63 protein-coding genes (1 of these 63 only partly in view) are annotated in these 54,457 nt (G+C 56.3%); 40 read left to right on the top strand and 23 right to left on the bottom strand.

Annotated elements, in window-relative coordinates:
* The first annotated feature begins 15 nt into the window (after nt 1-15).
* From ACTG2T_RS20170 to ACTG2T_RS20180, 3 genes are all read left to right on the top strand, one after another.
* Nucleotides 16-795 (top strand): TatD family hydrolase, encoded by a 780-nt coding sequence (locus ACTG2T_RS20170; RefSeq protein WP_201956806.1) that lies wholly within the window; start codon nt 16-18, stop codon nt 793-795.
* 370 nt (nt 796-1,165) lie between these two features.
* Entirely contained in the window at nt 1,166-2,107 is a 942-nt protein-coding gene (locus ACTG2T_RS20175; protein ID WP_330124218.1) for a site-specific integrase, read from the top strand.
* Between the two features lie 161 nt (nt 2,108-2,268).
* Nucleotides 2,269-2,553 (top strand): RepB family protein, encoded by a 285-nt coding sequence (locus ACTG2T_RS20180; RefSeq protein ID WP_100653771.1) that lies wholly within the window; start codon nt 2,269-2,271, stop codon nt 2,551-2,553.
* A gap of 226 nt (nt 2,554-2,779) precedes the next feature.
* Here the strand turns inward: ACTG2T_RS20180 and rsmF are convergent, their stop codons facing one another.
* The 4 genes from rsmF to ACTG2T_RS20200 all read right to left on the bottom strand — a co-directional run bounded on the left by rsmF (nt 2,780) and on the right by ACTG2T_RS20200 (nt 8,175).
* A complete protein-coding gene (gene rsmF / locus ACTG2T_RS20185; RefSeq protein WP_330124219.1) occupies nt 2,780-4,210 on the bottom strand; it encodes a 16S rRNA (cytosine(1407)-C(5))-methyltransferase RsmF in 1,431 nt (476 codons plus the stop codon).
* A 144-nt stretch (nt 4,211-4,354) separates the two neighbouring features.
* A complete protein-coding gene (locus ACTG2T_RS20190) occupies nt 4,355-6,907 on the bottom strand; it encodes an MlaD family protein (protein WP_330124220.1) in 2,553 nt (850 codons plus the stop codon).
* Between the two features lie 55 nt (nt 6,908-6,962).
* A complete protein-coding gene (locus ACTG2T_RS20195; RefSeq protein ID WP_005333132.1) occupies nt 6,963-7,565 on the bottom strand; it encodes a paraquat-inducible protein A in 603 nt (200 codons plus the stop codon).
* Nucleotides 7,549-8,175: a paraquat-inducible protein A gene (locus ACTG2T_RS20200; protein ID WP_330124221.1), complete on the bottom strand. Its 627-nt coding sequence runs from the start codon at nt 8,173-8,175 to the stop codon at nt 7,549-7,551. The genes ACTG2T_RS20195 and ACTG2T_RS20200 overlap by 17 nt, the downstream gene beginning before the upstream one ends.
* Before the next feature lie 147 nt (nt 8,176-8,322).
* Between ACTG2T_RS20200 and prpB the strand changes: the two genes are divergently transcribed.
* From prpB to ACTG2T_RS20215, 3 genes are read left to right on the top strand one after another with little or no spacing between them, the layout of a single operon-like run.
* Nucleotides 8,323-9,210 carry a methylisocitrate lyase gene (gene prpB, locus ACTG2T_RS20205; RefSeq protein WP_330124365.1) on the top strand — a complete coding sequence of 296 codons (888 nt, stop codon included), beginning with the start codon at nt 8,323-8,325 and terminating at the stop codon, nt 9,208-9,210.
* 10 nt (nt 9,211-9,220) lie between these two features.
* Nucleotides 9,221-10,348: a bifunctional 2-methylcitrate synthase/citrate synthase gene (gene prpC / locus ACTG2T_RS20210; protein WP_330124222.1), complete on the top strand. Its 1,128-nt coding sequence runs from the start codon at nt 9,221-9,223 to the stop codon at nt 10,346-10,348.
* 10 nt (nt 10,349-10,358) lie between these two features.
* A complete protein-coding gene (locus tag ACTG2T_RS20215) occupies nt 10,359-11,804 on the top strand; it encodes a bifunctional 2-methylcitrate dehydratase/aconitate hydratase (RefSeq protein WP_330124223.1) in 1,446 nt (481 codons plus the stop codon).
* Between the two features lie 99 nt (nt 11,805-11,903).
* Here ACTG2T_RS20215 and ACTG2T_RS20220 read toward each other — a convergent pair whose 3' ends face one another.
* Nucleotides 11,904-12,632 (bottom strand): FFLEELY motif protein, encoded by a 729-nt coding sequence (locus ACTG2T_RS20220; protein WP_204477083.1) that lies wholly within the window; start codon nt 12,630-12,632, stop codon nt 11,904-11,906.
* 259 nt (nt 12,633-12,891) lie between these two features.
* On the opposite strand from ACTG2T_RS20220, the gene ACTG2T_RS20225 reads away from it, so the two are divergent.
* Nucleotides 12,892-13,224 carry a polyhydroxyalkanoic acid system family protein gene (locus ACTG2T_RS20225; protein ID WP_330124224.1) on the top strand — a complete coding sequence of 111 codons (333 nt, stop codon included), beginning with the start codon at nt 12,892-12,894 and terminating at the stop codon, nt 13,222-13,224.
* A 255-nt stretch (nt 13,225-13,479) separates the two neighbouring features.
* A complete protein-coding gene (locus ACTG2T_RS20230; protein WP_139438446.1) occupies nt 13,480-14,910 on the top strand; it encodes a wax ester/triacylglycerol synthase family O-acyltransferase in 1,431 nt (476 codons plus the stop codon).
* Nucleotides 14,911-15,026: 116 nt separating this feature from the next.
* Here the strand turns inward: ACTG2T_RS20230 and ACTG2T_RS20235 are convergent, their stop codons facing one another.
* The 4 genes from ACTG2T_RS20235 to ACTG2T_RS20250 form a co-directional block, all read right to left on the bottom strand.
* The gene (locus ACTG2T_RS20235) at nt 15,027-15,815 is read right to left on the bottom strand and encodes a hypothetical protein (RefSeq protein ID WP_330124226.1); all 789 of its coding nucleotides are present in this window, start codon (nt 15,813-15,815) and stop codon (nt 15,027-15,029) included.
* Between the two features lie 25 nt (nt 15,816-15,840).
* Nucleotides 15,841-16,482, bottom strand: a complete 642-nt coding sequence (locus ACTG2T_RS20240; protein WP_330124227.1) for a TetR/AcrR family transcriptional regulator — start codon at nt 16,480-16,482, stop codon at nt 15,841-15,843.
* A 1-nt stretch (nt 16,483) separates the two neighbouring features.
* Nucleotides 16,484-17,671, bottom strand: coding sequence for a patatin-like phospholipase family protein (locus ACTG2T_RS20245; protein ID WP_040065538.1), 1,188 nt, complete (start codon nt 17,669-17,671; stop codon nt 16,484-16,486).
* Nucleotides 17,672-17,765: 94 nt separating this feature from the next.
* Nucleotides 17,766-18,338 (bottom strand): phasin family protein, encoded by a 573-nt coding sequence (locus tag ACTG2T_RS20250; RefSeq protein ID WP_005333118.1) that lies wholly within the window; start codon nt 18,336-18,338, stop codon nt 17,766-17,768.
* 248 nt (nt 18,339-18,586) lie between these two features.
* On the opposite strand from ACTG2T_RS20250, the gene ACTG2T_RS20255 reads away from it, so the two are divergent.
* Nucleotides 18,587-20,560, top strand: coding sequence for an SDR family oxidoreductase (locus ACTG2T_RS20255; RefSeq protein WP_330124228.1), 1,974 nt, complete (start codon nt 18,587-18,589; stop codon nt 20,558-20,560).
* Nucleotides 20,561-20,650: 90 nt separating this feature from the next.
* Here ACTG2T_RS20255 and ACTG2T_RS20260 read toward each other — a convergent pair whose 3' ends face one another.
* Nucleotides 20,651-21,526 (bottom strand): esterase/lipase family protein, encoded by an 876-nt coding sequence (locus ACTG2T_RS20260; RefSeq protein WP_330124229.1) that lies wholly within the window; start codon nt 21,524-21,526, stop codon nt 20,651-20,653.
* A 170-nt stretch (nt 21,527-21,696) separates the two neighbouring features.
* Between ACTG2T_RS20260 and ACTG2T_RS20265 the strand changes: the two genes are divergently transcribed.
* Together ACTG2T_RS20265 and ACTG2T_RS20270 are read left to right on the top strand one after the other, a co-directional pair.
* Nucleotides 21,697-21,999, top strand: a complete 303-nt coding sequence (locus ACTG2T_RS20265; protein ID WP_236289054.1) for a YebG family protein — start codon at nt 21,697-21,699, stop codon at nt 21,997-21,999.
* Nucleotides 22,000-22,379: 380 nt separating this feature from the next.
* A complete protein-coding gene (locus ACTG2T_RS20270) occupies nt 22,380-23,657 on the top strand; it encodes a tyrosine-type recombinase/integrase (protein ID WP_330124366.1) in 1,278 nt (425 codons plus the stop codon).
* 166 nt (nt 23,658-23,823) lie between these two features.
* Here ACTG2T_RS20270 and ACTG2T_RS20275 read toward each other — a convergent pair whose 3' ends face one another.
* Nucleotides 23,824-24,087: a hypothetical protein gene (locus ACTG2T_RS20275; protein ID WP_330124230.1), complete on the bottom strand. Its 264-nt coding sequence runs from the start codon at nt 24,085-24,087 to the stop codon at nt 23,824-23,826.
* Here ACTG2T_RS20275 and ACTG2T_RS20280 point away from each other — a divergent pair.
* Together ACTG2T_RS20280 and ACTG2T_RS20285 are read left to right on the top strand one after the other, a co-directional pair.
* Complete coding sequence (locus ACTG2T_RS20280) at nt 24,086-24,370, top strand: hypothetical protein (RefSeq protein ID WP_236319677.1); 285 nt, start codon at nt 24,086-24,088, stop codon at nt 24,368-24,370. The genes ACTG2T_RS20275 and ACTG2T_RS20280 overlap by 2 nt on opposite strands.
* A gap of 613 nt (nt 24,371-24,983) precedes the next feature.
* Entirely contained in the window at nt 24,984-25,190 is a 207-nt protein-coding gene (locus tag ACTG2T_RS20285; protein ID WP_110303676.1) for a YodC family protein, read from the top strand.
* Between the two features lie 7 nt (nt 25,191-25,197).
* On the opposite strand, the gene ACTG2T_RS20290 is transcribed toward ACTG2T_RS20285, so the two are convergent.
* A complete protein-coding gene (locus ACTG2T_RS20290; protein WP_330124231.1) occupies nt 25,198-25,461 on the bottom strand; it encodes a hypothetical protein in 264 nt (87 codons plus the stop codon).
* A gap of 609 nt (nt 25,462-26,070) precedes the next feature.
* Between ACTG2T_RS20290 and ACTG2T_RS20295 the strand changes: the two genes are divergently transcribed.
* The 13 genes from ACTG2T_RS20295 to ACTG2T_RS20355 all read left to right on the top strand — a co-directional run bounded on the left by ACTG2T_RS20295 (nt 26,071) and on the right by ACTG2T_RS20355 (nt 34,121).
* The gene (locus tag ACTG2T_RS20295; RefSeq protein WP_330124232.1) at nt 26,071-26,253 is read left to right on the top strand and encodes a hypothetical protein; all 183 of its coding nucleotides are present in this window, start codon (nt 26,071-26,073) and stop codon (nt 26,251-26,253) included.
* A 471-nt stretch (nt 26,254-26,724) separates the two neighbouring features.
* Entirely contained in the window at nt 26,725-27,675 is a 951-nt protein-coding gene (locus ACTG2T_RS20300) for a phage/plasmid replication protein, II/X family (RefSeq protein WP_330124233.1), read from the top strand.
* Nucleotides 27,575-28,576 (top strand): phage/plasmid replication protein, II/X family, encoded by a 1,002-nt coding sequence (locus ACTG2T_RS20305; protein WP_330124234.1) that lies wholly within the window; start codon nt 27,575-27,577, stop codon nt 28,574-28,576. Before ACTG2T_RS20300 ends, ACTG2T_RS20305 begins: the two co-directional genes overlap by 101 nt.
* 24 nt (nt 28,577-28,600) lie before the next feature.
* Nucleotides 28,601-28,948 carry a DNA-binding protein gene (locus ACTG2T_RS20310; protein ID WP_330124235.1) on the top strand — a complete coding sequence of 116 codons (348 nt, stop codon included), beginning with the start codon at nt 28,601-28,603 and terminating at the stop codon, nt 28,946-28,948.
* Nucleotides 28,948-29,232: a hypothetical protein gene (locus tag ACTG2T_RS20315; RefSeq protein ID WP_330124236.1), complete on the top strand. Its 285-nt coding sequence runs from the start codon at nt 28,948-28,950 to the stop codon at nt 29,230-29,232. The genes ACTG2T_RS20310 and ACTG2T_RS20315 overlap by 1 nt, the downstream gene beginning before the upstream one ends.
* A 137-nt stretch (nt 29,233-29,369) precedes the next feature.
* Nucleotides 29,370-29,534 carry a major capsid protein gene (locus ACTG2T_RS20320; protein ID WP_157160767.1) on the top strand — a complete coding sequence of 55 codons (165 nt, stop codon included), beginning with the start codon at nt 29,370-29,372 and terminating at the stop codon, nt 29,532-29,534.
* Between the two features lie 111 nt (nt 29,535-29,645).
* On the top strand, nt 29,646-30,770 hold the full coding sequence (locus ACTG2T_RS20325) for a hypothetical protein (protein ID WP_330124237.1): 1,125 nt from the start codon (nt 29,646-29,648) through the stop codon (nt 30,768-30,770).
* A complete protein-coding gene (locus tag ACTG2T_RS20330) occupies nt 30,770-31,036 on the top strand; it encodes a DUF2523 family protein (protein WP_330124238.1) in 267 nt (88 codons plus the stop codon). Before ACTG2T_RS20325 ends, ACTG2T_RS20330 begins: the two co-directional genes overlap by 1 nt.
* Nucleotides 31,037-31,051: 15 nt before the next feature.
* Nucleotides 31,052-32,056, top strand: coding sequence for a zonular occludens toxin domain-containing protein (locus ACTG2T_RS20335; protein WP_330124239.1), 1,005 nt, complete (start codon nt 31,052-31,054; stop codon nt 32,054-32,056).
* Between the two features lie 210 nt (nt 32,057-32,266).
* On the top strand, nt 32,267-32,521 hold the full coding sequence (locus tag ACTG2T_RS20340; protein ID WP_224970130.1) for a hypothetical protein: 255 nt from the start codon (nt 32,267-32,269) through the stop codon (nt 32,519-32,521).
* 193 nt (nt 32,522-32,714) lie between these two features.
* Nucleotides 32,715-32,927, top strand: a complete 213-nt coding sequence (locus ACTG2T_RS20345) for a DUF3892 domain-containing protein (RefSeq protein ID WP_330124240.1) — start codon at nt 32,715-32,717, stop codon at nt 32,925-32,927.
* Nucleotides 32,928-32,971: 44 nt separating this feature from the next.
* On the top strand, nt 32,972-33,343 hold the full coding sequence (locus ACTG2T_RS20350) for a hypothetical protein (RefSeq protein WP_279498260.1): 372 nt from the start codon (nt 32,972-32,974) through the stop codon (nt 33,341-33,343).
* 427 nt (nt 33,344-33,770) lie between these two features.
* The gene (locus ACTG2T_RS20355) at nt 33,771-34,121 is read left to right on the top strand and encodes a DUF3653 domain-containing protein (protein ID WP_019446393.1); all 351 of its coding nucleotides are present in this window, start codon (nt 33,771-33,773) and stop codon (nt 34,119-34,121) included.
* A 22-nt stretch (nt 34,122-34,143) separates the two neighbouring features.
* Here ACTG2T_RS20355 and ACTG2T_RS20360 read toward each other — a convergent pair whose 3' ends face one another.
* Nucleotides 34,144-34,476 carry a hypothetical protein gene (locus tag ACTG2T_RS20360; RefSeq protein WP_139441351.1) on the bottom strand — a complete coding sequence of 111 codons (333 nt, stop codon included), beginning with the start codon at nt 34,474-34,476 and terminating at the stop codon, nt 34,144-34,146.
* Between the two features lie 353 nt (nt 34,477-34,829).
* On the opposite strand from ACTG2T_RS20360, the gene ACTG2T_RS20365 reads away from it, so the two are divergent.
* A complete protein-coding gene (locus ACTG2T_RS20365; protein ID WP_439973816.1) occupies nt 34,830-35,771 on the top strand; it encodes a DUF2971 domain-containing protein in 942 nt (313 codons plus the stop codon).
* 101 nt (nt 35,772-35,872) lie between these two features.
* Here ACTG2T_RS20365 and ACTG2T_RS20370 read toward each other — a convergent pair whose 3' ends face one another.
* The 7 genes from ACTG2T_RS20370 to ACTG2T_RS20400 all read right to left on the bottom strand — a co-directional run bounded on the left by ACTG2T_RS20370 (nt 35,873) and on the right by ACTG2T_RS20400 (nt 41,526).
* A complete protein-coding gene (locus tag ACTG2T_RS20370) occupies nt 35,873-37,075 on the bottom strand; it encodes a zonular occludens toxin family protein (protein ID WP_330124242.1) in 1,203 nt (400 codons plus the stop codon).
* Entirely contained in the window at nt 37,076-37,390 is a 315-nt protein-coding gene (locus ACTG2T_RS20375; RefSeq protein ID WP_330124243.1) for a DUF2523 family protein, read from the bottom strand. It abuts the gene before it with no gap.
* A gap of 6 nt (nt 37,391-37,396) precedes the next feature.
* Nucleotides 37,397-38,665: a hypothetical protein gene (locus ACTG2T_RS20380; protein WP_330124244.1), complete on the bottom strand. Its 1,269-nt coding sequence runs from the start codon at nt 38,663-38,665 to the stop codon at nt 37,397-37,399.
* Between the two features lie 282 nt (nt 38,666-38,947).
* Complete coding sequence (locus ACTG2T_RS20385; protein ID WP_069526816.1) at nt 38,948-39,169, bottom strand: Flexible pilin; 222 nt, start codon at nt 39,167-39,169, stop codon at nt 38,948-38,950.
* 298 nt (nt 39,170-39,467) lie between these two features.
* Nucleotides 39,468-39,788, bottom strand: a complete 321-nt coding sequence (locus ACTG2T_RS20390) for a hypothetical protein (protein WP_031227589.1) — start codon at nt 39,786-39,788, stop codon at nt 39,468-39,470.
* A gap of 27 nt (nt 39,789-39,815) precedes the next feature.
* Nucleotides 39,816-41,288 carry a replication initiation factor domain-containing protein gene (locus ACTG2T_RS20395; protein WP_330124245.1) on the bottom strand — a complete coding sequence of 491 codons (1,473 nt, stop codon included), beginning with the start codon at nt 41,286-41,288 and terminating at the stop codon, nt 39,816-39,818.
* On the bottom strand, nt 41,275-41,526 hold the full coding sequence (locus ACTG2T_RS20400; protein ID WP_330124246.1) for a hypothetical protein: 252 nt from the start codon (nt 41,524-41,526) through the stop codon (nt 41,275-41,277). Before ACTG2T_RS20400 ends, ACTG2T_RS20395 begins: the two co-directional genes overlap by 14 nt.
* A gap of 124 nt (nt 41,527-41,650) precedes the next feature.
* Here ACTG2T_RS20400 and ACTG2T_RS20405 point away from each other — a divergent pair, with 124 nt between their 5' ends.
* The 13 genes from ACTG2T_RS20405 (at nt 41,651) to fabA (ending at nt 51,878) form a co-directional block, all read left to right on the top strand.
* On the top strand, nt 41,651-42,013 hold the full coding sequence (locus ACTG2T_RS20405) for a helix-turn-helix domain-containing protein (protein ID WP_330124247.1): 363 nt from the start codon (nt 41,651-41,653) through the stop codon (nt 42,011-42,013).
* 556 nt (nt 42,014-42,569) lie between these two features.
* Nucleotides 42,570-42,761 carry a hypothetical protein gene (locus ACTG2T_RS20410; protein ID WP_330124248.1) on the top strand — a complete coding sequence of 64 codons (192 nt, stop codon included), beginning with the start codon at nt 42,570-42,572 and terminating at the stop codon, nt 42,759-42,761.
* 461 nt (nt 42,762-43,222) lie between these two features.
* The gene (locus ACTG2T_RS20415) at nt 43,223-44,947 is read left to right on the top strand and encodes a phage/plasmid replication protein, II/X family (RefSeq protein ID WP_330124249.1); all 1,725 of its coding nucleotides are present in this window, start codon (nt 43,223-43,225) and stop codon (nt 44,945-44,947) included.
* 52 nt (nt 44,948-44,999) lie between these two features.
* Nucleotides 45,000-45,341, top strand: a complete 342-nt coding sequence (locus tag ACTG2T_RS20420; RefSeq protein ID WP_330124250.1) for a DNA-binding protein — start codon at nt 45,000-45,002, stop codon at nt 45,339-45,341.
* A 2-nt stretch (nt 45,342-45,343) separates the two neighbouring features.
* Nucleotides 45,344-45,598: a hypothetical protein gene (locus ACTG2T_RS20425; protein WP_330124251.1), complete on the top strand. Its 255-nt coding sequence runs from the start codon at nt 45,344-45,346 to the stop codon at nt 45,596-45,598.
* Nucleotides 45,598-45,885, top strand: coding sequence for a hypothetical protein (locus ACTG2T_RS20430; RefSeq protein ID WP_330124252.1), 288 nt, complete (start codon nt 45,598-45,600; stop codon nt 45,883-45,885). The genes ACTG2T_RS20425 and ACTG2T_RS20430 overlap by 1 nt, the downstream gene beginning before the upstream one ends.
* Before the next feature lie 136 nt (nt 45,886-46,021).
* Complete coding sequence (locus ACTG2T_RS20435) at nt 46,022-46,150, top strand: major capsid protein (RefSeq protein WP_005333101.1); 129 nt, start codon at nt 46,022-46,024, stop codon at nt 46,148-46,150.
* A gap of 56 nt (nt 46,151-46,206) precedes the next feature.
* Nucleotides 46,207-47,319 carry a hypothetical protein gene (locus ACTG2T_RS20440; protein ID WP_330124253.1) on the top strand — a complete coding sequence of 371 codons (1,113 nt, stop codon included), beginning with the start codon at nt 46,207-46,209 and terminating at the stop codon, nt 47,317-47,319.
* The gene (locus ACTG2T_RS20445; protein WP_330124254.1) at nt 47,319-47,585 is read left to right on the top strand and encodes a DUF2523 family protein; all 267 of its coding nucleotides are present in this window, start codon (nt 47,319-47,321) and stop codon (nt 47,583-47,585) included. Before ACTG2T_RS20440 ends, ACTG2T_RS20445 begins: the two co-directional genes overlap by 1 nt.
* Nucleotides 47,586-47,587: 2 nt before the next feature.
* The gene (locus tag ACTG2T_RS20450) at nt 47,588-48,562 is read left to right on the top strand and encodes a zonular occludens toxin domain-containing protein (protein WP_330124255.1); all 975 of its coding nucleotides are present in this window, start codon (nt 47,588-47,590) and stop codon (nt 48,560-48,562) included.
* A gap of 245 nt (nt 48,563-48,807) precedes the next feature.
* Entirely contained in the window at nt 48,808-49,098 is a 291-nt protein-coding gene (locus tag ACTG2T_RS20455) for a hypothetical protein (RefSeq protein WP_330124256.1), read from the top strand.
* A 165-nt stretch (nt 49,099-49,263) separates the two neighbouring features.
* Nucleotides 49,264-51,240 (top strand): Lon protease family protein, encoded by a 1,977-nt coding sequence (locus tag ACTG2T_RS20460; protein ID WP_330124257.1) that lies wholly within the window; start codon nt 49,264-49,266, stop codon nt 51,238-51,240.
* Between the two features lie 77 nt (nt 51,241-51,317).
* Nucleotides 51,318-51,878, top strand: a complete 561-nt coding sequence (gene fabA / locus ACTG2T_RS20465) for a 3-hydroxyacyl-[acyl-carrier-protein] dehydratase FabA (RefSeq protein ID WP_005336586.1) — start codon at nt 51,318-51,320, stop codon at nt 51,876-51,878.
* A gap of 84 nt (nt 51,879-51,962) precedes the next feature.
* On the opposite strand, the gene rmf is transcribed toward fabA, so the two are convergent.
* The 3 genes from rmf to ACTG2T_RS20480 form a co-directional block, all read right to left on the bottom strand.
* Nucleotides 51,963-52,142 (bottom strand): ribosome modulation factor, encoded by a 180-nt coding sequence (rmf, locus tag ACTG2T_RS20470; protein ID WP_005315693.1) that lies wholly within the window; start codon nt 52,140-52,142, stop codon nt 51,963-51,965.
* Between the two features lie 158 nt (nt 52,143-52,300).
* Nucleotides 52,301-54,214 (bottom strand): ATP-binding cassette ATPase Uup, encoded by a 1,914-nt coding sequence (uup, locus tag ACTG2T_RS20475; RefSeq protein ID WP_330124258.1) that lies wholly within the window; start codon nt 54,212-54,214, stop codon nt 52,301-52,303.
* Nucleotides 54,215-54,287: 73 nt separating this feature from the next.
* Nucleotides 54,288-54,457, bottom strand: the 3' portion of a protein-coding gene (locus ACTG2T_RS20480; RefSeq protein WP_182937440.1) for a glutaredoxin family protein. It continues 61 nt past the right edge of the window; 170 of the gene's 231 nt are visible here — the last part of the coding sequence; its start codon lies beyond the right edge, outside the window — the gene reads right to left on this strand; it ends in the stop codon at nt 54,288-54,290.

A 54,457-nucleotide genomic window follows, 5' to 3' on the forward strand; every position in this document is an offset into this window, starting at 1 on the left:
GCAGAAAGGTTTTATATGTTACTCGTTGATTCCCACTGTCATCTTGATCGCCTCAGCTATGGCAGCAAGCAGACCAGCTTGGCTGATGTACTGGCAAAGGCCGCGAAACTGGACGTGGGATATTTTCTCTGTGTCAGTGTGACTCAGGCACAGTTCCCGACCATGCTCGAGGCGATCGCTCCCTATCCCCAGGTATTTGCCTCCTGCGGGGTACACCCGCTCAATCAGGAACCCGGTGTCGATGCCGAGTTGCTGCTCAAGCAAGCTGCCGATCCACGGGTGGTGGCCATCGGTGAGACCGGTCTCGATTACTTTTACTCGCCCGAGAACAAGGACGTTCAGCAAGCCTCTTTCCGCGAACATATCCGGGTTGCGCGCGCGTTGAACAAGCCGCTGATCATCCATACCCGCGATGCCCAGCAAGATACCTTGCAGATCATGCGCGAAGAGGGCGCTGATCAGGTTGGCGGTGTGCTGCACTGCTTCACCGAATCCCTCGAAATGGCGCAAGCTGCGATGGCGATGGGGTTCTATATCTCCATCTCCGGGATCGCCACCTTCAAAAATGCGTCTGCATTGCAAGAGGTGGTCAAGGCTCTGCCCCTCGACAGATTGCTGGTCGAAACCGACTCGCCCTATCTTGCACCCGTGCCGCATCGGGGGAGGGAGAACGAACCCGCCTTTGTGCGAGATGTTGCCCAGTTTATTGCTGATCTGCGCCATATTCCGCTTAACGAATTGGCAGAAGCCACCAGCCGGAATTTCTTTGAACTCTTCAAGCTGGCGAAAAAATAATCCCCAAGCCCCGTTGCTCGGGGCTTTTTATATTTCAAATACCAAGCTGATTACCCACCTGAAAATCAACCTAGCACAACGTTATCTCTCACCTACCCAGTCAATTCAACTCGTTCATCCATACAAAACTGGGTGAATGATATTCCGATGTTTCGTTTTTTCACTGTGGTCGAAGGGTATTAAGCATCAGGCTATAAGTATCGATAATATTCATTATCGATACTTGATGTATGGGGAGGATCCTGTAAGATCCTCTCAAACTTCATATGAATCATAGAGTTCCGTGGCATATCCATCCTTGTCCAATCCAGCTCATCAGTCACTGCAGACTGTTTTTGATGCACAGCTAAATAGTCGGGCACGCCGCTTTTTGCGCAGTGCAAAAGCGGATTCCACACTCAATGCCTATCAGGCGGATACCCGTATTTTTGTCTTCTGGTGTCAATTGCACGGGCTGGATCCACTGCAAACCACCCATCACGACATCATGAATTTTCTCGCTGATCAGGCCGACGGCGTATTGGCCGACTGGATATGGCTGGATAAAGAGGAGGGGAAGGGAGAGCTGCGTGATGGCGAGCCTCGAAAACCGGCAACCCTGGTGAGACGGCTTGCCGGGATCCGTTATGCCTTCAAGCAGAAAGGCATTCATCCCATGCCCACCGAACATCCCGAAATCAAGGAGATGATGCGCGGCATTGTCAGGTTGGGGGATAACCGTAAACACAAAACCGGCGCCCTGACGCTGCAACCATTGACCCAGGTGCTGGATGGCATCGACACCGGTGATCTGGCTGGTTTGCGTGATCACACCCTGCTGCTCTTGATGTTCAGTGGCGCCTTGCGCCGCTCGGAAGCAGCCCGAATTGAGGTGAGCGATCTCGATTTTGTGGGGCAGGGGATCCGCCTTCGCCTCAAACCGAGCAAACATCAGCTGCATGAAACCGAGATCGCCCTGATCCCGGGCAAGCATTACTGCCCCGTCTCGGCACTACAAAAGTGGCTACACAAAAGCCGGATCAGCGAGGGGCCACTATTTCGGCGCATGAATCGTTGGGGTCAACTGATGGCCGAACCGCTCGGCCCTCAGGGCATCAATCTGATGATCAAGCGCCGAACCGGCCAAACCATTGACGATCTCTACGTCAGTGGCCACAGCCTGCGTCGCGGGTTCATCACCTCGGCGGTGACTGCCGGAAAGCCGATGAACAAGATCATTGAAGTCACTCGCCACAAGGATATGCGAACCCTGCAGGAGTACTTCGATGACGCCCACAAATTCTCCGATCATGCCCTTGATGGCTTGCTTTGACACAACTGCGTCACTTCATTTTTTATGTTAAATGATATCTTGTTGATCTGATGATATATTTGCCGTGCAGCCTGCAGCCCAAAGGGGAAGGGCCATCTTCCTATGGATAATGGCATGTGATGAGAGATAACAAATCCGGAAATGGAACATCGCAAGGACATATGAGCCAAGAAATGACAGTGCGTGAAGAGCAAGAGGCGGTGCCCCAAAACAATGCCGAGCGGCAGCGCCAACATGTAAAACGCAAGCAGGAGACCCATACCCGGCTGCAATGCTGGATCAGCAATCGCCACGCCGAACGATTGGCCGCACTGGGTCTTCATCTCGAAGACAGTCAGGCATCACTCATCGAGCAGGCGATCGATCTGCTCTACCAACATGAGCTGGGTAGAGAACCTCCGTTTGAAAACAGAGTCGCCACACAGGTCGAAGAGACCGTTGAATAGACACAAGAGTGAAGTAACAGCGATACGTGAAGAGATAAAAAAAGCCAGGTACGAATTCCTTGTACCTGGCATAGGGGAATTGGCTCCTTGCAGAGCCGTGCGCTAACTGGTGTTCGGATTGCCTTAAGCTTAGACAAGGCTCAAGGCTTTTCAAGATCCGAAGAAAAGTTCAACCAGAGTGTGGGTATTTCAGACTCGTTCAAGTGCTTATGCACCGAACGGCCCACTACGCATTGAACAGATTGTTGTCACGCACCAGCTCGCGGGGGAGGGCATTCTTGACCCGACTACCCACCCATTTCCCCATCCCCAGGGTATGTCCCTGATAGCGGACGATCACCTCGCCAGTGCCCGCATCCTGTTCTGGCCAGACGTCCCGCCCCATCATGAATTCCCGCGCATTGGCGCTATCAAGCTCAACCACGCCCTTGCTCGCTTTATCGCCATAGGCCAGTGCCCACTCATGAGTGAGGCGATAACCTTTCTTGAAGGTCTCGGCCAACTTGATGCCGATGCGATCGAAGCGCAGCTTGCCCTGCACCTCATCAAACAGCTGGGGGAAGAGCCAGATCTCGTCATTGCGGCCAAACAGTTGACCCTGCGGTGCCACCCCGAAGTTGGCTTCGATCTCGCGCAACATGGGTTCCGCCTCTTTGGCAGGAAGCGGCGCAAAAGGGAATTTACCCAGCTTGCCAGGCTTGAACATGGTGTTGGGCACCGAGTGATGCTTGCGCAATCTGGCGACGAAAAAGCCTTCACTATCGAAGATCTGGGGCCAAACGTGCAGGTATCCTTCGTATGTACAGGCCTGCTCTGCATGGGGGAACAGGTCTGCCAGCGAGTCAAAACTCAAGGCATCGCCAAACTTGTCCAGCAGGGATTGGCAGACCGCCTGATTCTCCTGTTCACTCAAGGTACAGGTGGAGTAGACCAGTACGCCACCCGGTTTCAAGGCATGGAAGGCACTCTCCAGCAGCCCCTGCTGCACCGCCGCGATCTCGTCGATGCTCTCGATACTCCAGTTGCGCAGTGCATCTTCATCCTTGCGCACCGTACCTTCACCGGAGCAGGGGGCATCGAGCAGGATGGCGTCGAAGGTCTCCGGCAACCACTGGCCAAATACCTTGGCATCAAAATGGGTCATCCCCACATTGGTCACGCCGCAGCGCTGGATATTGGCGCTGAGCACTTTCAACCGGCTGCTGGAAAACTCGTTGGCAACAAGCATTCCCTGATTGTTCATCAGAGCCGCGATCTGGGTGGTCTTGGAGCCGGGGGCCGCCGCCGCATCCAGCAACATGCCATCCGCTTTGATCTTGTCGCTGGCAAAGAGTGCCGTCACCGGCAGCATGGAGCTCGCTTCCTGAATGTAGAAGAGCCCGCTCAAGTGCTCGGCGGTGTTGCCAAGGGGGACAGTTTCATCGCTGCGGGTCAGCCAGAAGCCGGTATCACACCAGGGCACAGGGTCGAGCTGCCAACCCAGTGGCTCCATCAGGGCGACGAAATCCGAGACGGCTATCTTCAAGGTGTTGACCCGAATGCTGCGGCGCAGCGGACGTCGACAACTGGCCACAAAGTCTTCCATCGAGAGATGGGCCGGCATGATGGCCGCAATGTGGCGTAAAAAGTAATCGGGAAGGAAGGTGTTGTCGTGCACTGTGCCGTCTCGTTGACCGAAAAAGAGGGGCGATATCCTACCACAAGGCTAAGAATATTCTGAATCTGAACCCTATCAACAAGCACCGGAATATAAAAAAGCCCGGCACAGTGCCGGGCTTTGATGAGATACAAAGGGAAGAGATCAGGGCTGGATACGCGGACTCCACTCCAGCCACTCTTTCTCGGCCTTGCCGTAGAGGGGATAGCTGTGTCCTGCCTTGACGGTTGGACCCATCTCTTTCTCCGGCGTATTGAAAGCAATGCCGCCGGCCAGCAGGCTCTGTACTGTCTCGACTTCTATGGTACCCCCGGTCAGGCCGATATCCGCCTTGACCCCGGAGACATTCCAGAAACGGGAGTTGGCCCGCACCAGATGGGCATACTCCTGATCGACGTTAACGTCGATCACCACCTCGCTACCATCCCGAGCCAGCGCCACCCTGGTGACACTGCCCACCACCATCTTGCGAAACAGCAGCGGGCTGCCGACGCTCAGGCCATTGACGGAGGGGCTCTTGAGGGTCAGTGCCAGACCCAAAGGGCCGACCTGACTCAAGGGGAAGCGATCTTTGCCAGCGCCTTTACCCGGTTGTGCCTCTACAAATGCCCCCTTGATCAGGGTATCGAGGTGCGCAACGCCGCCTAATCCCAGCTTGGCTTGCACCAGAGTAAAGCGGGCGCCGGACTGCAGGAAACGCTCGGCATAGTGGCCATCGAGTTCCGCCTTGAAGATCACCTGACCCAGTGACGGCTCCAACTCGATCTCTTCAATTTTGCCGATATCGACACCGCGATAGCGGATCGGGCTGCCAATCCCGAGCCCCGGATTGCTCTCTGCCACCAGTGACAGCTGGCGCACCTTGGCCTTGGCTTGCTCCCTGGAATCGAACAGTTGATGACTGCTGCGGCCATTGGCCAGCCGATCGAACTCGATGGCACCGCGCAGCAAGGTACCGAGGTTGCCCACCTTGACCTGCACCCCATCGACCCGCACCTTGGTGTCGATGGCCGGTTTTTTCCAGAACTGGGGTTGCTGGGCGAGGAGGGGAGCATAGACCCCATCAATCTCGAGTTCGATCTCGACCCCCTCTTTGGCGGCGCGTAGCTGTTTGACCTTGCCCGCTTCCAGCCCCAGATAGAGCACAGGCGAGCCAATGCCAATGCCATCGGCCTGATCTGCTTTGAGCAACCAGCGCTGGGGCTTGGCATCACGGGTGCCGAGTAGTGCCAGCTCCTGACTCGGGTAGAGACGGTTAATCCGCTCGCCACTGCTGGCTTGTACCAGCTTGATCCCGCCCCCCAGCCAAGCACTGGCCGGACTGGTTTCTACTTTGATGCCACTCAGATCGGCATCAATCTGCAACGGGGCGGCGCGATAGAAGCGAGCACGATTGAGCAGATGGCCATAATTTGGCGCCATCACCAGCTCGATGCTTGCATTGCCACGCGTATCCAGGGTCAGCTGGCTGATGCGGCCTACCTGTAATCCCTTGTACCAGACCGGCGCATCCTGATTCAGTCCAGCCAGATCGTCGGCCTGCAGCGTCACTTTGGTGCCGCTCTGGGGGGCGCGATCGGTCAGGGTCATCTTCTGTGCCGGTTTGCCCACCACATAGTCGAGACGAATGGCAGGGCCGGAGAGCAGGCGATCCGCATGCTGCACGCCGATCGCGGAGAGGGAGACGCTCTCCCACACCAGTTGACTCTTGTCGGTAATGCGATAAGCCTGCTCCGGGTTGATCAGCGCTGTGACCATCCGGCCTTTATCGGTAAGCCGAATGGGGTCGATACGACCGATCTCGATCCCCTCATAGAGGATGGGCATCCCCTCCTTGACCGGAAGATCGCCAGCCGCAATGTCGATACGCTCGCCGCGCGCTGCTTCCGCCAGCCCTTTATAAAGGACGAAAGTCTGTCCCTTCTCAGGTTTCGGTGAATCTTTGGGCGAGTCAAAGGCAATGCCGCCGCTCAGGATGGAGGTGAGGCTGCCAGCCTCCACGCTCACCCCGGCCAGACTGAAGGAGCCCTTGATACCGCTGATATTCCAGAAGCGGGTATCGGCTTTGACCAGATGTTCGAAACGTGGCTCGATCACCAGATCCAGAATGACGTTCTGGTTGTCCTGACCCAGACGGGTATTGATGACGCTGCCCACCTCGATACCGCGGAAATAGAGCTTGGCGCCAATCCCAACCGAACCCAGCGAATCGGCGGTCAGGTGCAGCATGCGCCCCTGAGCCTGATAGCCGGGAGGAGGGCCCTCCAGTGCATCGAAGGTCTCCTCCAGCGGATTGCTTTCACGCCCCGGTTGCAGGTTGATGTAGTTGCCGGAGACCAGGGTATCGAGGCCGGAGATCTCGGTGAGCGACGCCTTGGGGCTCACCAGCCAGAAGTCGGATCCCTTGCGGATAAGCGGTCTGGCACGGCTGTCAATCTTGGCCATCACCGCAATCTTGCGGCCATCTTCAGCCAGCTCCAGCTCTTGCACCACGCCGATGGCCACCCCCTGATAACGAACCTGGGTTTTACCCGGCAAGATGCCGTTGCCCTGGGCGAAGTTGATCTGGATAAGCTGGCCACGGCTCAATACCTGCTGATAGAGAAAGCCACCTGCCAGCAGCAGGGCTATCAGGGGTAACAGCCAGACCGGCGATAACCAGCGGCGCTTTTCGATGACGGGTTCAGCCCCGATCATAGTGACTCCTTATTGGCTGGATTAAACAGCGCATCAGACAAAAACAGAGAAATCATTAACGGGCCGCCTTGTCCCACAGTAAACGGGTATCGAGCATGCGGGCCGACATCATGGTCAGCACTACCACACCGGCAAAGGCGGTGGCTCCGGGGCCTGCGCGGACACTCAGCAGCACACCCCGATCGACCAGTGCCACCATCAGCGAAATCACGAACAAGTCCAGCATCGACCAGCGACCGATAAAATCGATCACCCGATACATCACCAGTTGGCGCTTGCGCCGCACCGGTTTGGCCCGCTGCAACTGCCAGCAGATCCAGCCCAGCCCCAATATTTTTCCCACTGGCACCAGTATGCTGGCGGTGAGAACTATGGTGGCAATCCCGCTCATTTTGCTGCGATAGAGCATCATGATACCGCTGAAGATGGTATCTGACTGCAGTAACCCCTTGTTGTAGAAATGGGTAATGGGCAACAGATTGGCAGGCAACAACATGAAGGTGGCGAGCGCCAGCAAGCCCCACGACCAGGCGAGGGAGCGGGGAATGCGCACCTGCAATTTGCTGCTGCAACGGGGGCAGACTGCCCCGGCTTGATAGCGCACCAGCAGACCGCAGGTATGGCAGCGGCAGAGCCCCATCTCACGGGCACTGGTCATGTTCCGGCTCCTTTAACGGGATCCGCGCCCAGTAGGGGGCGGGGTCAAACAGGATCAGCAGGGTCATGTTGAGCAGCATCAAAATACCGAGGCTGAGCAAGCCGCCACCGAGGCGCACATCGGCGATGTCGATCAGTTTGAACAGGGCAACCAGCAGGCTGACGATATAGACCTCCAGCATGGCCCAGTGGCGAAACACCTCGACCAGCTTCAAAGTGACGGGAAGAATGTGCCAACGTTTGGCCAGACCCGAAGCCAGCACAAAGATCCCCGCCAATAATCCCACTGGCGCCAACACGGCGCACCAGAGCACCAGGCTGGCCACCCACCATTCGCCCTCGCCAAACAGCACCAGAATACCGCGCAGCAGGTCGGCGTCGGTATTGACCCCAGCCAGGCGCAGATAGATCAGCGGTTCAAAAAAGGCGGAGGGCAGCAGCAGAAATCCGGTGATGGTCAGGGCCATCAACTGGGAGGGACGAAAGGCATAACGGCCATAGAGATGTTGGTGACAACGCGGGCAGTGGGCATGGCGACGCAGCGGCAGTGCTTTGCGCTGGATCAGCAAGTCGCACGCCGGACAGACAATCACGGAACCGGGCTCCATCATACAATTCAACCTGTTGAAGCAATTGGTGAAATTTACCCTAAAACCGGTTCCCTGTCTTGCCTGCCTCCTTAATGTTACGAAAGTATAATTGACGTTAACGTAAACGTGATATTAGATGTTCAAACCAGACAGATGAAAGGAGTCATGATGTCCAGTTTGCCCCCCTCGGCAGGGCTGCGTTTTCGCACCGCTCTTGCCAACGAAAAGCCACTACAGATCGTCGGCACCATCAACGCCTATATGGCGCTGATGGCCGAGCGCAGCGGCTTTCAGGCGATCTACCTCTCGGGGGCCGGTGTCGCCAACGCCTCCTACGGCCTGCCGGATCTCGGCATGACCTCCCTCAACGACGTGCTGATCGATGCAGAGCGGATCACTGCTGCCACCCGGGTGCCGCTTCTGGTTGATATCGACACCGGCTGGGGCGGGGCATTCAATATCGCCCGCACCATTCGCGCGTTCGAGCGAGCCGGGGTTGCCGCCGTCCATATGGAAGATCAGGTGGCCCAAAAGCGCTGCGGCCACCGTCCCAACAAGGCGGTGGTCACGCTGGAGGAGATGTGCGATCGCATCAAGGCAGCAGTGGATGCCCGCGAGAATAGCGAGTTCGTCATCATGGCCCGCACCGATGCACTGGCGGTGGAGGGGATGGAGTCTGCTCTTGAACGCACCGCTGCCTATGTGGCCGCCGGTGCCGACATGATCTTCGCCGAAGCGGTGACCGAGCTTGCCCAGTACGACCAGTTCAAGCTGGCGGCCAAAGTGCCGATCCTCGCCAACATGACCGAGTTCGGTAAAACCGAGCTGTTTGACAAAGAGTTGCTCGCCGCCCACGGGGTCGACATGGTGCTCTACCCGTTAAGCGCCAACCGCGCAGCCAATCAGGCCGCCCTCAACGTCTATCAACATATTCGCCAGGATGGTCATCAAAGGGCCGTCGTGGAGACCATGCAGACCCGGGAGTCACTCTACGACTTCCTCGGATATCACCACTACGAGCAGACACTGGATCGTCTGTTTACAGCCAAGGAATAGGAGGCAGCTTATGGGACAGCAAAAACCGTTGGGCGGGGCCGGTCTGCGCGGTCAAAGCGCAGGGGAGACCAGTATCTGCACAGTAGGCAAGAGCGGCACCGGTCTTACCTATCGCGGCTATGACATCAAGGAGCTGGCCGACAGCGCTCAGTTCGAGGAGGTCGCCTATCTGCTGCTCAAGGGGGAATTGCCCGGTGAGCAGCAGCTTGACGCCTACAAGCGCGAACTGCGTCGCCTGCGCACCTTGCCCCTGCCGCTGCTGGAGGTACTGGAGCGCATTCCCGCCGATGCCCATCCCATGGATGTGCTGCGCACCGGCTGTTCCATGCTCGGCGATCTGGAGCCGGAAGATGGTTTCGAGCATGAGCATGAAGTGGCGGATCGGCTGCTGGCCGCCTTTCCGGGCATTCTGATCTACTGGTACAAGTTCAGTCACGAGGGCGTTCGCATCGCCCTAGATACCGATGAAGAGTATATCGGTGGCCATTTCCTCGCGCTGCTGCACCAGAAAGCGCCGAGCGAGCTGGAGCGTCGGGTGATGCATGTCTCCCTCATCCTCTACGCCGAGCATGAGTTCAACGCCTCCACCTTTGCGGCGCGGGTTTGCGCCTCGACGCTCTCTGACATGTTCTCCTGTATCACCGCCGCCATCGGCACCTTGCGTGGCCCGCTCCACGGCGGTGCCAACGAGGCGGCCATGGCGATGATTGAAGATTGGCAAGACGAGGCGCAGGCAAGGCGCGAACTGCTGGCCAAGCTGGCGGCCAAGGAGAAGATCATGGGCTTTGGCCACGCCATCTACCGCACTTCTGATCCGCGCAACGTCATCATCAAGGAGTGGTCGGCCAAGCTTGCCGAGGCGGTGGGTGATGATCGCCTCTATCGCGTCTCCTGCGAGGCGGAGAAGGTGATGTGGGAAGAGAAAGAGCTCTTTCCCAACGCCGACTTCTTCCACGCCAGCGCCTATCACTACATGGGGATCCCGACCAAGCTGTTCACGCCTATCTTCGTCTGCTCGCGGGTCACCGGCTGGTGCGCCCACGTGATGGAGCAGCGCGAGCACAACCGGATCATCCGTCCGAGCGCCGATTATGTCGGCCCGGCCCCCCGTCACTTTGTCTCCCTACAACAACGATAAGGAAATCACGATGTCCGCCAACGTCGACGTCAACCACAGACCCGAGCCCGATCAGGTACTGGTAGATATTGCCGATTATGTCTGCAACCACCCCATTACCAGCTCTGCGGCTCTCGACACCGCCCGCTACTGCCTGATGGATACGCTCGGCTGTGGCCTCTTGGCCCTGCGCTTCCCCGAGTGTACCAAACACCTTGGCCCCATAGTCCCCGGTACACTGGTACCCCACGGCGCCCGAGTGCCCGGTACCCAGCTCTGCCTCGACCCGGTCAAGGCGGCTTGGGATATCGGCGCCATCATCCGCTGGCTCGATTACAACGACACTTGGCTAGCCGCCGAGTGGGGTCACCCATCCGACAATCTGGGCGGCATTCTCGCCACTGCCGATTGGCTCTCCCGTACTCGCGTGGCCGATGGCAAGGCACCGCTCACCATGGCCGATGTGCTGGTGGCCATGGTCAAAGCCCACGAAATTCAGGGGGTGCTGGCGCTGGAGAACTCCTTCAACCGGGTCGGTCTCGATCACGTGGTGCTGGTCAAGGTCGCCAGCACCGCCGTGGTGACTCACATGCTGGGTGGCACCCGTGATCAGGTGATCGATGCGGTCTCCCAGGCTTGGGTCGATGGGCAAAGCCTGCGTACCTACCGCCATGCCCCCAATGCGGGGTCGCGCAAGAGCTGGGCGGCGGGGGATGCAACCTCTCGCGCGGTGCGCCTCGCCCTTATCACCATGAGCGGCGAGATGGGCTATCCAGGCGTACTGAGCGCGCCCAAGTGGGGTTTCTACGACGTGCTGTTCAAGGGCAATCAGTTCGCCCTGCATCAGGGGTACGGCAGCTATGTGATGGAAAACGTGCTGTTCAAGATCTCCTATCCCGCCGAGTTTCACGCCCAGACAGCGGTGGAGTGCGCCATGAAGCTGCACGCTCAGGTGAAGGGGCGGCTCGACGAGATAGACCGTATCGAACTCACTACCCATGAGTCGGCCATTCGCATCATCAGCAAGGTCGGCTCCCTCAATAACCCGGCCGATCGGGATCACTGCCTGCAGTACATGGTGGCAGTGCCGCTCATCTTCGGTCGCCTGATCGCCGAGGATTACGAGGACGATGTTGCCGCCAATCCCCGCATTGACGCGCTACGCGGCAAGATGGTAGTGCAGGAGGACAAGCGTTACAGCCGCGAATATCTGGAGGCGGACAAGCGCTCCATTGCCAACGCCATCCAGATCTTCTTCAAGGACGGCACTCACACCGCCAAGGTGGAGGTGGAGTATCCAGTCGGCCATCGCCGTCGCCGGGAGGAGGGGATCCCGCTGCTGGTGGAGAAATTCCAGCACAATCTGGCCACCCGCTTCCCGGCCAAACGGGTCAACGACATTTTGGCCCTCTGTCAGGACGGGCCGCGCCTTGCCGCCACCCCGGTGCACGCCTTTATGGATCTGCTGGTGATCTGACCGGTCTTGCATTGGCCAACATATCGGCAAACAGTGATAAACGAAAAGCGGGCTCATCGGCCCGCTTTGTTATTCTGGCGGCTTATCCCTCGATAAGCCTTACCCCAGCGCACGGCTGTCGCCGTTAAAGAGCGCTGTCATGATGGCCGTCTCGCGACTGGCGATGGTCTCGAGGAACTCGTTGGCACGCCCCATCTGATGACACACCTGATATCCACGCTCGACAAAGGAGAAGAGCTCGCCAAGCCCCGCCAGATGGGCGGGCCCTGACACCAGCTTGAGGGTCGCCCCCAGCAGTGGCTTTCTCGCCAATCTGTCCAGCGTCATGCCAAGCTCGCTCACCAGCGCAATCTGATGTTCCCGGCGCGCCTGTTCACCCACGGCACGATAGGCGATGGTGTAATGATCCGGTGTGATGGGATCAATGCCATCAATGCGTCGCAGCGCCACCACCATCAGGTAGTCCAGCTCTTCGGAGAGAGCGTCGAGCTCGATCGCCTGCGCCAGCACCTTGAGGCCGGACTCCGGCAACAGCCGCTCGGCAGTCGGCATCACCCGCATCACATCCGCATCGCGGCGGGCGCAATCCCCCGGGCCATAGAGGTCGGTCAGGAAAAACTCGGCGGCAGGGCCGTAGCGGTCACTCTCCAGCAGATCACGATGGGTCCGCCCCAACCGGTCGGCCTGCCACTGGCGTAGCCGATCCCGATCCTGCAGATCCTCCGGGTGAGCACGCATCTGCTCGCGCAAGGCTGCAACCCGCTTGAGCTGGCGGTAGAGCCGACCCAGGGTGCTATCGTCGTCGTGGGCATGTTCTTGATGCGTCATCTACAGCTCTCTGGCCTTGGGCCCATTGATGGGGATTCGGTGATACGAAGATACAAGTGAATGAAAAACAAGCAGCTTTTGCTGACCGTTCCGTGACAAGTGTAGCGCGCACGGGGGAGGGAATAAATGCCATGCCTCGCTGATGGCCTTCATCCCTCTCGACTCTGTTAAGTGAGTCCCATTTATGTGAAGCATCCTTTCATTTGTTGTGAACATGTGTTTAATATCAATAACTAACTTATGACCCAGAGTAACGACCATGTTCTTCAACTCGCTCGCTGGCAGCAGCGCACTCTCTATCATTCAGATCAGCCGTCAGCATCCGCTGGGATTGGCCGCCGCCCGGCTCGCGGCCGCAGCCATCGCTGCGGACATGAGCGAGAGCTATCAACTCGATTGCGAATGGGCTGATGAAGAGGAGACCGAGCTTCGTTTTCGCGGCTCAGGGGTACATGGTACTCTCACCCTGGACGAAGATACCCTGGAACTGGAAGTGCATCTTGGTTTGATGCTGTTGCCAGTACGCAGCGTACTGGAGCAAGAGATCCTCGATTATGTCGACAATCGCTTACCTTGCCCCAAACGTGTTTGAAACTCTTCGTTGCACTGGTTTTAAATAAACCAGCTGTAAACGATGACTGTTTAAAATAAGTTGGCAAGCCATATGGTTTGTCAGATTTATTCTCCAGTGAGCTCTCAATTCTATTTTTTAAGTAATCTTTCATTTTTATTTCATATTTCGAGTCGGCACTCATTAATGTCATTCTGATTGCATCAAGCCTTCATCCGGATATGAGGGAAGGAGCAATTTGCCGCCTCGGTAAATTCATTTTGTAGGGAAACAACCATGCCACTGAGTGAATTTATCTCCTGCGTCGATACCGCCTGGTTACGCATGGACAGACCCAACAACCTGATGCAGATCATCGGTGTCCTGATGTTTGAAGGAGAGCTTGATGAAACGCGTCTGCGGGCCGGATTGCGTCATACCATTTCGGTGCAACCCCGCTTCCACCAGCGGGCCGTGCTGGAGGGGGGCTCCTACTACTGGCGCCATGATCCCGATTTCGATCTCGATCAGCACCTCAAGCGAGTGATCCTGCCGGGTGAAGCGGGCAAGCTGGAGCTGGAGAAGCTGGTGGCCGATCTCGCCTCGACGCCGCTCAACCACCAGCGCCCCCTGTGGGATATGCACCTGACCGACACTTCGCTGGGTGGGCAAGCGCTGGTGGTGCGCATTCACCACGCCATGGGCGATGGCTTCTCGCTGGTGCGAGCCATGCTGACCATGATGGATAACACCCCGGAAGGGGCGCCGCGACCACCGTCACCGGAGCCACTGGATGACAGCGATGACGAGGATGAGGAGGATTGCCACCAGGGCAGCCGTCTGGTGCGGGCCGGTCTCAAGCTGACCGGTAGCCTCTGGTCCAAATATGTCGAAGTGGTCACCCATCCCACCAAGGCGGTGGATTACCTCAAGACCGGGCGCGATCTGGCGAGCGAGCTGTGCAATATCGCCACCCTCGGTGATGACTCCCCCTGCCGCCTGCGGGGTAAGACCACCAGCACCAAGCGGGTGGCCTGGTCGGAGCAAATTGATCTGCCGGATATCAAGGCGGTGGGCAAGGTGCTGGGCTGCTCGGTCAACGATCTGCTGATCGCCGCCACCGCAGGGGCGTTTCGCCACTACCTGCAGGAGAAGGGGGATGATGCCAACAAGGTCAAGATCCGCGCCCTGGTGCCAGTCAATATGCGTGCACCGGACGATGAGGGGGCACTTGGCAACCGCTTCGGGCTGGTGGCCCTGGACTTGCCACTGGATGTTGAACACCCGTTGCAGCGGCTCTATACCGTACGTGACCGGATGCAGGCGCTGCGCACTTCTCTACAACCCGTGGTGGTGCTCAACCTGTTACATGCCCTTGGCATGGCCCCCAATGCGGTGCAGCAGCAGGCCGTCGAGCTGCTCACAGCCAAGGCCAGTGCCGTGATCACCAACGTGCCCGGCCCGCAGCAGACCCTCTATCTGGCTGGAGCAAAATTGCGTCAGCCGCTGTTCTGGGTGCCGCAATCGGGGGATATCGGTGTCGGCGTCTCCATCCTCTCTTACGATCACAAGGTGCAACTGGGCCTTATCACCGACAAGAAGCTGGTGCCGGACCCTGATCAGGTTGTCGACCGCTTCGCCGTGGAGTTCGAGCAACTGCTGTTGCTGGTGCTGATGGAGCCGGAGCTGTTGTTTGACCCCAACGGACTGGATGCGCTGCTCGGTTGATCGTGCATTTGATAGACCGATGGCGGCGTATTCCAACCGGTCAGCACCCATCATAAAAGAGGCCAACCCGCGGGTTGGCCTCTTGTTTTGTTATCTATCCGTGGCAAGAGTGGCGGTTAATCCTCCAGCTCTTCGCGCGCCGCCTCTACATCGAGGCGCTCCATGGCATCCATGGGTTCGCACTCGGCCGCTTCGGCATAGAGGGCTTCGGCGGCTTTCAGGCGGCTCTTGCCGTGCAACATCACCTGAGCGTTGGCGTACTCCATGCGGGCGATAGCCGATTCGGGGATCAGCGCCAGCGCCTCCTTGAAGTGACGCTCGGACTCCTCCTTCTTGGCGCCATAGGTGAGGCCGCCGATCATGGCCCCCAACTTGTCGACGATCTCCGCATGCCAGGCGCCAAAGGCAATATGGGCCTCGGCGTGGTCTGGCGCCAGCTCCAGCGCCTTCTCAAGACTTGCCTTGATCTTGTCGCCAATACCTTGCGAGAGTGCCTTGGAGATGGAAATGACCTGACTGTAGCGACCGAGCGCCAGCGCGTGGAAATACCAGGCGTTGGCGTTCTTGGGCTGACGCTTTTGCAGCTTATCGGCATGGCTGGCCGCCCGCTCGAAGGCGGCGCGCTTGGCATATTTGTCTTCCAGCAGATAGCTGGCATGGATCACCAGCGCTTTGTTCGCCACATTGAGGCCCGCCTCACCGGCCGCTTCGCCAAGGGCGACGGCCCGGGCAAAATCCCCGGCATGATAGGCCCGCCAGGCATCCTGTACCTGTTCATCCTCGGGCCAGGGTTCGGCATCCCCCTGATGGAGGCGACCCCAGTTGTCCGCCAGCTTCTGGCCGGCATAGTCATAGGCCGCATCCGCGTAGGGGAAGGTGACAAATTCGAGTTGTGAAGTGGTCATGCTTGTTCTCCCTGTAGCATGTGAATCAAACCTTGTCGGTGTAGTGGTGGGCGAGGGCGCCCAGATGAGCGCGGGCATCGGCCCGCAAATAGGGTGCGACCAGCTGCATCACCTGAAAGACGCCGAGGGCGATATCGGCGTCCGCCTTGGGGTGCAGTGCCCGCTGGTAAGAGATCCAGAATGTGCCCACCAGCGCCACATTGGCTGCCAGCGTGCGCATTTGTTGCGCCGTGCCCTCCATCAGCTCGACCGTTTGCAGATGGTTGCAAATGGCGATGGCGGTCTGCTCCTTGCGGCGCAGCAGGGCGGAAAAGCGCTGTTCCACCTGATGATAACCACTCATCAGGGTCGCGATATCGTAGTAGAGGAAACGGTACTGCCAGATGGCTTCAAACATCAGGTGGAGAAAGAGCCAGATATCTTCTGGCTCATCGGACGGGGTGCTGACCGCCTCCAGCAGGCGATCCATCTGCTGTTCAAATTCGCAGAACAGGGCGTTGACGATCTCCTCCTTGTTGTGGAAGTGGTAGTAGAGATTGCCCTGGCTGATCTCCATCTCGGCCGCAATGGCCGAGGTGGTGACGCTGGGTTCCCCTTGTCGATTGAAGCAGGCGAGGGCAGTGGTCAGGATCCGCTCCCGGGTACGACGTTTGGGTTTGCGATCCATGCTACTCCTTTGGTGATGAACGACGCACGCCGTGGCGATAGCGTTTGGCAAGCCAGTGCTGCAACTGCTCCAGCGACTTGTCGAGGGCGGCGACCGAGCCAATGCCGGGGGCTAGCAGGGTGCGATCTTCATCGGCTAGCGCGGCCAGATTGAGCTCGAGGCCATGCTTGGCCAGCACCGGCGCCAGCTCGTCACGACGCTGCCAGAGATCGCGGCGGGTATGCTGGTAAGCGTGCTCGCAGAGACGGCGGCGATCCCGGTAACTGAACACATTGGTGAAGAACATCTCGCCATCGGCAGAAGAGGGCTCAAACAGCAGGGCGTCGGCGTCGGGATATTGGTGTTTGTAGCGATCCATCCCCACATGCATACGGGAGTGGATGATGGCGCGAAAGGTCTGGGCCAGTACCACCGGCAGACCGCTGTCCACCAGATTGGTGGGCGCGCCGGCGGCCATGTCCGCATCATAGGGCACTAGCGGATTGATGCAGAACACCAGATCCGCCCCCTCTTCCAGCGCTACCGAAGCGTGCAGAGTCTTGATCAGCGCCCCATCGACGTAGTAACGGCCATTGATCAAGGAGGGAGGAAAGAGACCAGGCAGGGCCGCAGAGGCCTGCACGGCCGCCGAGATGGGCACGTCATCGAGCCCCGGGCTACCGAAGGCGACCGGATGGCCGGTATCGAGCTCGGTAGCGACCACAAACAGTCGGCTGCGCAGCTGGCGAAAATCATTGCTGCGGCCGGGACGAGAGAAAAACTGGGTCAGGGTGCGATCCACCCCGCGGTTGTCGAACAGTCCGGTCGGAATGGCCTTGGAGAGTCCCTGCAGCGATTCAAACAGGCTGCGCTTCCAGGGCGCAGCCAGATAGTAGGTCAGGCTCTGCCACGCCAGTGGCGGGATCGAGGTCAGGCGGTCGGCATATTCACGAAAGGCGGGTCGCAGCAAGGTAGCCGGGTCAAACATCTCCCCCGAATCATCGCTGAGCAGGATCCGCACCAGCTTAGCCGGCGAGATGCCGTTGGCCAGCGCCGAAGCCACCACGGCCCCCGAGCTGACGCCAACATAGATATCGGCATGGTCAAGGCGCAAGCCGTTGATGCTGTCAGAGAGGGCTGCGCAGGCACCGATCTCGTAGATGCCGCCGAGCGGCCCGCCGCCAGCAAGGGCAATTGCGATGGTACTCATAGCGTTGCCTCCCTATCCATGACATTCACCATGACAAGACCGGCCCAGCGAAGGGCATGGGCCGGTATCAATCAACTTCCGTCACCGCGAGGGATCAGGGCAGGACGCTCTCTGCTTTGGCCTTCACCTCTTTCACCGCATCTTCGGCGGCGGAGAGGAGATCGGCAGCCTGCTCAACCACGGCCTCTTTAGCCTTGGCTACCGGTGCCTTCTTTACCGGAGGCTTGCGGGCCGCGGGCTTTTTGGCGGCAGCCGGTTTGGCTTCTGCGGCCGGTGCTTCCTCTTCCTGTGCATCCAGCAGTTGCTGGACCACATCGGTCAACTCGGCCATGCGCTTGGAGAGCTTATCGATATCCTTGCGGGTCGGAATGCCGAGGCTGGCCACAGCGCGGGCCACGCGATCTTCAAACACCTGCTCCAGACGACCCCAGGTATTGGCAGTCTTGTCGGTCACAGCGGCAATCTTCTCATCTGCGCTCTGACGGGTTTTGGCCTGCAATGCTTCCCCTTCCTGCACCAGGGCTTCAAAGATCTTGCCACCCTCTTCCTGTGCTTTGGCATAGGCACCCAGACCCGCCAACCAGATCTGCTGGGTGGACTCCTTGATGGTGGAGGTGAGTTGGTTGTCGGTCACTGACCCTGCCAGCGCTTTCAATTTCTTAGCCATGATCTTCTCCTTGAATAACGACAGTTAAATGTAATGGCGACAACGAAACTGCAATCGGGTTGTGGCATTACTGATTTTTCAACTTCAGTCTAGGGACAAAAAATAGAGGGTTCTACCTAATAACGGAACAGGCACACCACCGAAATTAGGGTTTGCTCACGAACCGACAATCAAATTGCGGATTCCCATATGAATCGTGATATATCTAACAACCTAGTAACACCCTAATCAGTAGCAGGATTCTCTTTATGAACTATTTCATTACTGGCGGTAGTGGTTTTATCGGGCGTAGATTGATCAAAAAGTTATTCCAACAGCATCCCGACTGTATCGTCTATTTTCTGATGCGCGCCTCTCATCAGGATAAATTGCCGGAGTTATTTGCATTCTGGAATGTGGATGAATCGCGTGCAGTCCCGGTTTTTGGCGACATGACGCAACCGCTGCTGGGGGTATCGGTCGAGATACAGGAGCCGTTGATCGGCAAGATAGACCACTTCTTCCATCTGGCTGCCATCTATGACCTCAACGCCAAGGCCGGGATCCAGCAGCAGGTCAACACCGAAGGGACCCGTCAAGCCGTTCAACTTGCCGAGCGGCTGGGGGCTGGGCAGTTCCACCACTGCAGCTCCATCGCTGCTGCGGGCCTGTTTGACGGTCTGTTTCGCGAGGATATGTTCGATGAGGCCGAACACCTCGACATGCCTTATTTCCAGACCAAGCACGAAGCGGAAGGGATTGTGCGCAACGAGTGCACCATTGCGTGGCGGGTCTACCGCCCGGGTATCGTTGTCGGTGACTCCAATACCGGCGAGATGGACAAGATCGACGGCCCTTACTACTTCTTCAAGACCATCCAGAAGCTGCGCCGTCTGCTGCCGCCCTGGATGCCCGCCATCGGGGTTGAGGGCGGGCGCATCAATATCGTGCCGGTCAACTTTGTGGTCGATGCCATGGAGCATATCGCCCATCAGGAGGGAGAGGAGAACAAAACCTTCCATCTGACCGACCCCAACCCGATGCGGGTTGGCGACATGCTGAGCACCTTCTCCCGCGCCGCCCATGCGCCAGAGCCTGCGATCCGCATCAACGCCTCTCTCTTTAATTTCATTCCCCGCCACCTGACCGCCATGCTGATGACCATGGCGCCGGTGCGCCGCATCCGCGATGCCGCCATCGCCGATCTGGGTCTGCCCAAAGATGTGTTCCGCCTTATCAGTTATCCCACCCGTTTCGACAGTCGCGAAACCCAGCGAGTACTGAAAGGGACCGGTATCGAAGTGCCACCACTGCACAGCTACGCCTGGCGGCTGTGGGATTACTGGGAGCGTCACCTCGACCCGGAGCTCTTCATCGATCGCTCCTTGCGTGGTCGGGTAGAGGGCAAGGTGGTGCTGGTGACCGGGGCCACCTCCGGCATTGGCCGAGCAACCGCACGCAAGCTGGCGGGGGCAGGGGCCAACGTCGTTACCATCGCGCGCGACGAGCAGAAGATTGCCGAGACTAAAGCTGAGTTTGCCGAGCTGGGGCTGACCATCGAGATCTATCAGGGGGATCTCTCCAATCTGGCGCAAGCCGAGGAGATCACCGCTCGCATCGTGGCCGATCACGGCGGCGTCGATATTCTGGTCAACAATGCCGGCCGCTCCATCCGCCGCTCCATCGAGGACTCCTTCGATCGCTTCCACGATCTGGAGCGCACCATGCAGCTCAACTACTTCGGCGCACTCAAGGTGATCATGGGGGTGCTGCCCACCATGATTGAGAAGAAAAAAGGGCACATCATCAACATCTCCTCCATCGGGGTGTTGACCAATGCGCCGCGCTTCTCCGCCTATGTTGCCTCCAAGTCGGCCCTCGATGCCTGGGTGCGTACCGCCGCCTCCGAGTTTGCCGATAAAGGGGTCAGCTTCTCCATCATCAATATGCCGCTGGTGAAAACGCCGATGGTCGCGCCGACCAAGGTCTATGAGCAGGTACCTATGATGACGCCGGAAGAGGCGGCCGATCTGGTGTGCGATACCATCATCAACAAGCATGTGCGACTGGCCACTCGCCTCGGGGTGTTTGGTCAGGTGGTGCATGCCCTGGCACCACGTGTCGCCCAGGTGATCATGAACACCAGCTTCCGCACCTTTGCCGCTCCCAAGGATGGCGACAAATCCAAAGCCACCGCCGATCAGGTTGCCGTCTCGACCCTGATCAAGGGGATACACTTCTAACCGGATGATGGGATAAAGAGATCAACAGGGGCCTGAGCAATCAGGCCCCTGTTTTATTTGGAATAACAGTTGAAGGACGAATAAGGAGGATCAGACTCGGGACAGCAGATCAAGCAGCAGATCAGTCGTGCGACGGGAGTAGAGCAGAGAGAGATGGCCAATGGCGGGCAACTCGATATCTTCCATTCCCACCAATCGTTGCCGCTCTTGTGGCATCACCACATTGTCGTGACTGGTGCGCACCGAGATGCCGGGTACGCAGAGCGGCACCGAAGCGAAACGCTGCAACCAGCCGGAACCGGGCTCCATCTCGCGGGCATTGGCCCCAAGCCCTAGGGCGGCAAGCTGACTCCCCTGATGAGGCGTAGCCAGGGTGATCAGGCGCACGACCTTGTCACCACCATGGATAGCCAGATAGTCGCGGCAGACCAGCCCCCCCATGCTGTGACCAACCAGCACCAGCTTGTCAGCCCCGGTCTGCGCCAGCACATCGTCAATCAGGGTGGCCAGCAGCGGCACCATCTCATCGATATGACCAAATGGTGGCATCAGGGTAATGGTGGCGACCACATGGCCTGCGCCCTCCAGCCTGGCGCGCTGGGTGCGCCAGATCCCGCGACTGCAACCGTAACCATGCACCAGCAATACGGGGCGCTGGCATGGCCGCAGCCGATCGGGTGCCATCAGCAAAGGCTCGAACGGTAGCAACAAGGTGAAGGTGTAAAGGTAGGCCAGCATCTCCTGCGCCATCATCTTCACCCTGCGCCAAGGGCCGATAGCCGGGGAGGGGTAGAAGCGGGTAAACAGCCAGCTGCCGAGCACCACCAGACAGCGCAACCCAAGCAGGGCAAACACGACAAACAGCAGGGTCAGCAACCAAGGAAGTCCCACGACCAAGTGGGCGATACTCCCGAGGAGCAGCACCTCTACCATCAGCAGGATAAACAGGTGTCGTACGATCGTCATAAGGCCATGATCCGACCAGTCAGGCGTAGAAGTCAAATGGCACTTTGAGACAGCTTGATCCAGCGCGGCTTTTATCACTAACCCCCGGAGAACTCTTTTCCGGTGAGGTTATTTGCAATACTGTATACCCATACATATACTCTATCCATCATCACCAAGAGGAGGCCATCATGGCTGTCGAGATCAAATATGTGGTTGTTCGTGGGGGAGTGGAAAAAATGACCTTTGCCAGCAAAAAAGAGGCCGATGCCTATGACAAGCTGCTGGATACGGCCGATGAGTTGATGACCCTGTTGGCTGGTGCCCCGATCGAGTTGGCGCCAGAGCAGCAAGAGAGTCTGGCATTCTACCTGGCAGAGCAGCGTGATGTGCTGCAAACCCTGCTGCGCGGCGGCAAGGTTCAGGCAAGCATGAAAGAGGAAGAGGCCCCAGCAGCCAAGCGCAAGGAGAAGCCACTAAAGCAGGTGGCCTGATTGCACAGACCTGCTATTTCTCGGGATAAACAGCTCACCGCATTCACTTTATTTGCATTTAAAGCCATTTTTACGGCTATTTACCCCGAGAATTTTTTAACCATGCTGCATATCCCATGCATAACTAAATAGCGTGCACCACTGAGCGACATCAGCCAGATCTATGAGGAAATAATGAGCAAACAGTGGAGAGAACGTTATCCAGATCGCTCCCGGTGACCTTAATCAGCAACAACAAGAGGCAATACAAATCCCAATAGAAGCCGCATTCATCTATCACGAGCCCTTTTCTAGCAACTCGGCTCACAGGCTCATATCGACTCATCTCATCATCAACAAGCAACACCATGACTCAACACCCATTATCTTTGCCGCCAGCTATGCCGCTGTTTGACAGTCTTATCTATCTGGAAGCCGGTAACCCACAGGTCAATCAGTACCTTGCCAACCTCAGCCTCAACGATGTGCCCGATGCAGGGCTGGTTTACGAACTGGCGGTCGATTGGCTGCTGGAGCAGCGCAACAGCGAAAACAACTACAAAACCTATCGCAGCGAACTGACCACTTTTTTGCACTGGTGCTTTCGAGAGGCGGCCATCAGCCCGAAAGATCTCACTCGCCGCATCATGATCCGCTATCTCGACTACTGTCAGTCGCCCCCTGACGAGTTGATCGCCTATCGCAACGTGGCGCAGTTTATTCTCGACAAGGAGTGGGGAGAGCGGTTGCCCAATCCGCAATGGCGACCGTTCCTCGGCAAGCGGGAACTGGGCCGCACCTTGCCCTATCGTCTTAGCGAGCAGGCGATGAAGACCAAGCTCGCCATCTTGTCGGCCTTCTTCCAGTTCCTAATCCAGGAGGAGTACATGGACAGGAATCCCGCTCTGCTGCTGCAGCGGGTCAAACGCCCGCAACAGCTGGAGGCCGATGATCAGGTGCAGGCCTTCAGCGAGTTGCAGTGGTCATACGTGATGCAGGCCGCCGATACCCTTGCCAACGACCATCCGGAGCAGCACGAACGCAGCCGTTTTCTCACCATTCTGATGTACGCCTGCTATCTGCGGATCTCTGAGGTTGCAGCCCGGCCGGGCTTTACACCTGTGATGGGGCAGTTCAGGCGGGATCGCAAAACCGGCGTCTGGGGATACTTTATTCCGCAAAGCAAAGGGGGAAAACGGCGTACCGTGGCTGTATCCCAAGCGCTGTTGGCGGCACTCGAACGCTACCGCCGTTTCCTCGGTCTCTCTCCCTTGCCGACACCGGATGAACAGACACCGCTGTTCGTTCGCCATAAAGCGGCAGCCCACGGCCGCGAGCAGGGCGAGCTAAACGCCAATCTCGGTATTCGCCAGTTACGGGATTTGATCATGGTGATCATCGGTAAAGGCGCAGAATTGGCAGAGCAGGATGGATTTGTCCAGGATGCGGCCGAAATGCGGCAACTATCTCCCCATGCGATACGCCACACCGGGATCACCCATGACATCAACCTGCATGGGAGACCGCTTTCCCACGTACAAGCCGATGCAGGACATGACAGCATCGACACCACTTCGAAATACCTGCACACCAGCAACAGTGAACGACATGAGAGCGCCCAGCAAAAGCCGCTGGACCGATTGAACCAACAAGTGAGAGATAACATTCACAAAAGCTAACGAACAACGTGACATTATCCCTGATTTTTATTGACTGCTCTTAGAGCACAGAATGGCTTGTTTGGGGTGTCATAGAAGTTGGTGCGGCGATGTTGTACTTCTCTGGATGGCAATCGGTTCAGGGAATATTTTTGGCTCACATGGATGATTAAGAACAAGCACCTTCTCATCTGCGGAATACATATTTATCGCGTAACAGAGAAGCAAAAAACGAAATTGCTTGCTGAAACACCGAGACCACCTGATGCCGAAAGCTAAGTAACATGCCGGAAGCAATCATATTCGGTTTGAACTGCGCCTTGTTATCACACTTGCATATCCAGTCATCATTGGTGACATTAATATCAATATTAACGAGAAGCCAAGGAGCGGATATGCAAGTGGCAGTGGTGGAAAAGACCTTCAGGATCGTTGGCAAAGGGTCGCTCATGGCCCAGTTCACCTTTATCTCTTCAGGCACACTGCATATCTGGTTTCCGGATGTGGGCCTGCAGATGGAGGCCCACTGCAAAGAGTTGCGTATCGAAGATTGCACCATTATCTATACCAATGGCCTCCATCACGGCCAGCCCAGAGCACTCTGGTCCTTAACCCTCCATCCCGATGATATGAACGAGCTCAAACGCATATTGCAGCAATTCAACAGCAACCTCTACTTGACCTGCCAGCCACCCACATTGGCCATCGCCAAACGTGCCTTGAATATGAATTGACCCGACTTCCAAAAAAGTCGCAATCATGCCAGCCACAACAATAAGCCGTGAGGATTAAGGGGAGGGGAATCTATCGCGATAGTCGGCATTTTAATAGCTTGTATTACAAGAGGGAGTATCAATATTTCCAGAGAGAGACCTCTCAAGTAGGGAGAAGATATTTCTAAGAATATTCATTGTAATAACGAAGGTTATAACTGTGAAAATCAAACATAACGCTCAATTAGTGAGGGGGATTCTGCACAACGTATTTATTTAATAGTGGACTCTTGTCTCAAAATAGGACATTTCGGTGATGTGGGGCAGGGCGGTTGACTGTGTTATTCTGTTGTCGCTGCAAGAGCATCTGCGGAGGAATCAACCAGATATTGTCTTTCTGCTTTGGGCAGTCAGATCGCTGGAGGTCTGTATGCAGCTTCGATCCTGATCGATCTCCGAACCTTTAAGCTAAGGAAAAAGCTGCGGGCTACTGCTTTCAACAAGCCTTGTTATCTCTCACAATGATGCCGATAACCCTATTTATCGGCAGTTCCATCATGTTGTTCATTTGAATCCGCACTTCTTTATCACCATCTTCACTTTGCCTATTAATTCCTCAGGGAGAAACCTCGAAATGGCATATAACATCGGTGATGTGGTTTATCTGAACAGCGGCAGTCCATATATGACTGTCACGTACCTGAATCCTCGGGAAGACGAAGTACATTGCAAGTGGTTCTTCAATGGCCAGCAGTGCCATGGAAATTACCCATCCGCAGCACTAACGCTAAAATCAGAAGATACAGAGGCTGAGGCGGGATCGGTTAAGTTGTGGGATTAATTCAATCTCAGATTTCTTTCCCATAATCTGGACCCCAATCTATTTCACCTGGTGACGTGGCATTGGGGTCACACTGAGCCAACAGTTCTTCCAGTGTGTAGCGCGGCTTGCCACGCAGTTTGGCGCGGGCACGTTCCACATCATCAAACGCCGCAGTCAGCAGCGCCGGATCACCATCTTCAAGAGCTGCCTGCAGATAGGCAACCATGTCGGCCTCAGTGACCAAGCAGTCAACCGCATCAAAGCGGATCCATTGTTCAGTTCTCTTCATTCCGTCCTCCTGCCCCATCATTGCACATAATGTTCGGTATTTATGTTGAAAACTCGCCCCCCTGCGATAATCCCGCAGGGGCAGGGGGGTCCGTAGCCAGGCGTCTGTTTGCCTGGCGGAGGATTTTTAATATAAATCGCATTATGCGCAGTATTCACTGCTCTCTCACCACCCCCCACTAGGCGTAACCTCTATCATCTCTCACTCGCGTTCCTGTGAGAGAAAAATAGAGAAGAGGCCTAGAAAGATTTTTGGTAACAGTTACCGTAAATAGTGCTATTCTATTTTTGGTCACAGTTACCAAAAAGGATTCCAGATGAGAGACCCGAACGATACCAAAACCCACGACCTACTCCCTACACCCCGCCGCCGTGGCCGCCCCAGCACCGGAACGGCGCTGACCCCAGCCCAAAAACAGGCCAGATACCGCCAACGTCAGCGGGCCCGCACCGTAACTGTCACGTTCGATCGTGCCGCCATTGACGCGCTGGACACCCACATTCGCGCCCTCGTGGCAGGTCTAGATGCCCCCATCCCCCCAGAGCACGCAGTCTCGCTCCTGGAATCGATCCGGTCCGCCACCCTGTCGCAGCTAGCACCGGTGGCAAAATGACCATCTCCAGCCGGGAGGAGTACGAGGAGGCGCTGGCGCTGCTGGAGACTCTTATCGATGTGTATGAGGCCAACCGGTCGTTGATCGAGCAACTTTCTCTGGCCATCGAACATTGGGAGGATCAGGCCGAGGAGTTTGCCGAGTTCAACCGTGCTGTGTCAGGTAAGCCGGAGCCCTGATTCTGCCGTCCGCACGGGTGGCATCAGTTCGGCCACCCACGCCGGTCGGCCTGCCCAGCGGCAGAGAGCGCCGCACCGTAGGGGCGGGGAGGGCTGTAGATGTTTCGGCGGGGGTTATGCCGGTTGGGGGACCTATAATCCCCCAACCTTGACTCAGGTTGCACCACCCATCAGCGTATTATTCTGTTTTGTCTGTTTTAGCAGGCTTTAAACCAGTTATTTATGCTAATTAGATTCCATTGATATTTTTTATACGGGGGGGTTCCATCCGATCACTGTATATGCGATCATCATCTTGCTGAGGCGATTACCGCCCAGCAGGTCTCAATGAGACCCCCCCCACGTTCGCGTGATGACGCCTTCGGGCAATGAACCCCTCGGGGTACCGAAACTAGGTTTTTCCGGCTGCCATCCAGCCGGTAGCCGGATTTTTTTGGTCCCTGATGGGTCGTTGCTGCTGGAGCGTCATCTGTGTCTCGTAAATCGTCGCTGGTTCTCTGCGACTTCCTGAAAATCGCAATTCCCATCATCCCGGGCGTCTATACCCAGGGTGGCCAGTCCTGCTACGACGGGCAGAGCGGTGGCCTGCGTGATCGCCTGTGGGTCCTCGATTTTGCGAAATTCGCAGCCCTGACCGGTATCAGCCTGCGAGCCCGCTCAGTCACGTTCAGTGACGCGGGGCAGCCGATTTTTTCCGAGCTGACTCACGCGTTCGAGTCCCTGCCCAGCTCTCACAGCGGCATCGCGATGGTCGTCCGTCAGGCCTGCCCCCAAAGTGGTTTGCCTGCACGCCTCGAATTCCAATGCTCACCTGCCGCCCTGGCCCATATTCAAAATGTCATCTCTAACGTCTCCACATTGGAGGATGCCGCCTGGATCATCCTGTCCAGCGCGGCTATGGCGCTGCCTGACGTCTGGCCCCATTTGGATGTGGAAAATGCCCTCATCCTGCGTGTGGACGTCACCGACTCCCTGCTGTGCGACACACCAGCCCAGGCGATGCAGGTTTTTCAGCGGATGGGTCATGTTTCTGTGCAACAGCGCAGGGTATTCACTGGGGATACCGCTGATGCGTCGGTGGCCCGCCTGTCGGGGTACGACACGACCCGCTACTGGGGTGCTACGTCCGAGCTACACCGCGAGGCCGCCTATCTGAAGGGCCCTCAGCTGGTGAAAAAACAGGCTGAGGCAGAGCGTGCGGTGCGCAAAAATCCGACCTCTCTGGTCGCTGCCGAGTCGCTCCGTGTGCTGTCCGATCCACGTCTCCACGAGCTGGCTGGCCGGATGGTACGTTTGGAGGGGCGCTGGCTAAAAAGGGGGGTTGGTCGAGCATTTCACCCGTCTGGGACTGACCACCGACGACACCCCGTGGGATGGGCGCCTCACCAGCCTGATCGCGCTCGAACGCGCCTACAACGATAACCCCGAATTCGAACACCCCAACCTGATCTCAGCCCTGTGGGACTACAGCTGGCGCCCACTGTTATCAGCCCTAGACGGAGCCGCCGATATGGATCTGAACGATTACGATGCTGTCAAAGAACAAATTTTCACGGCCCATGAGCCCCGTGCGGCTCGTCCACTGCTGCAATTTTTCCGTGCGCTGCATCAGCAGGGCTGGTCAGAACTGCGCGAGTCTGGCGCGTACACCCGCGCCACTTTTAACCGGCGCGTTGCTGCACTGAAAAAATTGGGTTTTTCGCGTGCACAGCTCCAGCAGCTCGATGGCTCCACCGAGTCCCGCATTGACGCAGGCGTCGTGATCCCGATGCAGCGGGTGCTCCAGGTGGGTCGTCTCACGGAGCTGCCCGCGTGGTTCACCCCAGTCGATGTGGCGACCTGGACGCCGTTTGACCCTAGCGTGCGCCGAGCTGTCGGTGCTGTAGTCGGCCCAGTACCGCTGCCAGTGCAGCAGTTGCGCACCACTCCGACCCCGGTAGAGCTGCCGAACGATGACGAAATCGCCGCCTTTTTTGCCCCTGTCGAGCCTGAGGGTGTGCCGCCAACACCGGATTTGCCACGTTTTGATCGCCGGTGCGAGCTGATGGCCACCGACTCGGTTTTTACGCCTGCCGCTCGTCACGTCGAGCCGTCACAACTGGGGCTGGATTTTTCAGGTCCTGACCACAGCGTAATCCGCGCCTATGACCCCGAGGCTCCGTTTTCGCTCGCTATCGGTCGGGTCCGTGCCGCCCAGGTGGGTGAGGCGCTGGCATCAGGCACGTCCCGCACCCTGGTGGATGGGTCCGAGTTCGTTCCACCCGTGGCCAAAATTATACCGCTGCCCCTCAGGGACAGCGCCTATGCGCAGCACCGCTCGTGACACCACACAAACAGAGAGATAAAAATGACTGATAAAACAAACACATACAATCTTAGCGACACCAGCGGCCTGTATCTCGTCGGCGAGATCGCCGGGGTGAAATCGGAGTCTTTTCGTAACGGCGATCAGCAGATCGTCCGCCACACTGCCGGACTCAGGGTCACCACAGTAGACGCCTACGGCGGGGAGACCAGCGAGCTGGTCGAGGTTCGTCTGTCTCAGGCCGCAGTGGACAGCGGCGTGCCGCGCCAGCTCGATGGGCTGCGTGGCCAGGTGCTCTCCCTGCCTGTCTGGGTGCAGAGCTACACGGGAAAACGCGGGGCAGGGCACGCGCTGATGCTGGACACAAAACGGCAAATGCTGGGGGTCTGATGGGCGCCATCGTCGCTGACAGCCTCGGTCTGGTCCTGCACGCGGTTCTGACCCACGTCGATCGCGTCGAGCGCAGTGCCACTGATGGGGACCCTAGCGTCCTGCTGATCCTGGAGGCCGAGGCAGATCTTTTTGTGGTGCTCTGTCCTGCGAATTTTGCTGATTCCGCTCAGGAGCAGCATCTGCTGGGCCTCGTCGGCACCCTCGTGGCACTGCCGGTCGTCTCGTCGCCAGCGGGGCTAATTCTGGCGGATTATCGTCTCAAAATTGCGGGCTCGGCATGAGCGCGTTAGAGATCCTGCTCAGTCTCACACCTGAGCAGGGTGTAGAACTGGCGGCCTCCGTGGCCGCCCTCTGGGGAACGGCCTGGGTGGTCCGTACCCTCGTTAAAACACTGAAATAAAACAAACAGGAGTCAAAAATGGCAGGTGAATCTGCAGGTGATATCGGTACCCAACTCGTTCAGGCGGCCACTCAGGCCATGTCTGGCGGCACTGCGGCAGTAGTCGGCATCGGTGCGGTCGTTTTGGGGATCACGGCGGCGGTGAAGCTTTTGCACATCGTGCGCAGCGCGATGGGGCGGTAGAGTCAAACGGCATACTGGCCCCCAGATTGGGGGCCTTTTTATTGGTAACAGTTACCATAAGTAGGGGGTTCACATGGGGTGGATTGTCCTAATCGGATTCGCGGGGGCCTTATGGATCATTTTTCGCTAAAAATGTGTGCGGCACTGGTCGTGCTAGGGCTCTCTGGACCTGTATCCGCAGCCCTCAACGTCCCGATCATCGGCGGTAAAACCGGCACGATCGAGACTCTGAATCGCGTCGTCGACGGGCGTGCTCACGCGCTGGTCCGTTGGACCGATCAGCTCGGGAACGTCCGCCGAACGGCGGTAGCTCTGCGCCCCGTAGCTGCCCAGGGCGGAGCACTGGTGACCCGTGTGCTCGGAGGTCGCCTGATGGCCACAGCCACAGTCGGTCTGCTGCTGGCCGAGGCCATGCGCGGGTCGCTGACCACTATGTGGCCAGATGTGCAGGTACGACCCGATGGGGTGGCAGTCAGACCCAGTACCCTGCCTGACTGGCAGACCTGCGAGCGCGATCTAATCAAAATGCCCGACTCAACCGGCGTCAAACGCAGCGCGTACGGCTATCTCCCCTGCTACATGTGGGCCAGCGCTCCGGCCCGACTCGTGCTCCGACTCCCAGCTACAGATCCATGGCGCCCTGACCCTGCATGGCTGAATGAATATGATCTGGGCTCCGAGCGAATGAGGGAGGAATTTTTCGTCCCTGCGGCTCAGCCAGGCATCGCTGAGCGCGGATTCCGCGAAATCATCCGCCCCCAACCAGAAAAACAGCTCGAAATGCCTCAAACAGAGGCATCATTGAGCCCGTCGGAGCTGACCACTGCCCTGATGACCCCTGGGGTCATCGGCCCGCTGGCCCAGCATGACCAGTTACCCGCCGAGCTGTGGGAACCGCTGCGTCTGAGTGAACTGGAGACCGATCCCGGTACGACTGAACCAGGGGATGGCGGCACGGAGTTGCCGCCAGATGTGGGGATGGGGGATGTGGATCGTCAGGTGCTCGATGTGCGCACCTGGTTCACTCCTGACACCTGGGGATGGCTGCCTCGTACCTGCTCACTGCCTGGCGCGGTCGTGCCGCTAAAGCAGTTCCCTGAGTGGAAAATAGATTTTTCGCAACATGAGGGCGCGTTCTGCCCGCTGATCCGCAGCTACGTCGTGCCGGCATCCGACCTGACGGCCATCGTTGTTTTTCTCACTATCGTGCTGCGTGTGCGCACAGGAGGTTCCTGATGTGGGCCGCTCTGACCAGCACAATGATCGGTTCGATCCTCGCTCGTGCGCTGCTGGCGCTGGGGGTGGGCATCGTATCGATGGTCGGTTTTTCGGAGCTTTTGCAACTGGCGATGGGGCGAATCCAGGCGAGCCTGTCCGGCATCCCCGCTGACCTGCTCGGCCTGCTGGGGTATATGCACGCCGATGTGCCTGTCAGCGCATTTTTTGCTGGTCACAGCGCGGCGCTGGCGTTGTCAGCCGCCACCAGATTCCTGCCCAAATAGAGGAGGTGCTCCCCCATGATCACGCTCATCACTGGCACGCCTGGTGCCGGAAAAACGCTGCGCTGTGTGGAACTCCTGGCCGAGCTGCGCAACGACGACGATCCGAAAACCCGGTCGCGACTGATTTTTTCGAACGTCAACGATTTGGCTCCCGAAATCGGTGCCGTGGCAGAGTTCGACCCGCTGAAATGGATGGAGCTACCAGAGGGGTCACTGATCGTTGTCGACGAATGCCAGGATTTTTGGCCCTCCAGACCGAGTGGGTCGAAACGTCCAGAGTCGGTGGCCGCTCTGAACACCCACAGACATAAGGGGGTCGATTTTATCCTGCTGACCCAACACCCGGGGCTGATCGACCAGGACATCAGAGCATTGGTCGGTCGCCATTTGCACGCGTATCGCCCTCGGTCACAGGAGCACTCTGTTTGGTATGAATGGAGCTACTGCGAGGCAGCGTGCCAGCCCAAACTCAAACCGATTCCGGAAAAAAGGCGGTTCAATAAACAGATTTTTTCACTGTACAAATCAACAGTGGAGAACACGCACAAACCATTGCCGTGGTTGCCGATCATCAAAAAAGCCCTGTTGCCTGTCGGTGCTATCGCGGCTGGACTAGCAATGGTGGTGACCACATTTTCGAGTATGGCAGGTAGTGGGCAGGAGACCACCACTGCACAGGTAGAGGAGGGCGATCAGCCGCTCTACCAGGCACCGCCAGAACAACTGCCCATCTCAGTCTCTGAGGCTGTCGCTACCGTGTCTCCAGCACCTGCACTGCCGGTGCTGGCCTACCATGGGTGGCTGAAATGGGCTGGTAAAACGCAGTTTTTGCTGTGCCTGGAACGGGAGGAGGGCGGTTGCGCCGTCGAGCTCACCTGGGACCAGATAGAGCACTGGCGTGAGGAGCGGGGAGAGATCATCATCATGGCAGGACCGGCAGGGCCGGACCTATGGAAGATCACTGACAGATCTATCTGGCTGGATGCGGCAGAACAGGGGATCGCTCTGGCAAAATTGTGAAACGAAGCGCCGCAGGCGCTGGGCCGTGCGACTGGGCGACGGCCGCTCGCGGGCGGCGGACAGGCGGATGGCCGATCATCAATATAATTACGGTAACAGTTACCAATTATGATGCCGATAGCCCCATTTATCGGCATGTTTTGTAAAAACTCTGTGAAAATTGACCTTCAAAACCTCTGTTTTGACCTTCAACATCTCTCAGGAGCTCGAATGACGCATAAATTTCGTACCGTTAGGGTCCACATCCCGTCAGAGGTGTACGGCCTGATGGATGACCCCCAGATGGCCGATCTGATGGCCATCCTGCTGACCCGAGAAACGCGCTATTCAGCTGCCTGCTGGCTGGCGAGTTCAAACAGCTGGCTCGGTGGGCCATCGCCGCTGTCTGTGCTGCCTGAGAGGATGGCAGACGTGATTTTTGCAGCCCGCCGACACGTTGATCCATATAACGGTGGTCACGGCTAACCATCCAACCCGGTGAGCAATTATTTCCCCCCTCAGGAAGTAATACGGGGGGAATTCAAACCTCACATGCTCGATTCAGCCACGGGGCAGGGGTGTTATCTCTTACTTTGTAGATTTTTGTTATTAAGGGGTTGTTTTATGAACAGAAATCCCAATATCCGTATGGAGCATCTGGCTCGGATAGGGGATACGTATGGCCAAGAATATTCGTGGTAACAAAGATGGGAAAAACGGCGAAAACCAAACTTACACAATTCCTGGGCGGGGGACTGTTCCTCGTAAAAAGCTAATTGAAGAGGTACACGCAGGAAAGCATCCTGACTTTCATGTTTATGAGCGCAATGGTGTTGAGTATGTGAGAGCCGATCCAGATAGCACTCAGCAGAACAACGTTGATAAGGACTAGGATGGTGATGCCGATAAATCTAGTTATCGGCATCAGGAGGCTTGATGGACATTGATGTATCTACACTATCGACGGTATTAACCGGCATAGGGTTAGGTTCCATTCTTGCTGCTGTTATACAGCAGTTGCTTGCTCGTAGAGCTAAACATTCGGAGAGTCTCTTCAATGAGCGCAAGGCTGCATTTGAGTGCTTTCTGATGAATCATGCAGATATCGCTTTTTCTGGCGCTTCTGAAAAGTACCAGCAACAAGCAGTAACTATTGCCAGAGTAGAGCTCGTGGCTAGCCAGCAAACCATTGATTCTATGTATTTTTTACTGCGACTTCACTATTCCGATGCTGACTATTCAGAACGATTCATACAAGCCAAGTCGCAGCTAATCCATCATATGCGCAAGGATCTAGGGCTTAGTTAAGTATTGATTGGCATTTCATCCATTTTGACTACAGAGGGTTAAGCATATGAGTAACTACAGTAATCCACAGGTACATGAGATTCTGACCAGAGCTGACGCCAAAGGTGGACTGGGTTCAACAAGCACGTTTAATCAAGTGGTTGATGTCTTATCTAAAAGCTGCAACGCAACCAACATTGCGGCTATGGAGCAGTATTTGATGAGCCTTGAATGTGCCAAAAGCATATCGAATGCGGGAGCAATCCTAAGGCACAAAGCTGGTCTCTGAGCTTGATTGCCATTAACTACAAACCCAAGGGGCCTCCGGCCCCTTTGTTCTGCCTACAAGCATTACTGCGTATAATGCGACGTTTTGTTAAATGCCCATCCGAAACCCGCCGATAAGCCAATCCACGCAATTTTGCTGGTTTATCAGGTATTTACTTGGATGGAACGAGAGTTGACCAAAAACTTCATTTTTCGATGGTTTGAGTGCGGTTTATCAATTGAAGAAACGGCCAATCTTTGTTTTGTTTCTGTGAGGCAGGTCACATATTGGGATAAAGGCAAAGAGATCCCACCTGTCTATAAACGGCTAATGCGTATGGCTTCAGGGAGAGAACTGCCCACAATTTGGAAAGACTGGGAAGGTTGGCGAATGATGAATGATTGCCTTGTATCACCAACAGGTGTGAGATTCGACAGACGCAGGATAGAGGCGATTGCCATCATCCAGGTGGAGCGATCCGAACGGCAAATGGCTGCTTTCTATTGGAGAAAGAAACTTGGCGTAATGTGAGCTTGGGGGCTACGGCCCCCATTTATTTATCATTCGCCGAAGCGCAATAAGCAATGTACTTCGTTGCTGCGTGACAGAGACGACATTGAATGAACCAAGACCCGCCCGATGCTCCATAAGCCTCCAAAAGATCTTCACCCTCTAACACCTTCGAACACTGATGCGCACCATCCACATCGTCATAACCAGAACACTTAACGGATAGAAAGGGTTTAAGAATCAATTTCTGCTCTACAGATAGACTATCAAAGCCAAACCGAATTGAACGATGAGCCAAGGCAACAACCATCGGGCTAGCATTCTTGAGAAGGTCAAAACTAAACAAATGACATAGTATTTTTAAGGTTGTATCCATAAGAATCCCTCTTGTTATCAATGGCTTTACCACAACCAGAAACTATACTGTCAACTGTGTCAATTATAATCAACAACTATCATTAAGATGGGTTGATAGAAAAAACATATGTCGGCGCGTAGCGCCGCAAAAGCTGGAGGCTGCGCCCCCCGCGCTTTAGTAAGAACGCCCCTGCACTAAACACTCGCCCGAGTAAGCCTTAGCCGAGTGGTTGCCCGTATGGCCCCACCATCGAGTGGTCAAGGGCAGAACGGGAAGGGGCGGGGGTAGACGGTAGGGGTAGAGGGAAGGGGTAGTATTCCCCCCGTATTACTACACGGGGGCGGTAAGATAATGAACTATATCGTGAACATATGCTGGATATTGCAATGAAAACATATTACAAATACTCAAAATATTTTGGAATTGAATCCTTAAAATATCCTGTGATTCGACTTTCATCACCCGCCATATTAAATGACCCATTCGAGAAATTATTTAATTCGGAAGTTGAAAACAATCTAATAGCCAGAGCTGGGGCGTGCTATAAAGGTTATTTTCCTATGCATACGCTAGATGAAAAACAAAAAGAATTATTCATTAAGTATCAAGTGAAGCAATCTGTAAATAACTTTGGCATCGTCTCATTAAGCGAAACACATAGCAACTTACTAATGTGGTCACACTACGCAGATGAACATAAGGGTATTTGTTTAGGATTTCATGAGAATTTTTTATCTAGGCTTTCTCATAAAATACATGATGAATACGGAATTTCTACTTACAAGCCAATAAAGGTCAACTATAACAACAAAAGACCAAGGTATTTCATTGAGCAAAATAACATTGAAAATGAAATAAAGATAAACACACTGCAACAATTAACAACAAAAGGTGATGACTGGATTTATGAAAAAGAACATAGGTGCATAGTTCCATTAAGATGGGCTGACGAGATAAAATTATTAAATATAGAGAAACTGAGTAATCTAGAGCGTCAAGTATTAGAGGCATCTAAAGATGACTTGGATGTTGTTGATGGCAATAGATTTATATTCAAGCGCAGCCATACCGCTGAACAAAGCAGATACGCATGCCTTGGCTTTACAAAAAATGCTGATGCAGTTTTGTTGAAACGTCTAAGCCCAAAATCAATAAAATCAATTCATATGGGGTGCAAAATGAGCTTAAAAGATAAAATAAGCATTGCCAAGGTATTAAGCAACCCAGCCAACAAGTTACATCATATTGAACTCTATGAATATGTTGAGAGTACCGAAAGATATGAGCTTGTAGAGAAAAAAATATATCCATAGTCTTTATTCGACATTGAATACATACAACTGCCGCGCTACCGCTTGCCAGCCAGTTCGTTCAGTACGGCGAGAAGATGCCGTACTGAACGAACTGGCCATATTCATGTCCGATCATCACTTGATTTCATCTTGCTATCACCACCTGCAAAGAGGGCAGCGTTATATTTCCGGCGTATAGCGTCACCCTCTGGATCACAGTACACGTCCACAGGCTGGCCCTGATACTTCACCACTGCATGGCAACCGCTCACCGCATCGACGCTGGCCAGCTCCTCTGGCCAATCGTCTACATCCAAAGGGGCAACCTCATCGCCCTTGCGCAAGGCAAAGCAATACTCAACCCGATAAGAGCCGAGGTTGTCTTTAATCAGGATATGGCAACTGATAATCAGGCGATGGCCTGCAAACGGCCCTACAGAAAGAACCCCGCCACCAGACGCAGCAGGAGCGCCGCTAGGACGTACCCCAGCAGCGGGCGAAGCACCCACCGCCCCAGAAGTCGTAGCAGCGGCAGGAGAGGGCGCAGGGGCCTTGCTAGGCTTATCAATAAATTCCGGCTTGATGAGGCCAAAATAGAGACAGAATCCAATAACACCCAGAAAAAACAGAATTTTAGGATCACGCAGAATCGAGCTACCCGCGATTGTATCCGTGACTTGGCCAGTTGTAGTTGAGTCGTAGAGTTTGAAAACATAGTTCGGCACCTTGTTGAATGGCTTGGCCTGCAGAACATCGGACATAGACGCGCCGCTGTTGTCCGCAAGATGCAAGACCGTTTTGTAACGCTTCCCAAAGCCCAATATCTTCATATTGGTGTGTCTGATCGCCGTCTCTGATGCAGCCCTGATCACGGCGTGAACCTTCTTGATGTTCGGGGTGGTAAAGACGAAGTCCCAGTTGTGGTGACGGTGCATATCAAAGGCAACGTCTATGGTTTCCGGTCGCCCGTCAGCCTTGGCGACTTCCGGCCCACCCGGATAATCGAGTCGGTCGAGGTCGCTCTGACGCCATGCAGGCGGAAAGATCCGCTGCACTTCATCGACCAGAAAGAACACCCCCTTCGGTGCCCAGTGGTAGAAGCGGGCCAAGTGGTCGCGGCCCTCTTGGGCTTCGGTGTCGATGTAAGTCACCTTGAACTCATCGGGCACAGCCTTACCCAGTACCTCTTTGCAGCGTTCGGCGGTGAACCCGCGAACGTTGGTGATGATATGGCGGCCTGCCTTGATAGCGGGGATCACATCGGTGTGAATGGCGCCGGATGATTTGTAAGAGCCTGGCGCCCCGTGGTGGATCTTGATCGACATTTACCACCCCATGATGTTCAGCAGGAAGCGGGTAACGAAGGCTTGCGTCAAGATGGCGAGCCCCTTATCCAGATGGATAAAGAGCAGCATCGAGCGAAAGTCAGCGGGGAGGGCATTGAAGGATTGGGAGATCATTTCACTAAAGTGAACGTTCACCAAAATTTGCTTGGCAACGTCCCATGAGAAGGTGAGCATAAACAACTTAAACTCGACCCACTGCACCGCCATTCTGATTGCCAGCCATGCACCGAACTGGACAGCCAGTTGATATATATCGTTGAAGAATGAATTAAAGAAGTCACCGAGCCATTCCATGACGTATTACCTCTTAAATACAATTGCGAACGCAATGAAGTAGAAAATAAACATCATCAGTGCGGCGATGATGTCCCAATATTCTTTTGCAGGTGGACAAACGCGATAGTCTTTTCCGCCATAAGTGAAAAAGTCGAAGCACTCGATAATCCCAGCAGAGCCGGAGAGCTGAAAATCAAACATCTCTTTGACTTCATCACCAATATTTTTGTATTTGTCAGAGATAGCCTTGTTTGCGTCATCCAGTTTCTTTTGAATGGCTGCTATATCAAAGAAGCAATCGCCACCCTCACACTTTGTGTCATACTGAGCACGCTTAACAGCAAGCGGATTGGAATCGGATCCGGGCATCTTGGTGTAATCAACCCCCTTGCCATCACCACCACCATTATCAAGTGCAGACGCAATCCCCTCCAACACTCCTTTTTGGTCACGAGTCGCGCCCAAAATATCCCCCAAGATTTCATTTTGCTGCAAAGACGCAGTTTCGATAGTGGAAAGATAAGAGGGCACCATATCTTGGTTATTCAACTTGGAACTCAAAAACTCAATGTCGTCACGTGTCCAAGCAGAAGAACCACCGCCAGAACCACCACCCAGCGAACGCTCGATATTTTCAAGCGAGACTTTCATATCCTTAGCAAAATAAGAGGTGGCGCGAGTATTCCCTGAAATGTCATCAAGCTTGTTATTCAGGCCGTTTGTGTTGCCTTGAAGGCTAGACATCATACCGAGTGAAGCCCCCATCATGGCAGAAATACCAGCAACATCAGATGCAACAGAAGAAGAACCGCCACCAGAAGATCCAGAGCCAAGATTATTCAACTTCACATCTATCGATTGCAAATAATCCCTAGCAGCACCAAGAGCAGAAGCTACACCGCCAAGATTGCCATTAACATGAGATAATTCGCTAGACGATTGCTTAATATGATAAAGCGCCTCTTTCATATCCCGAGAAACAGCCTCAGCACTGTGAGTAATAGAATTAATATTATTTGAATCTTGCTTGGTACTGTCTACCACCTGACGCAGAGCAACCCCAAGGTTTTTATTTAACTTGGCAACAGCACCCGAAACAGATGTTCCAGTGGCATCACCGACAACCGGTTCAAAATTGAGCCAACCATCAATCGGTTTAGTACCAGCCCCTCCTTCATCTGGTGTATTACCACTGCCATCAGAATCGCCGTTACCGCTGCCATTGTCTGACAATTTACAAGCCGTTCCGGTGGTCTCCACTGGCCCCTTGGTATTGGCTAAAGGCAATTCCACACAGACACCCTTGCAATTAGCCTCACAACCACCCAGTTGTGATGAATCGAATTTAAGGCAGACAGGTAACCGAGTGGCAATCGTCACGTTTCCCAACTGGACACCGACAGGGCAACCAGCAATAGCAAACGCCAGTGATGGAAATAACAGTAAAAGCCAACCTAAGCGCACATGGCCCCCAATATAAAAAAGGCGACCGTAGCCGCCTTAAATAGAGAAGGATGTTCGCCATCCCTCGACAAAGAACAAAAACCAGAGCGTCCCGATAAGCAGGGACATGGTTTAGGCTTTACGGATCAGGGAGATCACGATACCAGTAGCGGTCACCAGTGCGACTACCAGCAGCACCTTCGGAGAGGTGGCGGTTACGTCAGCCTGGGCGGCTTCCATCGCTTTACCTGCTGCGTCAGCAAGTCCGGTTCCCTCGGCCATCGCTGCATTGGCAGACAGACCACACACAGCCGCAATGCAAGCATTACGGAACAAGCCTGATACTTTTTTCATTATTTTATCCTCGTTTTGCACCAACAATTACACGGGCAATAGCGCCCAGTTTTACGCCTAAGACCCAGATAGCAAGGCCAGAGCCAAAGGCTATTCCCACAGTGGATATATCGAACTGGAACCAGTTTGATATATCCGTGAGTCTTGAATGCTCCTGTACAGTCAGGAGCACGTAGTGACAGGCATCCCCCTCGGATAAACGGGCATATCCTTCGGCGGTGATATCAAGACAAAGCATGGTCGCGCCCTCGTCGTCGCTCGCTGCGCGCTCTCGCTCCTCCTCCTCGCGGCGCGGTGGTTAAACCGGTTTTTTGCTGGCTTGGTAGCCGACAACAACGTTGCGGGTCGGGTTCTGCGGGTCGGCTTCCAGCACCAGATCAATCGCTACCAGCTTGGGACAGTCGGCCATCTCCTTGATGGTGGCGGCATCGTTGCGAAGGGCCAGTTGGCGGACTTCATAACCCCATGAAGTGATATTGCACTCGGGTTTGTTGACGTTATTTGCCGGAGCCAGATATTCCACCTGAGCGAAATCATAAGGTACCGGAGAGCCGGATTTACGGGAAACACCAAAGCCGTGAGTAACGCGAGTTACCAAAATACCAGTGAGCAGGGACATATTATTTACCTCGTTGAAGAACCATTATCAGGTCGAAATTAAATTATGCTCTCCCGATATAATCTCGGGAGGTAACGGCATTCTTAACCGCGCGGGAATATCATCTTCTCCCAGATGCGCTGTTAATTGGTTAACAATCACCGCAGGGGACAGCCCCTCGATATTTGCTAACCAATTAACAAGGCGGCCTGCCATCCGAGACATATTAAAAACAGCGTTATCACGACTGGTCTTGAATTTGTTTTTAAAGGTGGTCACACGAACCGGAGTAATATCGGCCTGTTTGACTTCATCCAGCCATTTTGAAAATTGCGGATACATCCCCGCAAAATACGGGTCGGGATTGATCAGCACATCAAGCGGGATAATCCGGTCTTTATTATGCAACTCGCCTTCGGCGCGTACCCAGTTGGGATATTCTGCCGACTGCATCTGTTTACCTTTCTCATATATCCGAGCGCACTTACCGTTGATCCGGCTGCCCACATAGAAGGAGCAACCCTTGGTCGGCGCCATGCCGTACCGCTTGGCGATACCCTTGGAGACTTCGGCAATCACAAACTCGCCCGATTCGATTTTCATCCATGACGGAGCACGGCCCCGTTCTGGATGAAACTCGCCAGCCTCGGCGCCGGCAATCGCTCCCTGATAGGAGATCACCTCGCCGCTGTAGTCATCGAGCGCCAAATCCACCCGAGTGATACGGACGGCCGGAATGTGAGAGATAACATTGTGCAGAGCTTGGAAATCGAGGGCCGCACAACCCACGCCGGAAAAACTGACCATGCAACCATGGTTGGCAGCACCCCAGCCAATCAAGCCGCAGGGCAGACCATCACAGAGCAGGTCGGCCGAGTTGGCGTAACCGTGCAAACCGGAACGGCGAGGGCGCATAGAGAAACGCGGGGCAGGGATGGGCACACCGATCTTGTTATTGAGTTCTTCCAGCCACAACTCGATCTCGGCACAGCACAGGGCATCGAGAAACTGCACCCCGTAGCTGTCGATCAAGTCGTTGTAGGCTTCCCAATACTTGGCACCCTCGACCACCTCAAACTGGGAGAACTCCAGCAGGGTAGAGCAGACGGCTTTCAGCTCCTTGCGCATGTCGGCGCGGGACTTATAGCCGGAGTGGAGCGCCTGCTCCATCATTTCGGTCATAGAGGGAGTGCATACAGGGGAGGGCGCCTTGACCAAGGGCAAAGGCGCGGCCTTGTCACAGAGGCGCTCTGTCACCTTGTCGAAGCGGGCGAGGGGATTGAACCCGCTGGGACGCTTCCACAGATAGCGCAGGCCCTCGACAGCAGGAGCCGCGAACGCCGCCTTGATGGCTTTGTTCTGGGTTTCAAAGCGCGGAATGGCTTTGAGCAGTGCGCCTTGCTTGGCCAGCTCGGTCATCCGGCGCAGTTCGTCCGGTGCCCAGGTGAAGGACAGATAATCGATCAGGGTTTTGTTGCCGATAACGCTATTTATCGGCATTACAGAGTTATGACCAGTCATCGAAAAAGACTCCCTGATCATAGAAACCTTGCCATGTGTCCTCAGTAACCTCGACTAGCTCAAAGACGGTATCGGGGTACGTCATGGACAGATAGACCCGCAGTTCGTGCAGGTCGCGGAACATCTCGACCTGACCCGCGATGCAGGCGGAGAAATCGCCAGTCGGTTCAGCCTGCCAATAGACCTTGCGCTCAATGAGAGCAGGCAGATCAATGTTTTGTGGGCTAAAGTGGGTCATGGTTCATGCATTCAAATGATTTGTTGAATGGATTCAATCATACGAATTGTTGAATGGGAACAAGCCGTTTTTTGCCAAAATCGGTATGATGAGCTGATTGTCTAACCACTCAGGAGACAAAAAGATGGACTCCAATACGCTGATTCAGGCCTACATGAGGGCCAAAAAGTACAGCCAATTGCAGGAAGTCGCGGCAGACTTGGGATTTACCACTTCCTATATCTCTGCGGTGAACAAAGGAAAGTCGCAACTCACTGATGCGACTGCAAAAAAGATTGCCGAGGAGATCGGCTTGGACGTGCAAGAAGTGCTGCTAAATCTGGCCGCAGTCAGAGAGACCAATCCAGAGCTAAAGCGCGCTTGGTATGACATTTTAGCGAAGTACACAAAAGGTACAGGCACGGCTGTAGCCCTTGTGGCTGCTATGTTCCTGACCCCTAGCCACGGGACTGACATGACTGCGCATAATGTCCAGTATTTATGTTGAAAACTCGCCCCCCTGCGATAATCCCGAAGGGGCAGGGGGGTCCGTAGCCAGGTGTCTGTTTGCCTGGCGGAGGATTTTTAATATAAATCGCATTATGCGCGGTGTATCACTTCGCTCTCAGCACCCACCACTAGGCGTAATTGTCTATCTCCATCACGTTCTGTGAGAGAAAATAGAAAAGAGGCCTAGAACGCGAATTTTGGTAACCGTTACCATAAATAGTGCTATTCTATTTTGGTCACCGTTACCAAAAAGGCTTCCAGATGCGCGACCCTAACGACACCCAGACACATGACCTGCTCCCTACACCCCGCCGCCGTGGCCGCCCCAGTACCGGAACGGCGCTGACCCCAGCCCAAAAACAGGCCAGATACCGCCAACGTCAGCGGGCCCGCACCGTAACTGTCACGTTCGACCGCTCGGCCATCGATGCGCTGGATAGCCATATCCGGGCCCTCGTGGCAGGTCTCGACGCCCCGATTCCCCCAGAGCATGCGGCCTCCATCCTGGACTCGATTCGTTCCGCGACCCTGGCGCAACTGGCACCGGTGGCAGAATGACCATCTCTAGCCGGGAGGATTACGAGCAGGCGCTGGCGCTGCTGGAGCGACTGATTGATGTCTATGACGCCAACAAGGTGCTGATCGAGCAGCTTTCTCTGGCCATCGAACGCTGGGAGGATCAGGCCGAGGAGTTTGCCGAGTTCAACCGTGCTGTGCGTGCGGTGTCAGGTAAGCCGGAACCCTGATTCTGCCGTCCGCACGGGTGGTCATCGGTACGACCACCCACGCCGGTCGGCCTGCCCAGCGGCAGAGAGCGCAACCCCGCAGGGGCGGTTTTTGTTGTTGTGTGTCGGGTCGGGTCTGGGGAGGGTGGTTGGGTCGGGTGGGAGCACTCTAATCTCCCACCCAATTCTCACCGTGATAAATTCGATGCCGATTGAGTCTCTATTTTGAGCTTGTTTAGGGTCTGTTTTGACCTGTAAAAATCGGTTGTGTTCCGTCTGACCCTGTGGCAGGATGCTCGAGTTCCACGTTTTATGTGGAGCGGTCTGCGGACAACTCGAGACACGTTCGTGTCTCAACCATCCTTCGGGATATGACGCCTTCGGGCAATGCACCCCTTCAGGGGTAATGAAAAAAACTGTTGTTGGTCCGGCCTTGGCGCCGAGGCCGGATTTTTTTCACTGCATTGCTCTCGGATAGGCGCATGGACCCGGTATCACAGAAAACCCCTCTCAGTACTGCCATCGAAACGGCTCTTGCGTCGTTCGTGACGTTCAACGATTTCGTCGAGCTCCGATTCTGGTTCCTGTTCGACCCACGCTGCTGTGTGGGCTCCTCCGATGCGGTTGAATCCGATGGCATCGTCAGCCTCTCCACCGAAAAAACTTTTGACGTCGATCTGAAAAAACTGGCCTCGTTGGTGCCTGGCCTGCGCCTGTGTGCAGAGGTCACGTTCCAGCCAGACGGGTCAGTGATCACTGACGACCTGAAAACCCCATTCGAATCCATCGAGTCCCATCTCGGCTCGATGGCGATCAAAATTTATCCTCGTGGCAATTCGCGTTTGGGGTTAGACCCCTACATATCCGCCAAAATCAATCCGACCAAAATCAGTTACGGTCGCAACGGTTTCAGCGACATCCACACGCTCGGTCAGGCCCTCCCGGTCGCGATGTCCGCGTTTGTCCGTGGCTGCCCTGACCTGGCTGCGCTGGTCGATGTGGCTGGGTGTCAGGTCATGCGGGTCGACTCGACCTCCGGTGTGCACTGCGCCACCGTGGCCGACGTCAGCGCCCTGCTGAAACGCATCAGTCACGTGCAGATCGGGCACGTCCACGCCGCCGGTTCTACGGGCACCTACGCCGAGCGTGAGCAGAAGATCCTCGCTAAATCCGGCGACACCGTGTACGTCAACCCGCGCAGCGAGCATCAGCGCGGGGCAGCCTACGACAAGGGCGGCGAGGCCCGCGAGGAGCTCCGCCGCCTGACTCAGGAACTCCGCCGCGACCCCAGTAACGCCGCTCTGGCAGCTCGGGTCGAGGCCCTTTCCGACCCCGAGTATCGGGCCTACTGCGAAAAACTGCTGCGCCTCGAGGCCCGCACGATGCGCCGCGGGCTGGTCGGTCAGCTCGAACGCCTGGGTATCACCGACTGGGACGGCACCGCCGTCGATCTCATACGCTGCGAGCGCCAGCTCGCTGATGCCGGAACAAATTTTGTACACAGCCTCTGGGCACATGTCTGGCGCCCAGTCCTAACCGCACTCTGGGGAGACGCGTCTATGTCGCTCGCAAACGAGACTGAGCTCGAGCAGAAAATCACCGCCTATTACGAGGAGAATGCCGTTGGCCGTGCCCGCAGCATGGGCACGCGCCGCGCCCTCACGCATCTGAGATCGATCATCGATCGCGGCTGGGCAGCCTCCAAAAAATCCCCCCCTGCATCTCAGGCCACCTGGTACAGGACGATCGGCGAGCTCGTCGACGCTGGGATCTCGCTGGCAGCCCTCCAGTCCTGTGACGGGACCGCTGAGAGCCGCCTCGCGGCCGGTGTCGTCGTCTCTCTCCGGTCGGTGCTCGAGGTGCAGGCAGTCAGCTCCGCGCCAGCGTGGTTTAAACCAGCCAATCTGGACCGCTGGCTGGACGATCAGGATTTCATGGCTGTGCCGCACCGTCACCGCCGCGCCGTGGGCGACGGTCTGGTCGACTGCATCGGCTCCGACGATGGCCTCTGCGGTCCGGTCGATAATCGCCCCGATACCGATGCCGAAATTTTTGCATTCCTCGACCGATCGGCCGGTCACGGTCTGGGCTCCCACGCAGGGCTGTTCCCACCCGAGGTCGACTGGGATCGGATCGTCGTCCAGTCAGATGTGGCCGATCTCCGCGTTCCCGCCATACCCCGCCACCCGCAGTTGCGTCTGGTGTAAGGGGATTTTATGACACTAATTTCAGTAACAGTTACCAAAAAGGACTGATCAGATGAATGACAAAACCCAACCCACTGTCGGCGCATCCGGCCTGTATTTGGTCGGTGAGATCGCCGGGGTAAAACAGGACACGTTCCGCAACGGCGATAGCCAGATCATCAGACACACCGCTGGCGTTCGGGTGACCACCGTCGACGCCTATGGCGGTGAGATCAGTGAGCTCGTCGAGGTCCGTCTGCCGCAGGCCGCCGTCGATGCAGGTCTGCCGCGTCAGCTCGAGGGGCTACGTGGTCAGACTCTCAGCCTGCCTGTCTGGGTGCAGGCCTACACCGGACGGCGCGGGGCAGGGCACGCGCTGATGCTGGACTCTAAACAGCAAATTTTGGGGATCTAGGTATGGCTATGGCGACTGTCACCGGCGTGCTGGCCGGCGTTAAACAGGCTCGGGATTTTTCTGTTGTCGTGCGTACAGCAGAGGGCGACGTCGATGTGATCATCCCACCGCTAGCACTGCAACTCCTGCCCGATCCCGCAGCGCATTTTGAACGGCTGGTCGGGGAAAAAATGGGATTTTGCGTCGTGCCGGGGCACGAGATCGATGGGGCCCGCGTGCTGGACACACAGTACCGGGATCCCGAGGCGCAGAGCTGATGGCCGCCATCGTCACTGACAGCCTCGGTCTGGTCCTGCACGCGGTGCTGACCCACGTCGATCGCATCGAGCGCAGTGCCACCGATGCGGATCCCGCCAACCTGCTGATCCTGGAGGCCGAGGCCGATCTGTTTGTGGTGCTCTGCCCCGCAGGTTTTGCCGGTTCCGCTCAGGAGCAGCATCTGCTGGGCCTCGTCGGCACTCTCGTGGCACTGCCGGTCGTCTCGACGCCAGCGGGGCTGATGCTGGCAGAGGGACGGCTGGCCACAACGATTCTGGGGGACTGACCAATGGATCTGCTCCCCGATATTACCCCCGCGCAGGCGGTCGAACTGGTGCAGGCCATCGGCCTGCTCTGGGCCACTGCGTGGGTTCTACGTCAACTGCGGAAAGCCATCCGCTAGATCAATATGGAGTTTTTATATGGACCTGACCTCAATCACCACCGCCATTACCGGAGCCGTCACCCAGATCACCACGATCGGGCTGGCCTGTCTCAGCGTCTACGTCACGATCCGCACGTTCACCTGGGTGCGCGGCGCGTTTAAGTAACGAATAGGGGGCCGCAGCGGCCCCCTTCTTTATGTGAGGGTCATGATGGGGGGAGTATGGTGGATTTACGTAGGCGCTGTTTGCTGCGCACTGTGGCTGCTGTTTCGCTGATCGCACTCACTGCACCGGTGCACGCGGATGTGGTCGAGTTGTTCCCAGGGGCGGGCACCGTTCGGGTGGCCAACGGCACCACCGGCAGGATCGTCGGCGTCACGAGCATCGACAGAACTGCCCGGACTGTCGGCGCTGTTATCGATGCACGGGACAAATTCGGCAACGCGGTCAGGGTTAACCGCGTTTTACGGGTCGTGCCTGACGCGCTGGCCAGGTTCGGTCGCGCCTGTCTGTCACCAGCAGGGGCCGCTCGCTGTGCGGCGGTCGGAGCCATCACCGCCGCAGCGGCCTACGCCGGGTACGATCTGATCAACGGGTGGCTGGAAAAACCGGCGGTGCCCGCCGGGGAGTGTCCAAGCGATTACGTTTTTTTGCCCCTGAACGGCAGTTCGGTAAAGACGTTCCCTGGCCTCCCGTGCGTTAAAAAATATTCCTCGTACTGGACATTCCGTACTGCTGGGCCTGATCCAACTGTTGCCCAGTGGGCTGATCCAGGTTCAACCCCGACCGTACAATCAGGCGTTTTTTATACAACCTGGGGAGCGCCCTCTATGCCGCTGGGGCCGGTTGATATTTATGCATACAGAAAATCTTGGTCACAAAATGACGTTCGTTCCGAACCCCTCACCGGTGGCGCTATCAGCGATCTGGAGTTTGCCGATATGGTCCTGTCCAACCCAGCTGCGTTGCAAATCGCCCCCGGGGTTTACCCCGACATTTTTGAGCCGGTCACGGTCGATGAGACGGCCCCAAACCCGGGCGAGGGGACTAAACCCAACCCGGATCCGGACCCTGAGGCTCAGACCGATCTGGCCTCGATGGCCGATGTGCCCAGGGATGTGATCGACGTTCGGCGTTTTTACGACTGGGGCAGCGGCTGGCTACCCCGCCAGTGTCCAGCACCCACAGTGATCCCCATCATGGGGCAGGATTTTTCCATCGATTACACGACCCTGTGCGGGCTGATCGAGAGCGCTGTTGCGCCCGTTCTGCGTCTGCTGGCGCTGTTTGGGTTCCTATCGATCGTGATCGTCGGCGTCGGGAGGTCTAGCTGATGTGGGCTGCATTTGGGACATTAATGGCCGGAAATTTTGTAGCCAGAATTCTGCTCGCGCTCGGCGTTGCCGTTGTTTCCTATCAGGGGCTCGACGCGATTTTGTCGTTGGCCACAACAGAAATCAGGACGTTAGTCACCGGTCTGCCTGCAACCGCGCTGGGTTTGCTGGGGCTGGCCCGAATTGATCTGTGCATCAACCTGATCCTGTCGGCATATGCCGCCCGACTCGCCATGGCGGCGCTGACCACGATGCGTGTGAGGTAATCATGATCACCCTCATCACCGGCCGCCCAGGGAGCGGCAAAACTCTGCTCGCAGTTGAGATGATCCGCGACAATGCCAATGCAGAACGGATCAGGCCCCTATTTTGCAACATCGACGGCCTCGATTTTGATCGCCTGCGCTGTTTTCCACTGGAGGATCCGACCACCTGGCCAGATCTGCCAGCAGGGTCCATCGTGGTGGTCGACGAATGCCAAAAACTGATGCCTCCCCGCGCCAGCGGTGCCCGAGTGCCGCACCATGTGCAGTACCTGAACGAACATCGTCACGCAGGGATCGACCTGATCCTGATGACCCCAGACCCCAAGCTGATCGACGTGCTGGCCCGTAAAACGGTCGGGCGGCACCTGCATGCCTACCGTCCATTTGGCATGGAGCACCGGAAAATTTTCGAGTGGAACAGCTGTAATGAGGATCCTGAGCCATCCCAGGGAGAAAAAAACGCACTGATCACCAAAAAACCGTTCGATAAAACGCTGTATGAGCTGTACACCTCCGCTGAGGTTCATACCCACAAATCCCGACCACCACTGAAAAAATTCGCATTGCTCATCGGGTCGCTGCTGACAGCGATTTTGCTGTTTGCCTGGTCGTTCTGGTCCATCTGGCAGCAAGGGCAGGGCGATACCCCGTCAGAACAGGCAGCCACCGTCACCACCGCCGAACAGGAGGCGGTGTCCGCCGCAGTCTCTAGTGCCGAGCCCAGCCTGCCGCCACCGATCCCAGAGGCATTTTTCCGCTCCAGGGTAGTGTTGAACGGTCATCCCGAATACCGCGTCGAACTGGGGGAGGGCGGGGGATATGCGAGTCTGGACATGTTTGCCGCATATCGCGTCGAGGGCGCCCACGTGCTGCTGCTGGCTCACGCGGGCGATGATGTGGCGCAATGGGTGATACGTGATGCTGATCTGGTGGAGTATCTGCAACAGGATGCCGACGCGCTGATGGCGAACAGGTAGGCGCCGCAGGCGCAGGGCCGTGCGACTGGGCGACGACCGCTAGCGGGCGGCGGACAGGCGGATGGCCGGTCATCAATATAATTACGGTAACAGTTACCAGTAATTATGCCGATAACCCCATTTATCGGCATAATTTGTAAAGAGTCGGTGATAATTGACCTTCAACATCTGCTTTTTGACCTTCAAAACCTCTGTTTTGACCTTCAACATGTCTCACAGAGTAGACCCACACCAGAGGAGGCAATATGGGAGAAAAATCACCGTTTCGGGTCGCAACCCGTGAGGAGCTGCTGGCCCGAGGCTGCGTCCTCAATCTGGCCGAGCTGAACCTGCCGGCATCGCCAGAACTGGACCAGATCATCAGCGTCCTGCAAACGCAGCGCGGTCCTGTGGCGATGGCGATCTGGTTCCTGTCGGCCAATGGCTGGCTGGGCAGCGCTAGGCCTGTGGATGTGGTGCGGCGGATCAGTCCAGGGGAACTGTCTGATGTTCTGCATGCAGCACGCCGCGAGGTCGCGCCGATTGAGCATGGCTAACAGAGCCTCCAACCCGGTGAGCAATCTTGTGTTTGTCTGTAAAACCCAAACCCATCACTGCGTATAATGTATATTATGTTAAATTATATATCTTGTTTCCTGTCACCACTTATTGAACTGTGTATAATGGCAACAATTGATCCTATCTTCGACCGGATGTCTTAAGTGGCTGAATTAACATCAGAACAATTAAAACCCGCTTTTGCGATTGAACAGTTCCCCAAGCTTAGCGAGCTTGAACCTATCCCCTTTGCTGCACTGCAACCCAGAGCCATTTCCGGCATCAAACGTCTTGCCAGTTTTGATGGTGACTGTCCGGTCATGCTGCTCAACGGATTCCCCGGCGCAGATTACGAAGGCGTTTGCCAGACGCTGATTGCCGACTCTAATGGCAAGGATGGTGACCTGTTTGATCTCTGCTACACCGAGAATCTGAACAACCCCTACAAACCTATCTGGCTGCGCCTGCAACCGGGCACCGGCGTCGAGTTTTGCGAAATGGTTGGCGAGCTGCTCAAGCTGTTGAGCCACCATCTCGATGCCGAACGCATCGTGACCCGCATCATGCGCAAGCAGAACAATGATCCGAAAATCGATGATTTCCTCTCCGATCTGGCGGCTCACGTGGCATTGGGTCTGGAGTTCCAGCACCCCATTCTGATCAATCTGCTGATCCACCACGAAGCGCAGGAAGCGCCGGTGATTTATGGCCGTGATCTCAACTGGGATACCCTATTTGGCTCCATCAATTACCAGACCGAGCAAGGCTCTGTCTATGCCAACCAGCACCTTTTGGAGCCCGGCTTGCTGCGCGAAGCCAACGGCGGTTACCTCATTTTGCAACTGGATGAGCTGCTGGATCAGCCACACCTCTGGTTCAAGCTGAAAAATGCCATGCAAAAAGGCGAGCTGGACTGGAACGCCTATCAGGAAGGGAAAACCCTGACCCCCTTCTTCGCGCCTGAAGCGACCCCCATCAAGCTCAAGCTGATCCTGGTCGGTGACCGACTGGACGTGGCCGAGTTCCAGATGCTGGATCGGGATATGTCCGAGCGCATCTTCCTGCGCGCGGATCTGGTGTCAGAGGTAAATATTGAAGAGGGTCTGCAGGAATTTCTGCAGTACCTGGCTTGGCTGCGCCAGCGCTGGAGCCTGCTGGACTTCACGCCAGCCGCCCTCGCCGCCCTTTCTCGTCATGCCAGCCGCCTCTGTGACCATCAGGAGTGGTTGTCGCTCTCCGAAGTGCAACTCTCCGCCATCATGCGGATGGCTGACAGTCTGGCCCGGGAGCTGGAATCTGATGTGGTCACCGACGAGCATATTCGCGGCGCACTGGAAGAGCAGGATTACCGCCTCAACTATCTGGTTGAGCAGTCCGATCAGGGGGTTATCGACGGCCAGATCCTGCTGCAAACCGATGGCGAAGAGATTGGCCAGATCAACGGCCTGTCTGTCATTCAGGTCTCCGGTCACCCTTATGACTTCGGCGAGCCGGTGCGCCTCACCGCGACCGTACACCTTGGTGATGGCGATGTGGCGGATATCGAGCGCAAAGCGGAGCTGGCCGGTCATATCCACGCCAAGGCGATGATGATTATCCACGGCTATCTCTCCAACAAATTTGGTGCAGAGAACCCCTCCCCCCTGTCGGCCAATCTGGTGTTCGAGCAGTCTTACCACGAAATTGATGGCGACAGCGCCTCCCTGACCGGCTTGTGTGCCCTGCTCTCTGCCCTCGCCCGCCAGCCTATCTATCAGCACTTCGCCGTGACCGGTGCGGTCGATCAGTTTGGCAATGTGCAGGCCGTTGGTGGCGTGAACGAGAAGATTGAAGGCTTCTTCCGGGTGTGCGAAATCCACGGCATCACCGGCAAGCAAGGGATCATTTTGCCGGGCACCAACATCCAGCAGCTGAACCTCTCTGACGAGGTGATTGCGGCGGTTGAAGCGGGCCAGTTCCACATCCACCCGGTGGATCATGTGGAAGAGGCCATCGAGTTGCTGACTGGCTGTGTCGCCGGTGAGCCTGATATGCCCGATACCCTGTTTGGCCGTATTCAGGAGCGGTTGGACGAGTTGAACGGCTCCACTGCCAAAGTCGGACTGCTGCAATCCCTGCTGGGGCGCCTGTTTAGCCGCTGATGAAGTGATCGGAGTTGTTTAGCGAACAACTGTAAGCTAAATTGGCCCGGCTTTGACCCATTTGAAGGAAATACCGCGTGACCGTAGACAATACCACCATGGAAGCCCGCCTTTCCCTGTGCGAACAGGGCAAGAACTCTTTTACCCGTGAAGAGCTGCTGGCTTGCAGCCGTGGCGAACTGTTTGGTGAGGGTAACAGTCAGCTGCCTGCCCCCAACATGTTGATGATGGATCGCATCGTCAAGATCAATGACAACGGCGGCGAACACGGCAAGGGCGAGATCCTGGCTGAGCTCGACATTACTCCGGATCTCTGGTTCTTCGATTGCCACTTCCCGGGTGATCCTGTGATGCCTGGCTGTCTCGGTCTGGACGCCATGTGGCAGCTGGTTGGCTTCTTCCTTGGCTGGAAAGGTGGCCCCGGCAAGGGTCGTGCTCTGGGCGTGGGTGAAGTGAAATTCACCGGCCAGATCTTGCCGACTGCCAAGAAAGTGACCTACAAGATCACCTTCAAGCGCGTCATCAACCGCAAGCTGGTGATGGGGATTGCTGATGGTGTGGTCGAAGTCGACGGCCGTCCGATCTACAGCGCCACCGACCTGAAAGTGGGCCTGTTCAAAGATACCACCGCATTCTGATCTCTCTGATTGGTGGTAAAACAGCATTAACGCAAAGGGGCCACAACGGCCCCTTTCCTTTTGTAATGAGTGATGAAGTACCTGCTACTTCATGAAGAGGCCTGAGCCCCGCCCTTCCATGGCGTCACGCCAACCACCAAGCCAATGCCCTCGGGCATCCAGGCATTGATACGGACACGCTTCTTTCTGTTTGCCGACCACGCCAGCCTGATAACCACGAGCACGAGCTCTTTCCAGACGGTCCCGCTTCTGTCTCTTCATCATCTACGACCCTCTTCGTGGAACAAAAAAAGCGACCAATTCTGCATCGGTCGCTTTCATCTTTACTCCTGCGAGCGCACTCGGTCAAACAAAAACTTCCACCCTAACCGGGCTATGTGACACAAGGCACTGAACTGGATTAAGTTTTAATTACAGGGAACTTACTCCTGATTTTTTAGTCCTTCCAGCTCTTCCCAGCGAGCAAATGCCTGTTCCAGCGCGGCTTCAGCGGCATTGAGCGCATCCAGTTTCGGCTGGGTTTTATCTGCCGGCAGCGAGAAGAACCCGGGCTGGTTGATCTCGCTCTGCAGCGAATCCAGCTCGGCTTCAAGCTGTTCGAGACGAGCGGGCAACCCTTCCAGTTCAAGCAGCAGCTTGTAGGAGAGCTTTTTGCTCTTCTTCGGCGCTTCTGGCGCGGTGGCTACGACCGGCTCGGGCCCCTTGACCGGTGCACTCCTGGCCTCTTGCTGGGCATTCTGCTGTTCGCGGGTCGCCATCATGTCGGCGTAACCGCCCACGTAATCGCTGATACGGCCATCCCCTTCAAACAGCCAGCAGCCGGTCACTGTGTTGTCGATGAAGCGACGATCGTGACTGACCAGCAGCAGGGTGCCGGGGTAGTCGGAAAGCAGCTCTTCCAGCAGCTCCAGGGTTTCCACATCCAGATCGTTGGTCGGTTCATCGAGGATCAGCAGGTTGCTGGGCTTGAGGAACAGCTTGGCCAGCAGCAGCCGGTTCTTCTCGCCACCGGAGAGCGCCTTGACCGGGGTACGGGCCCGCTTGGGTTCGAACAGGAAGTCCTGCAGGTAACCAAGAATGTGTCGGGAGCGGCCGCGCACCATCACCTCCTGCTTGCCCTCCCCGACGTTGTCCACCACGGTCTGCTCGGGATCGAGCTGCTCGCGGTACTGATCGAAGTAGGCCACCTCCAGATTGGTGCCCCCCTTGACGGTGCCACGGGTCGGCTCAAGCTGACCCAGCAACAGCTTGATCAGGGTCGATTTGCCGCAGCCATTAGGACCGACCAGCGCAATCTTGTCACCGCGCAGCACTTGCAGATCGAGCCCCTTGAACAGGGTGCGATCGCCAAAATCCAGCCCCAGCCCTTCGGTCTCGAATACCAGCTTGCCGGAGCGATTGACCTCATCCAGTTGCAGTTTGGCCTTACCCTGCAGCTCGCGGCGCTGGGAGCGCTCCATGCGCATTGCCTCAAGGGCGCGCACCCGACCTTCGTTACGGGTACGGCGAGCCTTGATACCCTGACGCACCCACACCTCTTCCTGGGCCAGTTTGCGGTCGAACTCGGCATTTTTCAGCTCTTCGACCCGCAGCCACTCCTCTTTCCCCTGCAGGTACTCGTCGTAGTTACCCGGCCAGGAGGTGATGGCGCCGCGATCGAGATCGATGATCCGGGTTGCCAGCTTGTGGATGAACTCCCGATCGTGAGAAATAAAGACGATGGCGCCGCGAAAATCCTTGAGGAAATCTTCCAGCCAGTTGATGGCTTCGATATCCAGGTGGTTGGTCGGCTCATCGAGCAGCAACAAGTCGGGATCGCAGGCCAGCGCACGGGCCAGCGCCACCTTGCGCAGCCAACCGCCAGAGAGACTATCGAGGGTCACATCGGGATCCAGCCCCAGCAGGGTCAACACCTGACTGATGCGGGTCTCGAACTGCCAACCGTTCTGATAGTCGAGCTGCTCTTGTAGCTCGCTCATCTTGCGAATGTTGGCGTCTGACGGATCGCTCGCCAGCTCCATGGAGATGTGGTGGTACTGCTTGAGCAGTTCCCCCACCCCCGCCAGCCCTTCGGCGGCATAGTCAAACACCGTCAGCTCGCTGGAAGCAGGCGGATCCTGCTCAAGGCGGGTCACTTTCAAATCTTGTTGCAGCACCAGACGCCCGTCGTCCAGCGGCAATTCGCTGGCAATGACCTTCATCAGGGTGGACTTGCCCGCCCCGTTGCGGCCAACCAGACAGAGGCGCTCGCCCCGCTCGATGGTCAATTCGGCATTGTCGAGCAGCGGGAAATCACTGAACGACAGACATGCGCCGTGCAATGTTAAAAGAGCCATGTGTGTTCCTTATTTCATATGAAAAAAACGGGCAGCAGACTGGGTCTGCCCCCGTTTTATCGTCAAATCACTCTCACCCCTGACGGGCGGCCCAGCTTTTGAGCTCGGCCAGTGTGAAGGGCCAACCGAGCTCGCGGCCTGCTTCGTCACGCAGCACCGGAATGCGCACCCGATAGGCGGCAAGCCACTGCTCATCATCCATGATGTCGCACTGGCAGGTGGCGGCGGCAAGACCAGCCTCCT

The sequence above is a fragment of the Aeromonas sp. 75A genome (assembly GCF_051919425.1).
GTDB classification, from domain to species: Bacteria; Pseudomonadota; Gammaproteobacteria; order Enterobacterales; family Aeromonadaceae; genus Aeromonas; species Aeromonas veronii.

Excerpts from the sequence above, each read along its gene's own strand:
- rmf (WP_005315693.1), bottom strand. The coding sequence starts at position 52,142 with ATGATGAAGAGACAGAAGCGGGACCGTCTGGAAAGAGCTCGTGCTCGT.
- ACTG2T_RS20240 (WP_330124227.1), bottom strand. The coding sequence starts at position 16,482 with ATGGATCGCAAACCCAAACGTCGTACCCGGGAGCGGATCCTGACCACT.
- prpB (WP_330124365.1), top strand. The coding sequence starts at position 8,323 with ATGTCCAGTTTGCCCCCCTCGGCAGGGCTGCGTTTTCGCACCGCTCTT.
- ACTG2T_RS20390 (WP_031227589.1), bottom strand. The coding sequence starts at position 39,788 with ATGTCCCTGCTCACTGGTATTTTGGTAACTCGCGTTACTCACGGCTTT.
- ACTG2T_RS20325 (WP_330124237.1), top strand. The coding sequence starts at position 29,646 with ATGGATCATTTTTCGCTAAAAATGTGTGCGGCACTGGTCGTGCTAGGG.
- ACTG2T_RS20400 (WP_330124246.1), bottom strand. The coding sequence starts at position 41,526 with ATGACCCACTTTAGCCCACAAAACATTGATCTGCCTGCTCTCATTGAG.
- ACTG2T_RS20410 (WP_330124248.1), top strand. The coding sequence starts at position 42,570 with ATGACCATCTCTAGCCGGGAGGATTACGAGCAGGCGCTGGCGCTGCTG.
- ACTG2T_RS20370 (WP_330124242.1), bottom strand. The coding sequence starts at position 37,075 with ATGTCGATCAAGATCCACCACGGGGCGCCAGGCTCTTACAAATCATCC.
- ACTG2T_RS20395 (WP_330124245.1), bottom strand. The coding sequence starts at position 41,288 with ATGACTGGTCATAACTCTGTAATGCCGATAAATAGCGTTATCGGCAAC.
- ACTG2T_RS20200 (WP_330124221.1), bottom strand. The coding sequence starts at position 8,175 with ATGATGGAGCCCGGTTCCGTGATTGTCTGTCCGGCGTGCGACTTGCTG.
- ACTG2T_RS20385 (WP_069526816.1), bottom strand. The coding sequence starts at position 39,169 with ATGAAAAAAGTATCAGGCTTGTTCCGTAATGCTTGCATTGCGGCTGTG.
- ACTG2T_RS20435 (WP_005333101.1), top strand. The coding sequence starts at position 46,022 with ATGGACCTGACCTCAATCACCACCGCCATTACCGGAGCCGTCACCCAG.
- ACTG2T_RS20310 (WP_330124235.1), top strand. The coding sequence starts at position 28,601 with ATGACTGATAAAACAAACACATACAATCTTAGCGACACCAGCGGCCTG.
- ACTG2T_RS20455 (WP_330124256.1), top strand. The coding sequence starts at position 48,808 with ATGGGAGAAAAATCACCGTTTCGGGTCGCAACCCGTGAGGAGCTGCTG.
- ACTG2T_RS20180 (WP_100653771.1), top strand. The coding sequence starts at position 2,269 with ATGAGCCAAGAAATGACAGTGCGTGAAGAGCAAGAGGCGGTGCCCCAA.
- ACTG2T_RS20415 (WP_330124249.1), top strand. The coding sequence starts at position 43,223 with ATGGACCCGGTATCACAGAAAACCCCTCTCAGTACTGCCATCGAAACG.
- ACTG2T_RS20355 (WP_019446393.1), top strand. The coding sequence starts at position 33,771 with ATGGAACGAGAGTTGACCAAAAACTTCATTTTTCGATGGTTTGAGTGC.
- ACTG2T_RS20190 (WP_330124220.1), bottom strand. The coding sequence starts at position 6,907 with ATGATCGGGGCTGAACCCGTCATCGAAAAGCGCCGCTGGTTATCGCCG.
- ACTG2T_RS20230 (WP_139438446.1), top strand. The coding sequence starts at position 13,480 with ATGCCACTGAGTGAATTTATCTCCTGCGTCGATACCGCCTGGTTACGC.
- ACTG2T_RS20285 (WP_110303676.1), top strand. The coding sequence starts at position 24,984 with ATGGCATATAACATCGGTGATGTGGTTTATCTGAACAGCGGCAGTCCA.
- ACTG2T_RS20250 (WP_005333118.1), bottom strand. The coding sequence starts at position 18,338 with ATGGCTAAGAAATTGAAAGCGCTGGCAGGGTCAGTGACCGACAACCAA.
- ACTG2T_RS20375 (WP_330124243.1), bottom strand. The coding sequence starts at position 37,390 with ATGGAATGGCTCGGTGACTTCTTTAATTCATTCTTCAACGATATATAT.
- ACTG2T_RS20330 (WP_330124238.1), top strand. The coding sequence starts at position 30,770 with ATGTGGGCCGCTCTGACCAGCACAATGATCGGTTCGATCCTCGCTCGT.
- ACTG2T_RS20425 (WP_330124251.1), top strand. The coding sequence starts at position 45,344 with ATGGCTATGGCGACTGTCACCGGCGTGCTGGCCGGCGTTAAACAGGCT.
- ACTG2T_RS20170 (WP_201956806.1), top strand. The coding sequence starts at position 16 with ATGTTACTCGTTGATTCCCACTGTCATCTTGATCGCCTCAGCTATGGC.
- ACTG2T_RS20430 (WP_330124252.1), top strand. The coding sequence starts at position 45,598 with ATGGCCGCCATCGTCACTGACAGCCTCGGTCTGGTCCTGCACGCGGTG.
- ACTG2T_RS20220 (WP_204477083.1), bottom strand. The coding sequence starts at position 12,632 with ATGACGCATCAAGAACATGCCCACGACGACGATAGCACCCTGGGTCGG.
- ACTG2T_RS20245 (WP_040065538.1), bottom strand. The coding sequence starts at position 17,671 with ATGAGTACCATCGCAATTGCCCTTGCTGGCGGCGGGCCGCTCGGCGGC.
- ACTG2T_RS20320 (WP_157160767.1), top strand. The coding sequence starts at position 29,370 with ATGGCAGGTGAATCTGCAGGTGATATCGGTACCCAACTCGTTCAGGCG.
- ACTG2T_RS20340 (WP_224970130.1), top strand. The coding sequence starts at position 32,267 with ATGACGCATAAATTTCGTACCGTTAGGGTCCACATCCCGTCAGAGGTG.
- ACTG2T_RS20225 (WP_330124224.1), top strand. The coding sequence starts at position 12,892 with ATGTTCTTCAACTCGCTCGCTGGCAGCAGCGCACTCTCTATCATTCAG.
- ACTG2T_RS20440 (WP_330124253.1), top strand. The coding sequence starts at position 46,207 with ATGGTGGATTTACGTAGGCGCTGTTTGCTGCGCACTGTGGCTGCTGTT.
- ACTG2T_RS20450 (WP_330124255.1), top strand. The coding sequence starts at position 47,588 with ATGATCACCCTCATCACCGGCCGCCCAGGGAGCGGCAAAACTCTGCTC.
- ACTG2T_RS20420 (WP_330124250.1), top strand. The coding sequence starts at position 45,000 with ATGAATGACAAAACCCAACCCACTGTCGGCGCATCCGGCCTGTATTTG.
- ACTG2T_RS20345 (WP_330124240.1), top strand. The coding sequence starts at position 32,715 with ATGGCCAAGAATATTCGTGGTAACAAAGATGGGAAAAACGGCGAAAAC.
- ACTG2T_RS20275 (WP_330124230.1), bottom strand. The coding sequence starts at position 24,087 with ATGAGCGACCCTTTGCCAACGATCCTGAAGGTCTTTTCCACCACTGCC.
- ACTG2T_RS20335 (WP_330124239.1), top strand. The coding sequence starts at position 31,052 with ATGATCACGCTCATCACTGGCACGCCTGGTGCCGGAAAAACGCTGCGC.
- ACTG2T_RS20295 (WP_330124232.1), top strand. The coding sequence starts at position 26,071 with ATGACCATCTCCAGCCGGGAGGAGTACGAGGAGGCGCTGGCGCTGCTG.
- uup (WP_330124258.1), bottom strand. The coding sequence starts at position 54,214 with ATGGCTCTTTTAACATTGCACGGCGCATGTCTGTCGTTCAGTGATTTC.
- ACTG2T_RS20235 (WP_330124226.1), bottom strand. The coding sequence starts at position 15,815 with ATGACCACTTCACAACTCGAATTTGTCACCTTCCCCTACGCGGATGCG.
- ACTG2T_RS20215 (WP_330124223.1), top strand. The coding sequence starts at position 10,359 with ATGTCCGCCAACGTCGACGTCAACCACAGACCCGAGCCCGATCAGGTA.
- ACTG2T_RS20270 (WP_330124366.1), top strand. The coding sequence starts at position 22,380 with ATGCCGCTGTTTGACAGTCTTATCTATCTGGAAGCCGGTAACCCACAG.
- ACTG2T_RS20405 (WP_330124247.1), top strand. The coding sequence starts at position 41,651 with ATGGACTCCAATACGCTGATTCAGGCCTACATGAGGGCCAAAAAGTAC.
- ACTG2T_RS20195 (WP_005333132.1), bottom strand. The coding sequence starts at position 7,565 with ATGACCAGTGCCCGTGAGATGGGGCTCTGCCGCTGCCATACCTGCGGT.
- ACTG2T_RS20255 (WP_330124228.1), top strand. The coding sequence starts at position 18,587 with ATGAACTATTTCATTACTGGCGGTAGTGGTTTTATCGGGCGTAGATTG.
- ACTG2T_RS20350 (WP_279498260.1), top strand. The coding sequence starts at position 32,972 with ATGGACATTGATGTATCTACACTATCGACGGTATTAACCGGCATAGGG.
- ACTG2T_RS20280 (WP_236319677.1), top strand. The coding sequence starts at position 24,086 with ATGGCCCAGTTCACCTTTATCTCTTCAGGCACACTGCATATCTGGTTT.
- prpC (WP_330124222.1), top strand. The coding sequence starts at position 9,221 with ATGGGACAGCAAAAACCGTTGGGCGGGGCCGGTCTGCGCGGTCAAAGC.
- ACTG2T_RS20265 (WP_236289054.1), top strand. The coding sequence starts at position 21,697 with ATGGCTGTCGAGATCAAATATGTGGTTGTTCGTGGGGGAGTGGAAAAA.
- ACTG2T_RS20315 (WP_330124236.1), top strand. The coding sequence starts at position 28,948 with ATGGGCGCCATCGTCGCTGACAGCCTCGGTCTGGTCCTGCACGCGGTT.
- ACTG2T_RS20290 (WP_330124231.1), bottom strand. The coding sequence starts at position 25,461 with ATGAAGAGAACTGAACAATGGATCCGCTTTGATGCGGTTGACTGCTTG.
- ACTG2T_RS20260 (WP_330124229.1), bottom strand. The coding sequence starts at position 21,526 with ATGACGATCGTACGACACCTGTTTATCCTGCTGATGGTAGAGGTGCTG.
- ACTG2T_RS20360 (WP_139441351.1), bottom strand. The coding sequence starts at position 34,476 with ATGGATACAACCTTAAAAATACTATGTCATTTGTTTAGTTTTGACCTT.
- ACTG2T_RS20445 (WP_330124254.1), top strand. The coding sequence starts at position 47,319 with ATGTGGGCTGCATTTGGGACATTAATGGCCGGAAATTTTGTAGCCAGA.
- ACTG2T_RS20365 (WP_439973816.1), top strand. The coding sequence starts at position 34,830 with ATGCTGGATATTGCAATGAAAACATATTACAAATACTCAAAATATTTT.